Source organism: Tateyamaria sp. Alg231-49, from assembly GCF_900143535.1.
GTDB lineage: Bacteria > Pseudomonadota > Alphaproteobacteria > Rhodobacterales > Rhodobacteraceae > Tateyamaria.
Window position 1 is genome coordinate 1 of the sequence record NZ_FRFA01000022.1, and the last position, 54595, is coordinate 54595.

Annotated in this window: 30 protein-coding genes, 1 tRNA gene and 2 pseudogenes; 16 read left to right on the forward strand and 17 right to left on the reverse strand. The window is 55.0% G+C overall.

Features of this window, described 5'->3' with window-relative positions; genetic code table 11:
* The first annotated feature begins 45 nt into the window (after positions 1-45).
* The gene (locus DHN60_RS20240) at positions 46-237 is read left to right on the forward strand and encodes a hypothetical protein (protein ID WP_234423734.1); all 192 of its coding nucleotides are present in this window, start codon (positions 46-48) and stop codon (positions 235-237) included.
* Between the two features lie 391 nt (positions 238-628).
* On the opposite strand, the gene DHN60_RS20245 is transcribed toward DHN60_RS20240, so the two are convergent.
* The 7 genes from DHN60_RS20245 to DHN60_RS20275 form a co-directional block, all read right to left on the reverse strand.
* Complete coding sequence (locus DHN60_RS20245) at positions 629-1525, reverse strand: glycosyltransferase (RefSeq protein WP_108839130.1); 897 nt, start codon at positions 1523-1525, stop codon at positions 629-631.
* 654 nt (positions 1526-2179) lie between these two features.
* Positions 2180-6160 (reverse strand): non-ribosomal peptide synthetase, encoded by a 3981-nt coding sequence (locus DHN60_RS20250; protein ID WP_108839131.1) that lies wholly within the window; start codon positions 6158-6160, stop codon positions 2180-2182.
* Complete coding sequence (locus DHN60_RS20255; protein WP_108839132.1) at positions 6160-10347, reverse strand: non-ribosomal peptide synthetase; 4188 nt, start codon at positions 10345-10347, stop codon at positions 6160-6162. Before DHN60_RS20255 ends, DHN60_RS20250 begins: the two co-directional genes overlap by 1 nt.
* Before the next feature lies 1 nt (position 10348).
* Positions 10349-10585 (reverse strand): acyl carrier protein, encoded by a 237-nt coding sequence (locus DHN60_RS20260; protein ID WP_159089313.1) that lies wholly within the window; start codon positions 10583-10585, stop codon positions 10349-10351.
* 16 nt (positions 10586-10601) lie between these two features.
* The gene (locus DHN60_RS20265; protein ID WP_159089314.1) at positions 10602-12080 is read right to left on the reverse strand and encodes an amino acid adenylation domain-containing protein; all 1479 of its coding nucleotides are present in this window, start codon (positions 12078-12080) and stop codon (positions 10602-10604) included.
* A 2-nt stretch (positions 12081-12082) separates the two neighbouring features.
* Positions 12083-13291, reverse strand: a complete 1209-nt coding sequence (locus DHN60_RS20270; RefSeq protein ID WP_108839135.1) for a HupE/UreJ family protein — start codon at positions 13289-13291, stop codon at positions 12083-12085.
* Positions 13292-13294: 3 nt separating this feature from the next.
* The gene (locus DHN60_RS20275) at positions 13295-14449 is read right to left on the reverse strand and encodes an acyl-CoA dehydrogenase family protein (protein WP_108839136.1); all 1155 of its coding nucleotides are present in this window, start codon (positions 14447-14449) and stop codon (positions 13295-13297) included.
* Between the two features lie 880 nt (positions 14450-15329).
* Here DHN60_RS20275 and DHN60_RS20280 point away from each other — a divergent pair.
* The 6 genes from DHN60_RS20280 to DHN60_RS20305 all read left to right on the forward strand — a co-directional run bounded on the left by DHN60_RS20280 (position 15330) and on the right by DHN60_RS20305 (position 22455).
* On the forward strand, positions 15330-15737 hold the full coding sequence (locus DHN60_RS20280) for a universal stress protein (RefSeq protein WP_108839137.1): 408 nt from the start codon (positions 15330-15332) through the stop codon (positions 15735-15737).
* A 186-nt stretch (positions 15738-15923) separates the two neighbouring features.
* Positions 15924-16289 carry a cytochrome c gene (locus tag DHN60_RS20285; protein WP_234423729.1) on the forward strand — a complete coding sequence of 122 codons (366 nt, stop codon included), beginning with the start codon at positions 15924-15926 and terminating at the stop codon, positions 16287-16289.
* A 5-nt stretch (positions 16290-16294) separates the two neighbouring features.
* Positions 16295-17674, forward strand: coding sequence for an adenylate/guanylate cyclase domain-containing protein (locus DHN60_RS20290; protein ID WP_108839138.1), 1380 nt, complete (start codon positions 16295-16297; stop codon positions 17672-17674).
* Positions 17675-17951: 277 nt separating this feature from the next.
* Positions 17952-18194 (forward strand): hypothetical protein, encoded by a 243-nt coding sequence (locus DHN60_RS20295; RefSeq protein ID WP_108839139.1) that lies wholly within the window; start codon positions 17952-17954, stop codon positions 18192-18194.
* Between the two features lie 423 nt (positions 18195-18617).
* Positions 18618-21170: a response regulator gene (locus DHN60_RS20300; protein WP_108839140.1), complete on the forward strand. Its 2553-nt coding sequence runs from the start codon at positions 18618-18620 to the stop codon at positions 21168-21170.
* Positions 21171-21657: 487 nt separating this feature from the next.
* On the forward strand, positions 21658-22455 hold the full coding sequence (locus DHN60_RS20305; RefSeq protein ID WP_159089315.1) for a methyltransferase domain-containing protein: 798 nt from the start codon (positions 21658-21660) through the stop codon (positions 22453-22455).
* Between the two features lie 340 nt (positions 22456-22795).
* Here DHN60_RS20305 and DHN60_RS20310 read toward each other — a convergent pair whose 3' ends face one another.
* From DHN60_RS20310 to DHN60_RS22420, 3 genes are all read right to left on the reverse strand, one after another.
* Entirely contained in the window at positions 22796-23323 is a 528-nt protein-coding gene (locus tag DHN60_RS20310) for a hypothetical protein (RefSeq protein ID WP_108839142.1), read from the reverse strand.
* A gap of 743 nt (positions 23324-24066) precedes the next feature.
* Positions 24067-24600, reverse strand: a complete 534-nt coding sequence (locus DHN60_RS20315; protein ID WP_108839143.1) for a hypothetical protein — start codon at positions 24598-24600, stop codon at positions 24067-24069.
* Between the two features lie 34 nt (positions 24601-24634).
* Positions 24635-24778, reverse strand: coding sequence for a hypothetical protein (locus DHN60_RS22420; RefSeq protein ID WP_159089317.1), 144 nt, complete (start codon positions 24776-24778; stop codon positions 24635-24637).
* Between the two features lie 303 nt (positions 24779-25081).
* Here DHN60_RS22420 and DHN60_RS20320 point away from each other — a divergent pair, with 303 nt between their 5' ends.
* Together DHN60_RS20320 and DHN60_RS20325 are read left to right on the forward strand one after the other, a co-directional pair.
* The gene (locus DHN60_RS20320; RefSeq protein ID WP_108839144.1) at positions 25082-25369 is read left to right on the forward strand and encodes a hypothetical protein; all 288 of its coding nucleotides are present in this window, start codon (positions 25082-25084) and stop codon (positions 25367-25369) included.
* Between the two features lie 258 nt (positions 25370-25627).
* Positions 25628-39592 carry a hypothetical protein gene (locus tag DHN60_RS20325; RefSeq protein WP_234423730.1) on the forward strand — a complete coding sequence of 4655 codons (13965 nt, stop codon included), beginning with the start codon at positions 25628-25630 and terminating at the stop codon, positions 39590-39592.
* Here the strand turns inward: DHN60_RS20325 and DHN60_RS20330 are convergent.
* The 3 genes from DHN60_RS20330 to DHN60_RS20340 form a co-directional block, all read right to left on the reverse strand.
* Positions 39589-40908: an HlyD family type I secretion periplasmic adaptor subunit gene (locus tag DHN60_RS20330; RefSeq protein WP_108839146.1), complete on the reverse strand. Its 1320-nt coding sequence runs from the start codon at positions 40906-40908 to the stop codon at positions 39589-39591. The genes DHN60_RS20325 and DHN60_RS20330 overlap by 4 nt on opposite strands.
* Positions 40905-43091, reverse strand: a complete 2187-nt coding sequence (locus DHN60_RS20335; RefSeq protein WP_234423731.1) for a type I secretion system permease/ATPase — start codon at positions 43089-43091, stop codon at positions 40905-40907. The genes DHN60_RS20330 and DHN60_RS20335 overlap by 4 nt, the downstream gene beginning before the upstream one ends.
* 79 nt (positions 43092-43170) lie before the next feature.
* Positions 43171-44583 carry a TolC family protein gene (locus DHN60_RS20340; RefSeq protein ID WP_108839148.1) on the reverse strand — a complete coding sequence of 471 codons (1413 nt, stop codon included), beginning with the start codon at positions 44581-44583 and terminating at the stop codon, positions 43171-43173.
* Positions 44584-44806: 223 nt separating this feature from the next.
* Here DHN60_RS20340 and DHN60_RS20345 point away from each other — a divergent pair, with 223 nt between their 5' ends.
* Both DHN60_RS20345 and DHN60_RS20350 read left to right on the forward strand, forming a co-directional pair.
* Positions 44807-45424, forward strand: coding sequence for an OmpA family protein (locus tag DHN60_RS20345; RefSeq protein ID WP_234423732.1), 618 nt, complete (start codon positions 44807-44809; stop codon positions 45422-45424).
* A 117-nt stretch (positions 45425-45541) separates the two neighbouring features.
* Entirely contained in the window at positions 45542-46465 is a 924-nt protein-coding gene (locus DHN60_RS20350) for an aminotransferase class IV (protein ID WP_108839150.1), read from the forward strand.
* Positions 46466-46562: 97 nt separating this feature from the next.
* Here DHN60_RS20350 and DHN60_RS20355 read toward each other — a convergent pair whose 3' ends face one another.
* Positions 46563-48806: a molybdopterin cofactor-binding domain-containing protein gene (locus DHN60_RS20355; RefSeq protein WP_108839151.1), complete on the reverse strand. Its 2244-nt coding sequence runs from the start codon at positions 48804-48806 to the stop codon at positions 46563-46565.
* On the reverse strand, positions 48799-49275 hold the full coding sequence (locus tag DHN60_RS20360; RefSeq protein ID WP_108839152.1) for a (2Fe-2S)-binding protein: 477 nt from the start codon (positions 49273-49275) through the stop codon (positions 48799-48801). The genes DHN60_RS20355 and DHN60_RS20360 overlap by 8 nt, the downstream gene beginning before the upstream one ends.
* Positions 49276-49402: 127 nt before the next feature.
* Between DHN60_RS20360 and DHN60_RS20365 the strand changes: the two genes are divergently transcribed.
* From DHN60_RS20365 to DHN60_RS22740, 4 genes are all read left to right on the forward strand, one after another.
* Positions 49403-50080, forward strand: coding sequence for a TetR/AcrR family transcriptional regulator (locus DHN60_RS20365; protein WP_159089319.1), 678 nt, complete (start codon positions 49403-49405; stop codon positions 50078-50080).
* Between the two features lie 174 nt (positions 50081-50254).
* Entirely contained in the window at positions 50255-51091 is an 837-nt protein-coding gene (locus tag DHN60_RS20370) for an SDR family oxidoreductase (RefSeq protein ID WP_108839154.1), read from the forward strand.
* 213 nt (positions 51092-51304) lie between these two features.
* Positions 51305-51381: transfer RNA gene (locus DHN60_RS20375), tRNA-Met, on the forward strand.
* Between the two features lie 334 nt (positions 51382-51715).
* Positions 51716-51943, forward strand: a complete 228-nt coding sequence (locus DHN60_RS22740; RefSeq protein WP_234423733.1) for a hypothetical protein — start codon at positions 51716-51718, stop codon at positions 51941-51943.
* A gap of 9 nt (positions 51944-51952) precedes the next feature.
* Here the strand turns inward: DHN60_RS22740 and DHN60_RS22745 are convergent.
* Together DHN60_RS22745 and DHN60_RS20385 are read right to left on the reverse strand one after the other, a co-directional pair.
* Positions 51953-52978 (reverse strand): annotated as a pseudogene (locus DHN60_RS22745) (recombinase family protein); the annotation flags it as partial.
* A 153-nt stretch (positions 52979-53131) separates the two neighbouring features.
* Positions 53132-54244: a site-specific integrase gene (locus tag DHN60_RS20385; protein WP_159089320.1), complete on the reverse strand. Its 1113-nt coding sequence runs from the start codon at positions 54242-54244 to the stop codon at positions 53132-53134.
* Between the two features lie 178 nt (positions 54245-54422).
* Between DHN60_RS20385 and DHN60_RS20390 the strand changes: the two are divergent.
* Positions 54423-54595: pseudogene (locus DHN60_RS20390) on the forward strand (IS3 family transposase); the annotation flags it as partial.

The following is a 54595-nucleotide window of genomic DNA, read 5'->3' on the forward strand; positions in this document are numbered from 1 at the left end:
GGAAAGTGGCGTGGCAAAGCCAGCATTCAAGGGGGCCGAAAGCAGTTGCGCGACGCGCTCTACATGCCTGCTCTCGTCGCTGTAAAACACAACCCCGATATGTGCAAAAAATACCAGAGAATGATCAAACAGGGAAAACCGCAAAAGGTCGCTCTCACAGCAATCATGCGGAAACTCATTGAGCTCGCCAACACATTGGTCAAAGCAGATCGAGAGTGGGTTCAAAACCACGCTTGACCAAGACGGATACTCGAAGCGGCCATTCGCTGCACTCTGCCTGAAGGTCGGCACTGCGGACAAAACCGTCATTCGATTTTGAGCCTTCGCTGACGCAGCATCGTTTCGCGCGTGCGGTACATTTTTTGCTGCGCTACAGCGCATGTCGCCAGATCGGTCGTTGAAATACACCGATTACTCCCGATCCGATGCCGGGCTTTCGCTGCTGCTCAGTCCGACCATCCAGACGCGGACTTTTCCGACCTTGGATTCTATACCTTCGATTTTGCCGCATGTCTTCGCCATCGCCGCACACATCTTCTTGCGACGCAGCACATGTCACCGAAGCAGCCGTTGAACGATATCAATTTGGCCCGCACCGATACCGTACATTCGCTGCTGCTTGGACGGACTAGGAAGGCGCGGGAGTGTCATTCAATAGGCCCGCTATTGTAGGTATCAAATTCTCGGGCGTTGGAAGTGCACTTGTGTAGGCGTCTTGCATCGGATCGACGAGGAACGAGGCGTGAGACAAATTAGATGGTATAGCGCCGAATGTTGCCTTGTGATGTCGCGCCAGCGCATCCGCAATTTCGGTGTTTTGCAACAGTGTCCTTATGTCCGTCTCTATCTTTGACGCGCCGTCGCGATAAGACCCCATGCGCCCAAGCTTATGAAAAGTCGCTCGAGCTGCGTTGCCGGGACCGTCCAAGTTATTTGGGTAGATCATCATCGGCGTTCTGGTTAGCAAGCACTCTCCAAACGTACCTGCACCACCATGAAAGATCGCGCAATCAGCCCGCACTAGCACATCCAGTTGTGGTGCCCATTCTACGAAGGAAAGGTTGGCGGGTAGCACGCCAATTTTGGCGGATACTGTTGGCTGGTCTAATCCCTTGTTGGCAATCAAAATCTGCCAGGTCGGATTGCGCTCGGCGACTTCGCGCAGTCTTCGAACAAAGCGCAATGGAGGCTGCATCCTTGACCCGAAGACTGCATAAATCCTAGGCCCCGCGTTCGCAGCATTAAAAAAAGCAGCCAGTCGAGGGTCGGCGGTGTCGGAACGGGCACTAGGCGATCCTGTTTGGGTGTTTGCAACACTGATCACGGAGCCCCCATGACGGTTTCGGATCATCGGACCGAGAAATTTTTGGTGAGGCGCTTGGATCGTAGGAAAATCGGCCGACGGCGCCACCAGTAGAAGAGTCAGTAAAGTGTAGCTCCACGGCATCTGAAATGCATCCTGCGAGGTGATCCTAGATAGATCTACGCCCAGCAGTTGAGCCAGAAAGCGGTGGGCGGTGGCCATATCGGCGCCCCAGTGTTTGCGCTTTGCCCTGCGTAACTTACGGGTTTTGCGCCGTCTCAGAGATGCCCAGGAATACCGCACGGCCAATGGAGATCCACTCACACCCACGCCAGGAACCTGACTAGACGTCAGAGGGGGCGCTTGTGCACTCGGTGGTGTGAAATACATAAAACTCAAAAGCGCCAAACGGTGACCTGAAGCAAGGCTTTGTAGGATTGCGGAATGGTGTTCGCAGTCCGCCAAAACCAGATCAGGGTGCAGACTTTGCAGCACCTCCGATATTCCGTCTGCTGCAATTTTCTGGGCGGAGGCGCGAGCGCGTTCGGCGGATCGCGCCGAGGTGCGCCAGAAGCCCTCGCGTGGCAGGTATTTGCCGCGCGCGCTTAATAAGGGCTGTGAGATTGTGTGGCAGGGAAACGTCGCAGACGTGATCTCTGCTTTGCAATTTTCAGGCGCCGCAAACGTTACATCGTGACCAACTTTGCGCAATGCTTCCGCTAAAGCGATTGACGATGACAGATTCGAGAATAACCCTGTGCAAGTGATCAAAATCTTGGCGATGATGTGGTCCTTTTAGAAGTGTGACACCGGTTAACCGGTCAGGCGATTTCCCGGTCAATTGTCACCGGGAACGGCCCAAAAAAGCTGCGCGGCTTACTGTTTGCGAATCCGCCGCGCTATCTGGGTTGTGACCGTCAAAATACTCTCTGGCTTGGTGATGACGTTGGCATGCTTTGTCTCCAAGTGTTCGACCGTTTTGTTCGTCAGATGGGTTTGCATTGCTGCATGTTCCGAAAGAGCAGGATTGTTTGGTGTCACAAAAACATGTGCCGGGCCGTCGTGCCGTGCCATCCGATAGCGGCATAGGGCAAAAACATATGCTGATCGAACCAATCTGCGGCGACGGGATTCAGAACGTGGAAAGACCGGGGCAACCGTCTTCAGGGCGGCGACGCGCGCGCCGTGGCGTATTAACCGCCAGAACAGCTTGCGTCTCACGCGTCGGGTCCAGCGCGAACGGATGGGGCTAGCCGCGAGATCGGTGTCGGAGCCAATCACGTTGTATGGCGGATCAATCAGGAAAATCTGAGTGATTTGATCACCCAGCAGTCGCGCGGTTTCCAGTGCGACTGGGACTCCGGCTGAGTATGCGCAAAGCACATAAGGTCCATTGGGACGCAAACGGCGCAAGTCAGCGACTGTACGTGTCGCAAGGTCTTCTATGGTTTGATTGAGCGGGACTTTTTCTCCGGGCAAGTAATGCGAAAACTGTACGCCAATCGGATGATCGCGTCCCAAGGCGCGGGCGAGCTGAAAAAAAAGTTGCGTGCTGCCGTGCAAAATAAGGACGGGGTCTTTTTTGCCTGTGCTATTGGCCAACCAAAGATTTTCTTGACCGCTGTGCTCAATTGGGCGGCCACTTTTTTCCAACATATGGTGCGCAAGAGACCGCGGGGTTGGGTGATCGAAAATGTCGGTCGGGGCAATCGCCAATCCGTCTGCCCGCGCTCTTGAGTAGAGCGCAATTGTCGATAGGCTATCTCCACCGGCTTCGAAGAAATTCGCATCTAAGTTTAGATCTACTGTGCCAATAACTTGGGAAAAAAGTGCGGCGATCTGTTCTTCAAGATCAGTGCCTCGCGGTGGTTTCGTGTCGCTCGCATTCAGTTCCGAGTGCGCTCCGGCTCGGTCTTTGCGGCTCGGACCAACATCGCCACGAACTGCTGGCTGCGTTGCGATTTGGCGCGCAAGGGCGGTGTGGTCTACCTTCCCGTTTGGCAAATCCGGAAACTCAGCCAGTCTCAAGACGCGCGAAGGGACGAACGCAGAGGGTAGATACTGGGTTAAATTGCGCTTCAGCGGGGTGTCCAGGTCTTTTGAAACCTGATCGTTTGGGGTGCGCGACGACGCAGACGGGTCTTCAATGCATAGCCATAAAACACCCTCTACTGCCAAAGCCACGCTTGCGCGATCGCCCAACACAAGGCGCGCCGCCTCTTCGACTTCTGAGAGTTCGACACGGTGTCCCCGGATCTTGACCTGCCGATCGGAGCGCCCATGGTAGTGTAGGATACCCTCTTGGTCGACGCTGCCGAGGTCACCGGTTTTGTACAGACGTGCGCCATCGGTGCCGAGGCGCGGGAAGGCTCCATCGGTTTTGTCTGCTGAGCCCAAGTAACCCATCGCCAGCATAGGTCCTGAAATCATGATTTCGCCGCTCACCCCTGTCGGCAGTGGCGCCCCGTCCGGATCGCAAACGCCGACCCATAATCCTGGTACCGACCGACCGATGGGAACGGGGCCGTCTATATGGTCCGTGGCGTCATAGGATGTCGCCCAAACCGTTGCCTCCGTGGGGCCGTACTCGTTGATAACGCGCGTACCCGGTAATGTCCCACGTATCATGGCGCTCAGGCGCGAAGACATGGGCTCTCCGGCTGGGATCAAGACTTTTAAACTCGCGAGAGCACCAGGCTGGATGGTATCTATCAGGGCTTCGGCCAAGGTAGGCAGGCATAGCAAATGGCTTACCTGATGCCGTTCAATCAGTTCACCAAGTGAACGCGGCAATTGTTCGGCTCGATTTGGGGCAATAACCACATGCCCTCCGGTGGCCAATGGCCAATACAGACCCGGCACCGAACTGTCGAAGGCCAGCGACGACATCATCAAATAGGCGGTCGGCCGATTGCTGTACACCAGATCTCGCGCGCCCGTTGAATGCGCCAAGGCGCCGTGGGAGATCACGACCCCTTTTGGGCGCCCTTGGGAGCCTGATGTGAAAATTACATAGGCCGGGTCTTCAGCGTTAGGTGTTGCCTTTGGTTTCCTGGGAGCATTTTGAGACGGCGTACTGGGCGGCCCGTAGGTCTCATTTTCTGTGAGCTCATTGAACTGATCTACGATGACTTCGCGGGCTTGGTGACCCGGCAACTGACCGCATGACGCGCTGTCTGTGATTACGAAATCAGGCGAGATCGTCTCGAAGATTTGCACCAGACGACCCTTGGGATAGCTCAGATCTAATGGGACATAGGCCGCGCCGGCCAACCAAACGCCCAAATAGGCCGCCAACGCGTCCACGCCACGCTCCACCGCGACCGGGATAATCTGTGTGCGGTCGACACCCGCGTGCCTGAGTTGATCCGCGATATGTATGGCCCGATCAAAGAGTGCGCTGTAGCTCAACGTCGTTTTGGCATCCGATACCGCTGGTGCGTTTGGGTTTTGCTCTACCGCCAGCAGAAAGCGTGTCAAAATGTCCGAAAACCTGGGCGTCGGCGCGGGTTGCCTGGCGGGCAGCGCACGCCTGACAATCTCGGCAACGGGCACAGTCGGGTCCGCAATCATGTTGCGCAAGAGTGCGGAAAACCGATCAAGTATCTCCTCAGCCGTATTGCAAGGTATTTTGGCCGCATCATAATAAAGTTCGCTCTTCAGATCCGACTCCGGTGCCACCAACAGGGCCAATGTGTAATTCGACGATTGCACCGACTTAAGATCGGTGACGGAGATGTCGCCCCACGACATTTTGCTCGGGCCAGGGGCATGGTTGACAAAAAGCGTGTCGAAAAGGCGGGTATCGTGTGGGAGGGGAGATAGAGCCTGGATGTCAGATAACGCCGCAAGATCATGCGGGGCGTGCGCTAGTTGTATCGCCTGTAAGCCTCTCAAAAAACTGGCAATATCCTGATTGGGATCGATTTTTTGGCGCACCGGCAGTGTGTTGATAAATGCTCCGGCGGCTTGCCCTATACCTGGCACTTCCGGAGGACGACCCGACCACGTCTGTCCAAAGATCACATCGTTTCTCTGCGTCAAATGCCGAATGACCAACGCCCAGGCACCGGCGAGCACAGTATTTGCCGTGACTTTAAGTTCGCGCGCCAGTCCCGAGACGGCAATAAACGTGTCAGAGCCCAACCACCTCTCAATTCTGTCTTGACCCGTGCGCGGCTGTGCGGGCGGCACAATGTCAAGCTGGCAACCAGCTTCTAGCCCGGCAAGGTGTTGGGTCCAGTACGCTTTGTCTGTCTTCGCGCGTTCCGTACGACGGCGCCATGCGGAAACCTGGCTCAAGCTTGCCGTTGGCGTCGGGGTGTACTCAATCGAAGCAGCCGAGAGAGAGGCCTGTTTGTATCGGCGCGCAACCTCGTTGAGTACAACGGATGTGGACCACCCGTCGCTGATTAAGTGGTGGACCGTCCAAACAAGCGTGTGGTGCCGCTCGGCACGATGGATCAAATGGACTGCCATCAAAGGTGCTTGGCTTAGTTCAAAGCATCTGGCCTGCTCGGCCGCGACAAGAGCGGACAAGTTGTCTTCGCATTGCTCGACGGATTTATGCGACCAATCCAAATCAGCCCAAGGCAAGGCGATGTCCGATCGTATAGCTTGCAGCGGGCGCTTCACACCTTCCCAGACAAATGCGGCGCGAAACGCGTCACGCGCTTGCACTTCGTCTTGCATAGCGCTTTTCAGCCGAACCACGTCCAAGGCCCCTCGAAGTTCGCAAGAAACGACGGCCACATAACCACCATGAACCTCAGGGTTTTCCAGGACGTGAAATAGCATGCCCGCTTGTGCTGGCATCAGCGGTAAAACTGCGTCCACACCCTCGGGCAGAGCAGCCATCAGGAGAGCGCCTGCGCAAGCCCCGCGAGATCTTCGTCATCGATGTCGAGATCTTCGGGCGCAAGGATATCAGTTGGACCCGCATGGTCAGTTTCGGCAAAAGCTGAGGATTGCGCAGCAGAGCTATCACCTATCTCGGCGATTTGTGCCAGTGCCGCAAGCGTACGGGCCTCGAAAACGGCTGTGGTTGGTAGGGCGAGCCCAAGCTCGTTGGCCCGCATCGCAATTTGAACAGAAGCCAAGGAGTCGATCCCAAGGTCGAAAAAGTCCGTGTGGCGTCCGATGTCGCTAAGTCCGCAGATCTGTTGGATGATCTGCGCCAGTTTCTGTTCCGTTGGCGTCGACGGAGGTTCATCTGGCGCCTGTGTCACTCCGCTCTGTGTTGCGTGGGCTGACGGTGCTGGCAAGCGCGCTGTATCTACTTTCCCGTTGGACGTCAGCGCGAGATCGTTGACCACAACGATACGCGCTGGAACGGCCTCGCGTGGCAAACGCGCGCGCAGAGCGTCCATAAGCGACTGTTCACTCAATTCTTGGTCGGATACGGCGTAGGCAACGATTTTGGCGTCGCCTACGTTTTGGTCAGCAGCGGTGTATCCGATCCGCCCCATGATTGCCGCGACGCTATCACTTTCGATTTCGTCTGCTAATTCATCCATTGCTTCAGCGCGGGTTTTGTGTCCCATCCGCACGTCCCAACTATACGGTAGCGCGTAGTTGTGGAAACCATGGCGTCGTTTGTGTTCGTGGATACCCGCATCATTGATCAAACAATTTGTCGACCGCCCTGTGTCGTCAGGTCTGCGCCACGTGCCGCGTTCTTTGAGGAAACGATAAATCTCCGCCACGGGCACGTCGATATAGCGATAGAGATCAACAATCTCGACATCTTCAAGAAACTTGCCATCTGCCAAATCTTCGGTTTCCAAGAGCCGTGCGACGGCGTCATTTTCAGCGTGATAACGACGGCGGGCCCGGTCCACCATATCCTCCAATTGCGAGCAGGTTGGAGCGGCGTTTTGGAAAAGCTCGGGCGTGAGGCGGGTCTCAAAAAACTGGCCTCTGGAAAGGCCCGTGATTACGATAGGCGCACCCTCGGCGCGGGCTGTGCGAATGGCCAGCGTGTAGATCGCTTTGAAGCATCCTTGGCAGACATTTGCATGCGTGTTCAGGCTGTCTACAAAGATTTGGTTCATCTTGTCTGTCGTTAGAAAGCGATGATCCCAACCGAGGTCCCGTGCGACCCGAGCGATGTTGGCTTTCGCGACCTCTGCGATGAAGCCGTTGTCCAATGTCACCGCCAAGACGCGGTTGGTTAGAGCGCCCAACCGGTAGGCAGCATAGGTACTGTCCTTGCCGCCGCTCAGAAGCATCACAGCATCATAGGCGCCGCGCGATTTGGCCGCCGCGTCAACCACTTTTGCCTCCAGCTCTGGTTCCGTTCTAAAATAGGCCGCGGCCCGGTCCTTGTAACTATCGAAGTCCGCGCAAATTTGGCACAGGCCAGTGCTGTCGAAAGTGACGTTCGGATAGTTGGACGGCAACCCGCATTGGACGCAGTTCTGGTGGCCGCTTTGGTTCACCTTGGTATGTTGGAGCGGCAGCGCGACATGCGCGGTCTGCACACCCGGAACCGACATCAAGGCGTTTTCGATCTCGGCTTTCTCAATGCGCACACCGTTGATTTTCAACTGCTGATCGTCACGCCCCAAATATTCAAAGACCCCATCCATTCGCAGACGTCCCAGGTCGCCCGTGCGATAGATACGTTCGCCGTCGGGTGTGGTCACAAACTTTTCTGCTGTCAGATCAGGCTGACCTAAATATCCAGCTGCCAAGCGGCCTGCGATGCAAATCTCGCCCTTAACGCCCGGCGGCACGGGAACCAACCCCGCATCACGCAGTGTAAGGGTTACACCATCTGCCGGTCTGCCAATAGGCACCGAAGCGCCTGTATCCCGCGCCGGGTCAAATCTATGCACCATGGCGCCGACGACCGCTTCGGTCGGGCCGTATTCGTTTAGGAATTCGATGTCTGAGCCCAGCACCTTGCGGGCCCTCTGGCATAGGCTGGCGGCAAGGTTTTCGCCTCCTAAAACCAGAGTTTTGATCCGTGAAACCGGCCGTCCGACGGCGCAAACCAAAGCTAAATGTGAGGGCGTCAACTTGACCACATCGACAGCGTCTTCCTCAAACACCTCCAATACGGCCTGATCATTCTCACTGGTCTCGAGGTAGATAACCACGCTACCCCCGTAGGTCAGCGGCGTAAAGATCGAGGTAATTGTCAGATCGAATGAGAGCGAAGAGAAAAGCGCGTAATTCTCAAGGCCCGATTTGCTGAAGGTCCGCGTCGCCCAAGAGATGTAGCCCGCCAGTCCGCGTTGGGTAACCTCGACCCCTTTCGGGATTCCGGTTGAGCCCGAGGTGAAGAGTACATAGGCGATCGGCGAAAGTTCGGGGTCTTGGTGGTCGGCACCAGTCTGGGGGTGCGGCAGAGACAGGACGCCTGCTTGGGTAAACCGACGAGCCGTTGTTTGATCGCCCAGTCCCGCCACAACACCCGCGGCGTCAAGGATCGTCTTAAGGCGGGCCTCTGCCGTGTTGGCCGCAATTGGCACAAATGTACGTCCTGCGCGCATCACGCCGAGAATGGACACCATCAACTCAATGGACCGGGCCATGTGGATCGCAATGGGCCCCGGCGGCAGATCAGCCGTGCTCACTTGCGCCGCGATCCCACCCGCCCGGTGCCACAGATCACCATAGGTGACTTGGATGTCCCCCTGTCTTAGGGCGATGGCTTGTGGCGTCCGGGCGACCTGTGTTGCGATTTGCTCGAGAACCGGTACATCGTCGCCATACTGTGCTGGCGCGCCTTGCGTTAGCTGTGCGATGCGCGTGATCTCTGCAGAGCTGGACAAAGCAACGGTGTCGATGGGTTGACTGGTATCCTGTGCCATCGCTTTGATCACTCGAGACAGATGTCCCGCCACATCCTGTGCCGAGCGCCCCTCCAGCAAGTCATCGTGCACATCAAGTGCTAACTGAGCGCCCGCGCCATCAAAATCCATAACGTGCAAGCGGATCGGATGGTGGGCGTCATGTGAACCCGAATGAAGCCACTGCGCAGTTGAAGGCGCTTGTGCGAAGTCGTCAAACTTCGCGTGGAGGAAGTTTAGAACACAGGCTGGGGTGCCGGCTTCCACCGCGGCAACGGCGCCTGGTTTTGCAGCTTTCAAAAAACCTCCCAGACCATCTTTCACCCGCTCAAAGAGTTTTGAGAAACTGTCCGAGCCTTGGACGTCGATTGCCCAAGGTAGAACTTCCACGAAAAGCCCGATCGTCGCCCGGTCTTGGGGTGTTAAACGATTGTGAACGGGCAGCGCGATAACTGCACGGTCGTCACCGCTCACCCGGTGGACGAATGCAGCGTAAGCCGTCAGGATCAAAGCCAATCTTGTGAGATCTGGCGTAAAGAGCCGAAAGGCGGGGGTGTCTCCCAAAGCCCAGAACGCAGAAAGGTCTTCAGGAGCAATGTCAAGTTGGGCGCGCGAAGAGCCTGTGTGGCGCTTGGAGGGGCCTCCGTACGGCGGCGATTGCGGTGTTGTCCTTGCTGCTGCTCGATCTGAAGGCGAAACGGCAGCCGCAATCCTTCTCGCGGCGTCAAAGTAGCTAGGCGCCGATGACAGCAGCGTGTCGGGCTTGGCATATCGCTCAGAGACCACGTGAAAAAAAAGCGCGCCGGATTGAGCGTCACAGGCGATGTGATGTTGGGCAGACAGCCAAACCCAATGGTCGGTGCCCATCTTAACCAACCGCGCTCGATAAGTCGTCTGGCTAAGATCAAAGGGGAGCTGTATCCACTCGTTCAGACCGGATTGCAACATGGTTTCAGGGTCAGAAAAACCGCTGAGATCAACGAAATCGTCTAGACGGAAATCATGACTGCCAACGCGCTGGACAACACCATCTGACCCGTCTTCGAAGATCGATGACAGAGCCTCCGATTCATTCACCACTTGAGCAATCGCCGTGCCAAAGCGCGCAGGCTCAATGTCTTGGTACAAGTCGAAGCGCCAGACCATCGAATAGCTGGCGTCACCTGGAGACGCTTGGGCTCCGCGCCAAAAAAGTTCCTGGCTGGGGGTCAGGGGCGTGGCCTGCGAAATCAGCGCGCCTTCCATTTCAGGCCTCTGCCGCAGCCAGCGATACGCGGCCCGAAATGTATTGACCAATGGCCTGAACGGATTCAAAGTTTTCCACAACTACGTCAGTGAATGGGACAGTGACGTTGAACGTTTCTTCGATGAAGGTGACCAACGACATAACAGCAAGGGAGTCCAATAGGCCGCTTACCAGCAGTTCCTCGTCGTCAGCTATTTCTTGGCCCAACAACAGCGTTTTGTTTACGTAGCTTCGCAAAGAGGCCACAGTTTGGTCATGCAGCGTTTCTGTCAACGTTTCTCTCCACCATCGCATTGCGGTCTATTTTGCCCGTAGAAGTGCGCGCCAACGCAGTGAGACATGTGAACTCAGCCGGCACGCAGTAAGTGGGAAGCCAAGCAGCAACATGCATGGCAAGATCACTTGAATTCACGGAGTTGATGTCGCCCGAGATAAATGCATGCAGGCTGTGACCGTCAGCGGTAAGGACCACAGCCGCCTCTCGAACCAACGGGTGGTATGACAACACCAATTCCACCTCATCCAATTCCACGCGGTGGCCCCGCAGTTTCACCTGTCGGTCAGCACGCCCGATCAAAGAGAAAGTGCCGTCCACCGCACAGGTAACGAGATCGCCGGTGCGATAGAACCTCCGAGATTGTCCCGAATGGGTCAGTGTTTCAAACGCCGCATTGGTTCTCACAGGATCGTTCCAATAGCCGGTCATGACCTGGTCCGAGGCAATGAGCAACTCGCCGCTCTTACTGACCCGAGCCACGACCCCATCGTCCGCCTGACCTATAGGTACGGCGCTGACACCGTCGATTTGATCAGGTCTCAGTTGCGCCGTGGTGCAATGATTGGTCTCGGTCGGACCGTAGGCGTTGAAGAGCTGAGCCTTTGGCAAGACCTTCGACACCCTGCCCAGAATCTTCGGCGGAATTGTCTCGCCAGCAAACATCACTAGTCGCAAACTTGACATGTCCCGCGTCTCTAGGGCCCCTCGGTCCAAGATCTGCGCGATCGCGAAGGGAACCGAATACCAGACAGTGACCTGCTCCTCCGAAACCAACATTGTCAGACTTGCGGGCAGTTTGGCGTGGGCTTCAGGTATCACAACAACAGTCGCACCCGCCCCAAGCGTAGCGAAGATGTCAAAGATTGACATATCGAAATGTAAGGGCGTCAGATGCGTGACGCGATCCTCGGGTCCAAGCGCGCAAAGTTTCGCGGACATCTGGGCGTAAGCCATGCCGCTCCTATGCGTGTGGCAAATTCCCTTCGGCGTTCCGGTAGAGCCCGAGGTGTAGAGTATATAGGCTAAATCATCGGGTGTCCGGATAGCGGGCTTTGAGATCGGTTGGGCATCGACTGCGTCGTTCAGCAGGCTGTGCGACCAATACTCGGGCAATCGTCGCGTTCGCGCAGGCTCTGTGAGCACCAATTTCGGAGAGCAATCGGACAGAATCGTAAATATTCGCTCTTCAGGAGCAGCCGGATCGATCGGCACATAAGCGGCCCCCACACGCAGCACACCCAAAACAGCCGCGATCGTATGGAAGGATTTCGCCGCATAGATCGCCACGCGATCGCCCGGTACAACGCCCTTGGCCACCAAGTGACCGGCAACGCTATTTGCTGCGCGGTCCAGAGCTGCGAAGCTGTAGTCGGCACTTTGAAACCTCACAGCCGTGTTGTTGGGCTTGCGGGCGGACCAATTGGCGACAGGGCTGTCCAGAAAATCTACCGTCACTTTCAGCCCCCAGAGACGACGAGGGTTGCTGGCACAAAGAGATGCTGAGTGCGTTCAACAAACCAGAAAAGCGCCACGGCGATCAGAGCGACCGAGCCCGCCTGTAAGCTGACAAACTGATACGCGCGGTAGTGGCGCAGGGCAAAAAGGATCGGGAATACCGCAAGTACGATTGCCAACTGGCCGAGTTCCACACCGATGTTAAAGGCGGCTAAGCCTACCGCTTTACGAGCGGGGTCGAGCCCTAAGGGTTCCAGCACATTTGCAAAACCGAAGCCGTGGAAAAGACCGAAGGCAAAGACGATTATCCAAGATTGAGTGTGAAAGCGCGGAAATAGAGTGCCAAAGGCCACGATCGCTATGGAAATGGCAATCACGGCTTCGACCAACACCACAGGCAAGGTCAAAATATTGAAGGTCGCCAAGCTCAGCGTCACCGTGTGGGCCAGAGTGAACACGGTGACGATCTTGACCGTAGTCATCAAGCTTTGACGTAAACCGCCAGCGGGCGACCAACGACCTTGATCCACAAACATCACAGCAGGAATTAGAAGCGCGATTAGAAAAAGGACATGGTCAAAGCCGAGCCAAATATGCCAGACGCCATGTTCCAGAAAGGTCAACGCCACTTGCAGGGTCGGCTCGTCGTTCAAAAATAACTGTTGCCGACCGTCACCCGGTAAAAACGCAAGTGAGATATAGCTCTCGTTTTCACCCATGGAAGTCCGGGTGTTCGACCCGATCAAAGCATATCCACGGTGGCCTGAATCCACTTCTGCAAACATGGCATCGTAGGACATTTCGATTGTCAGCGGCGTTAGGCCGACGTCTAAGACCTCAAACCCAAGCTGCGCAAAAGTGCCAGCTTCGGTGTCCAGAAAGTCAACGCCGTCAAAGGCTACATCGTAGCGCCGCTCTTCCCAAAACAGCGTCATTCGCTCTTCGAAATATGTTTTGAGCGTTGGGTAGCTCGCGATTACCTCGTCGCGGGTGAGCGGTACGGTGCCCGTTTCAGGGCGAACGATCTTCGCCAACTCTTCCAACCGCACTTCGACACGTCCACTCAATGTGGTATCGGTCACGTCAAAATAGACGTAGCTTTGGTTGATGCTGTGCGCTTGCGCAGGAACTCCAGCGAGCGTTACCCATACGACAGTAACCAACCAGATGTGGCAGCTGAGTATTGCCTTGAGCGTATTTTTGAATGCCATTGATTACCCCCGTCGCCGTCCGGCAAGTTTTGCGATTATATTCCTCTGTACGTCGGACGTCCCGGAATAGATCACTCCACCAAGTGAATCGTTCACATCGACACCCGTTTGCGCGCCGACCAAATACCCCTGCGCCCCCATCGTGCGCATCGCATCCAGACTCGATTGCAAAAAAGCCTCCGCGATATGCAGATTGCACATGGCCGCCAGTTGGCTAAGGGTCTGGCCTTCATCGTAGGCTTGTGCGGCACGGAAAAGCATGAGGCGAGAGGTCTCCAGCCTCACGGCCATATCTGCCAACCGATTGGTTACCGATTGATGTTCTATTATCGGCTTGCCAAAAGATTGGCGGGTGCGGGCGTGATCCAAGCAATCATCGAGTTGGCGCGCCATGGCGCCGACATGCGGGGCCAGAATAAAGGCGCGTTCCCACTCAAGAACTGTTTGAAAGATCTTTGCTCCGGCTCCTTCAGGACCAAGGCGACGATCTTCCGGGACCCATGTGTCTTTCATCTCAAACTGCCCCATGGGAAGTGTTTTGAGGCCAATTTTCTCCTGCGCCTCACTTGCTGACACACCAGGATCAGCTCTCTCGACGAGGAAGGCGGAGATGCCCCAAGCTTTTTTTTCCGGCGCCGTTGAGGCAAAGACGATGGCTACGTCGCAAACCGGCGCCATACCGATGTAACACTTCTGTCCATTCAGAATGTACCCTTCATCCTGCTTGGTCGCGTGGGTCGTCATGGAAAGCGCATCAGACCCTGAACTCTCCTCGGTGATGGCAAAAGCGCCGATCGTGCGACCCGACATCATGTCGGGAAGGTATCGGGCTTGCTGCTCCGCTGTACCGAATGCCACAAGTGGTTGTTGTACTGTCCAGACATGGCTGCCCAAACCCATCGTGAATCCATTGTCCGGGCAGTTATGACCCAAGGTTTCAAGCATCCGCACAAATGTGCTGACACTCTGACCCCCTCCACCTAAGGATGGAGGCATCAGAGCGCTCAGAACACCCAGCTCTGCCGCGGTTTTCCAAGCTTGCCGCCAGTCCTGAGCCACTTCGTCAAGAAATGCCGGCCCAAATAAATACTCGGAAGACAGAGCGTCCGGCGTCCCTGTTCTTTCAAAAGGACCAACTTGCGCTTGAGTGTGGTTCATATATGCCGCTCGACTTGCTTCTGCGTCTTCACGCGAGGTTGCTGGTTTTTTTCTTAATGGTGTGTACTCAAACCGTGACTGATTGGAAAGTTAGGGCGGGCTTCAGGTGTGTCCAATTCTCGAAACGCCGTCAACTTTTTCGAAGGGAGATACGCGCGAGTGCTACCCGGGCCGACCAAAGTGAACCCAGTTCTTCAAACCAGAGATCCTTGCAGTCAGGCTTCGAAATTAGGCTCTGAACCCAGTTTACGGAGCGCTTGAAGCCATTGAGTGCCACTAATTCATTGCGTCCAAAAGGCTGTGCACATTGCAAAATCTAATCTGAGCGATGATGAGTGGGCGGTTATCGAGCCTTGTTGCGGATGAAGCCTACTGCGTACACTGGACCATCAACCCGGTCTGGACGGCGCTGGCGCCATAGGCGCAGCATTTGGGAAGTTTGGGCTCAGAGCAGTCTTTCGCTGCACTCGGCCTGAATGACTGCATTGCGGACTAAACCGCCATTTGCCGCTGAGGCGCGCGCGCCTTAGTTTCCTGGCCTGTGGCGAGGCATTCACCCCAAGCGCAAAACCGCCCGGTTCTGCTCGACCAAATGCCGCGTGGCCGCGCATAGGTCACAGGCGTGAGATGTTGCAAATTGCAACACCTACTTGCCCAGTCGGGTTTGTGTGTGGAGGCACCCAGTAATCAATCTAGCTGGTCATGATTACTGGGATACCGGAGCTACAGCTCCCACTTACAACACAAAAACCATGCGTGACCGCTTAAGTTGCGTCAAACGAGCTTAGGGATAGGTCCACTATCCTTTTGGATAGGTTATCCTGCTATTCAGCAGGCAAAATCATGCTAGACTTTGGTTGCTTTAGGAGGAGGCGAAACCGTGTATCAAAATATTCTCATCCCTATCGTGTTTGATGACGAACACGACCAGAAAAATTCGATAGAGCTGGGTGGTCTTTTGGCAGCGACAAATGCCCAGGTCACATTTCTGCATGTGATTGAAAGTATACCTGCATATGCAACGTCTTATATACCAGAGGATTTGCAAAAAGAACTTCGAGTAGCTCTACAACAAGCCATAGATGATATTGCTGCGCATTTGCCTGGTGCGACGGGGCAACTTGTAGAGGGGCATTCTGGTCGAACTATTTTGGACTATGCGCAAGAGCATGGGGTGGATTTGATCATTATCGAGTCTCACAGACCTGGTTTTCAGGATCTGTTCCTAGGGAGCACAGCGGCACATGTGGTGCGTCATGCCGCCTGCGCGGTGCATGTGCTCAGGTAGGCGAAGTTGCAGCTAAAGCTCGATTTGTTCGCAACTCGGTCAAAGGCCCTCTAGAAGCCGCGTTCCTTGGCACACAAACTCTGAGCGATCTCAAATCCAAAAGTGACAGGCACAAATATGCATAGGTTGATACTCAAGATTCTGTTTGTAGGTCTAATACCTCTTTCCCTCCCGTCCTGCACAGACATGATGGGTGAAGAACAGTCGATGCCGACACGGTCTGATGGGGCAGCATTCTTTGCGCAAAACTGCACGTCGTGTCACGGAGCAGATGCGCGCGGAGCAGGCCCGAGCGCGGGCACTCTGACGGTTGTGCCTACCGACTTAACGAAACTCAGCGCAGAGAATGGTGGCACATTTCCTGAGGCGCGCGCGCTGGCTTATATCTACGGTGATCCAGTCGACAGCCACCTCGCGCGCGTTATGCCGCAATTTGGCGACGAAATGGCGATGGATCTAGTTCCAGTCGAAATCGACGGCATACTTACCCCGACCCCTCGTGAGTTGGCGGGTCTGTTGTTTTACCTTGAAAGCATTCAGCAATATCCGTGACGCACATGGCCAACAAGACAAACCAACTGCCCAGCTTTGGCAAAACTGACCCGACTGACCACGTCAGCGAGACAGCCATTGCCACGCACCGATTTACGGAGGCCGCGTTGGTTAAGCATAAGCGTGAAGGGCTGGTTTTAGCCCTGCGCGCCCGTTGGATCGCGCTTGCCGTGTTGGCCGTCATGCTGCCGTTGCTCAATCCCAGAATTGAGGTTCTGTATCACGAGTTTCTGCTGCTCCTACTGGCTTTGAATGGATACCTGCAATGGCGCTTTGGCGCTATAGGTCGAAACCGGGTGGAACCTTTTTTGCTCTTTTTCGATCTGTTGATCATGACACTTGGGGTTGGACTGCCAAACCCCTTCACCACCTCTGAATGGCCCGATGCGACGCTCTTTCGCTTTAACAACTTCATCTTTTTCTACATCATTCTTGCTGGTGCAACGTTGATGTACTCGTGGCGAACAATCGTAACAGTGGGGACTTGGACAGCGATCTTGTGGATTTCGGCGGCGATCTGCGTTTGGGTGTGGGGCAATAATGAACCCGAATTGACCCAGACCGTGACAGAGGCGTTGGGAACGGAGAAAGGTTACCATATCCTGCTCGATCCGAACGCGGTTCAGTTTGACATCCGTTTTAAAGAAATCGTTGTATTTCTGATTGTCTCAGCGACACTCGCCATCTCCGTTCAGCGTTTTTATCGCCTGATCCTCGGTAATGCGGAACTAGAACGAGAACGTGCGAACCTGTCGCGTTATTTCTCTCCAAATGTGGTGGATGAACTGTCGCAGCGCGATGAGGCGCTGGGGACAGTGAGGGAGCAGAATGCTGCGGTTCTGTTTATCGATCTGATAGGATTCACCAGCTTTGCAGCAGAAAGATCCGCGCGCGAGGTTATCAATACGCTCCGCATCTTTCATGGGCGGATGGAGGCATGCGTGTTCCGCAATGAAGGGACCCTTGACAAGTATCTGGGGGATGGGCTGATGGCGACCTTTGGAACCCCCCTTGCAGGTAAGAACGATGTCGCTCGCGCCTTGGCCTGCGCCTCGGATATGCTTGAGGCAGTTGAGGATTTGAACGCGCAGCGCCGAGCCTCCGGGGAGGAGGAGTTGCGCGCTGGCATTGGTGTGCACTTTGGACCGGTGGTTGTCGGTGATATAGGCTCCAATAGGCTAGAGTTCGCGGTGATCGGAAACACCGTCAATGTGGCCAGCCGGATGGAGGGACTAACTCGCCCTTTGCGCCAACGCTTGATCCTCAGCGATGAGGCTTTTGCTGAGGCGCAAAAGCAGGGGGCAGATGTGGAGGGTTTCAAACCGGTTGCCGACCAAACAATCCGCGGGATCAAGGGGAATGTAACTGTCTGGGCACTGTCATAAATTCCTGATTGTGCCTGAAGAGGGCGGCTGTACATCTTCCCCAATTAAGTAGCGTCCCTATGGTTAGGCCTATGGTAAGCGTCCGGTGAACCCGGCGCTTATCTAGCGTTCAGATTTTGGGCGATGAATGTATGTGGAAGAATAGGTCAAATACCCATTTTTTCCGGCCTCTATCCTTTTTGGACATTTCACTTAAGCCAATAATGTCCCATTCCGGAGCATAACAAATGCAAAAGGGCGCAATAGCCTGGAATTTGGCGGCCTAAAAGAAAACCAAATGAGTGAACAACTGAAACACCTCCGCCGGGTAGACACATTGATGGCAGCCGACAACATTGCCGTGACAGCCATCAAATACACCTTTGAAGGCGATCTGTCCGACAGCCCTAACCAAAACGCCTCCGCTAGAGCGCACCCGCTCTTTCCAGCCTACCTGCAAGCGGCAGCTCTCCAGATAGCTGCCGACGATATAGTCACGGCACTGACTGCAAGAGCAGATCGATTTCTTGAGCAAGCATGACCCTGAAAACCTAGGCTACACTCGCTTGATCGATCACCCGCGCGATCCAATCATCAGTTAGTCTGCAAACTTAACAGTCGTTCGGTTGATGATTTCAATCTCGCTAGCAAAAGACTGATAGTCTGAATTTTTAGCGAGTGCTTCGTAAGTCTTTTCTATGGCATCGATCGAAGGATATCTCAAGCGATGTACTGTTTCCTCACTGTCAGGTCAGTGACTGGTTCGAAGTGGTCTCACAGCTCCGATGGAATAGATGGGATATCCTAATGGATAGGTGGTTTATACGATTCCCCCCCCAAACACCGGTTCCTAGACGTTATATGTTCGGCGTCTTATGGGGAGGCTAATGTGTCTGATCGACTACGATTTCTTGCGCCATTCTGGAACACGATAAATAGAGTTCGTATTTACATTTTTCTGGGCATGATGGTTGTCATTTCAACACCATTGATCCTCTTGATGCAAAATAGTTACGACCTTGCTTACCAGCGAGAGCTGAACAAGGTCGAGCAATCGCACCTTGTTATAGCCGACAACCTGGCTTCGACCTTGCAACGCTATGCGACCGACCTCGAAGCAACATTTGATTTCGTCGTTGCAAACCATGGCCTTGCGTATGCGCGCGGGTCTATGGATCAGCTCCTTGAAGCTTACAGTTTTCGAATGGTGGCTGCGTTCAATTCCGGCGATGAAACGGGCGAACTATTGTACGCTAGGGAGTTTGCGCTTCCTCCTAAGCCAGTTCTAGACAACCTTCGCCAAACCGCAGTTGGCGATAGTGCGACCTTTTCAGGGGTCCAACAGTCGCCAGATGGGCCCGTCATCTACATCACTCGTTTGTCTCCAACAGGCACGTTCCTGGTCGGAGCTATCGATACAAGTTTCCTGATTGCGCAGCAAGCTGACATCACCTTTGGCGAGCGCGGGCACGCGATGATTGTTGACCAAGAAGGGCGTGTTATGGCGCACCCGAAAAAAGAGTGGGTTGAAACGTCCAAAGACGCATCCGGACTTGAAGTTGTCCAACGCATGACATCCGGGCAAACCGGAGTAATGCAGTTCTACGCGCCGCCGTTCAAGGCCGACGTGATTGCAGGATACACCTCAGTTACATCCACAGGGTGGGGAGCAATGGTACCTCAGCCGATTTCCGAACTCGAGGATGCGGCAAGTGTCGAAGCAACCAGCGTTATTTACATCTTGCTTTTGTTATTCTTGTTGGCCGCCTTGGCCAGCTGGATCCTTTCGGGTTTGATTGCGCGTCCCATTCACAGCCTTTCGCAAGTTGTTGTTGAAGTTCGGGGCGGCAACCTGTCGGCACGGGTTCCCAAATTTAACCCTCTAACTCCAAGGGAATTGATATCTTTACGAAGTGTGTTCAATGGTTTGTTGGACAGCTGGTCAGACAATAGGGCTCTGCTGGAAAGCTCTCTGGAAGCGGCAAAAGAAGCCAACATGCGCAAGTCCAAGGCCATTTCAGTGCTTAGCCATGAAATGCGTACGCCACTGAATGGTGTCGTCGGAGCGGTGGACCTTCTTGAACAGACTGATTTGACCGACTTACAAAAAAAGTATCTAGGGTTCGTAAACACTTCGTCCAACACACTCCTCAAACACGTCAACAACGTACTTGAGGTCAGCAGGCTCGACAGCAGCAAAGTCAAACTTGAAAAGGAGCGTGTCGACCTTTCAGAATTGATGCGCGATATTGTTCAAGAAAACTCTGCACAAGCCGAGCGTTCCGGCAGTGGAATTTCCGTCAGCTTTGCGTCTGGTATGCCGCGTAATGTCGAGACTGACGCAGGGTTGCTGCGTAAAATCGCTGCAAATCTGGTCGGGAATGCGGTCAAATTTGCACCAGGCACCCACATCGATGTTCTGTTGGGCTTTGATCCAAACGGCATTCTGGAGATTGTCGTTAAGGACAACGGTCCAGGGATCAGCACGGCTGATATCGAAAGCGCCTTTGAACCATTCACGGTGCTCGACGCATCATATGGACGCAATTCTGAAGGTACCGGTCTGGGACTGAGCATAGTAGCGATGGCCGTCGACGCGTTGGATGGTCAGATAGCATTAAACAGTGAAGTCGGTGCGGGATGCGAATTCCGTGTGCAAATTCCAGTTGCGATCGTTGAAAACTGTATGCAACTCGCCGGTGGCGATAGTGTTAATTCCCTGTTGCCGCATGACTATCTCAAGCAAGTCGACATAGCCGAGCGTAAGCATGTTCTTGTTGTCGACGACAACGAAATAAATCGTCTTGTACTAATCGAGATGCTTCAAAGGCTGGGGCACCGCGTTTCTACGGCCGATGACGGGCCAGATGCTCTGGAAGTGGCAATGGCAGAGCGCTTTGACCTGATCCTTATGGATATCAGCATGCCAGGTATGGACGGCACAGAAGTCGCTCGATCACTGCGTGACCATGATGGCCCAAACCGGGGCACAAAGATCATCGCCCAAACCGCACACACCAGTCCAGAGGATCGAGACAGGATCTTTGCCGCCAAAATGCAGGGTATCTTTACAAAACCCGTATCGATTGATGAGCTTCGGACGACCTTGAATGGCGTTGAAAACGGCGACGGCTTGGTATGTTTCGATGACGAAGCTACACAATCGGTGCTGGAACTGGCGCCGCTTCAAATTTTGGTTTCAGCAACAGGCCTAAGAGCTACCAACAGGAGCTTGAACGAACTGTTTGACGAGGCATCGTTAATCGTTGGCAAATTGAAATCGTGCGCGCCGTCAGATTTGAACGACGGCACCGTAATCTCGCGGGTCCACAACACATCTGGTGCATGCGCCACTCTGGGCGCCTACCTGCTGCACAGTAATTTTTCTAAAATCGAAGAATGTCTCAAGCGTGGCTCAATGAGTTCATCAAGAGATTTGCTTGAGGCCGCAGAACGCGCGATAGTGAAAACGCGCAATGCTGCCTCGAACTTATTATCTCAATTGGAACATGCGTAACGAAATCCTATCGTCCAATTGTGGGTGTGTCCTTATCATTTAAGTTTTGTGGGGAAATCAAAGGTTCACAAGGGCATCCATTTGCGATCATCTTGTTCTAGCAGGTGGTGCAATGAGCCATCAAATCCCTCGCTGAGCAGGTTTAACCGCAGACGCGACCCACATATGATAGTCATTCGCCATACGAAGAGATCCGGCGGATTTGTCCGCATGGAGGTCACTTGTGGACGATGCGGCGAACGGCCTTTTTCGCTTCCCGACGGATACTGCGCAAACTACGAAAGAGTAGAGTGGGCTCGGAGCGGTCATCTGACGGTTTTGGTCGGTTGACCGGTGCCAGCCCCAAAGCGGTCATAGCGAGAAACGGCGGAGTTTGGTCAGAGCGGACCTTCGCGTTGCTTCTGTTGTGTGACCGGCAAGCGGGACTTTGCTGCCTTCCGCGTCAACAAATGGTATTGCTAGCTTCGAAGTTGGGGAGGGCAGAACATTGACGGACGAACCATTCTACAAATCCCATTGGCGGAACATCGATCCCGAGAGGATGCCCGCGTACCGGCACGGTTTTGGTTGGGATGAGGCGACGGAAAAACTATACCACCCCGCCGATATCGCTGCTGGGCAATCGGTCGCTGACTTCGGGTGTGGTCCCGGCAAAGTTTCTGTGGCGCTCGCTAAGAAAGTTGGATCGGGTGGACACGTCCATGCGATCGACATCAACAGGGAATTTCTAGACTTAACCAAAGAGAATGCCGCTGCCGCAGGGGTGTCGGGTCAAGTTACAACTCACTTGAATGACGGTGTTTCGCTCCCCATCGAAAATGCATCCCTAGATCGGATAACGGCTCGAAACGCCATCATGTATGTTGATGAGCCAGTCGAGACACTTAGAGAGTTTCATCGAGTTCTTCGCCCGGGAGGGTTGGCACACGCAATCGACGGTGACTGGTACATGATGGTCGCTGAACCTGTTGCACATGGCCCATGGAGAGCTTTCGTTGAGGCGGCTTCTCACGCGTGCCGCAACTCGGACATGGGAAGAAAACTTTTCGGAGCGTTCGTAGTGGCTGGGTTTCAAGATGTAAGAGTTTCAATCGTTGCTAATGCAGACGTTGACGGCCGGCTGCTCGGCATGATCCGTAATATGGCGAAATACGCATTGGAAAGTCGAGCTATCGACCGCGAGGCGGTTGTTAAGGTTGTTTCCGAAATTGAGCGTGCACATGCCAGCGGGTTATACTTGGTTGTTTCCCCTCAGTTTGTGGTCACCGGAAGAAAACCAGATTAGGGGATGGGCGACCTAACATATCGCGGTCACTTTGGTCTCAGAGCAGTCATCCGAGTGTTTTAGTTGGATGACTGCAATGTCGCAGTATGCGGTCATTGGTGATGGCCATTCCTTGGTTTTGGTCAAACGTCTCGCGAGCTACTTTGCCCGAGGAGAGAGATCGCAGAGGCAAGCAGCCGTCTTGCTTCATAAAGGTCACGCTGACCAGACATCAGGTTTGGAGGCAGCGCGCCAATCTTCTCAGAATGCCGGATTGAGACTATCAATCTGGCTTCAGCCTCATGTGCGGCTTTGAGCGTCGCGTTTACTGCAGACCAATCTGACATTGAATTCTTCATCGCTAGTCGGTCCCGCCCAATCGGCCCCATTTTGGCAACAAAGACTTGTCTACCGTTGCGTATGTTTTGGAAGTCTGTCGCAAGGCTTCTACTTCTGCCCGCAGCTTCGCTAGCTCTTCAAACCCCTTCAGCTGAATGTGACGGCCTAAAATTTCCTGCAGCGATTTTGCCTGATGCAGGCTAATTTCGCCCCGAGCCGCTGCGATGGCAATGCGCTCTGAGGAACCAACGATATCTGGAACTGTCGTAAGTCTGTGATCATCGCCCAATTGAACGAAATCCGAACGCCCCGGCGGCCTGACGCGATCTATGAGCCACTGGGCAATAGCCGGGTTCCCAGCATCCAGCTCATCAGAAATGATGTCCGTTGCCCGTCCCAGCATCCGCTCAAGTTGTTCGCTCGCAAGTTTTGATGCGCGTGCTTTGATGCCTTTGGCTCCCGGCGGTCGACCGGGAGACTTAGGCGGCTTGTGTCCGGGTAGGAACTTGCCGTCCGGGCCACGTTTGGACTGCTTTTCGTCGTGAGGCATTGAACCGTCAATTTCGCCATTTATACGTCAATGATGCTGACCTTATATATCTTTGCTTACTATTTGTCATTGGCCGAGAGTGGCTTTTTCGTGCCCATCGACGTTTTTGTGACGTGAAAATCATCTTTAAGATGGGCCCATAGGTGGGCCGGTTGGCGATAAGGAAAATATTAACGTTAAAAATCATAAAATCATTATTTATACATGGCGGACTTCGTCTTCGTCATTTTCACTGAAAAATCAGTGATTTAGCTGATCCGCCGGTCAAGGGTAGATCGGCTTTCTTTTTGACCGTGTCTCTTGAGTGTCTCGAATAGAAATGAATCGAACCCTCCCAGACGTCGACCATGGCGGCCCTGGAGGGCAGACCGCGCTCAGGCAGTTTGCCGTGCCACAAGCCCGCTGAGATGCTGTCTAGGAAGTGCCCTGGACGCCGGTAGTCTGGGCTGACGCCGCAATGCCGATTTTTGCGCGGAGGTGGCGTGGTCACCTCTTACATAAGCTCGAGGTATGCGGCGGCATATGTTGCGTGGTCATGATGATGTTTATCGACCGCAGAATACCACTTGGCTGAGCTCATACCCTTGGCGCCGCCCAGCCCGAACAGCTCCGGAGAGAGATCGTGGGTCCGGTTGGTCGAGACGCCGTCCTGACAGAACTGTGTTCTGTGCTTTTATGAGGGCGCCCCGAAGTACCGCTTCTTTACTGGAATAAACCGTGAAACCGTTCCGATCCTCAGATGCCTAGGTCCGGCGTTGCTTGCGAGCCCACATGCCGAAACCGGCGATAGCGGAACTCAAAAGCAAGATGTTCATCGGAAGAGGCACAGGCGATGTGTCCACTGTCTTTTCGCCCAAACCGTAGACGGAGGCGTGTGACAGGTCCTTTTTGCTGAACCAACCAAAGCCTTCGCTTGTGCCATCCAGCAGGAACGCGCCAAAGCCGTTGCCGGCCTTCAGCGTCACGACGACTTTGTCGTACTTGTCAAAGATGTCTTTGATGAATGACAGGCCTGAGTTGGTGCCGTTGATGGGCGCAACCTTGAATGGATCGTCGCCCCCGTCGTTCTTACCAATCAGGGTCCAGTCGGACTGGCCGAACATGGTCCAATTTTTGTCGATCTGGTTGGTGTCGTTGCCGGTAAAGCACTCGGCGCCAGCAGCGGATTGCATCCAGAAGTGGTTATTGCGATCGATCTCGCAAGATTGCAGGGAAGCTGCGCTGGCAGCCGTGGAGAGGCAAGCGGCGGCTAGGGCCGCAATGAGGAAACGTTGCATTTTTTTGCTTTCTGATTTGAGAAAACGGAGCGGCCTACTCGTGACCGCACCATCCGGCGCCGGGGATCGGAGTGTCTACGACACCGGAAAAGCGCCAGGCCCCGTAGTAAAACAGGGCTGAAAGGGTGATTTGCCAGAATAGCGAGATTTCATAAGCGATTTCGGGCGTGTTCAGCATGGGTGGCCTCGGTGAATTGTGGTTGGGAACAGCGAGGGAGAAAACCACTTCCAAGAGAACTAAAAACACTCCCGCGCTGACCAGACGGCATCGCTGTGGAATACTCCTGTCTGGTGTTACTCATATGCGGGTGGGTGGCGTGCCGCTCTTTTGAGAACCGGTCAATGTCTTGGGAATAGCAGTCAACAAGGGGTCTCGGGCTTTGTGTCTCGGGCGTTTGAGAGCGCCGAACGAGCCTCAGCATGTTGGCACAGACCGCGTCCAAAATGCCGAGCTTTCGGACCGATTGGAGTACACTCTTAGATGGATTTGGCCCTGGAATTTCTGCTTGATCGCTCGGAGAACTTGCGGCGGTATGGCGGTTTTCAGTTCAGTTTGGGGAAATGTCGGCGCATCGATCCAACTGATTTCTGTGGATATTGCGAACTGCACGATCCAGCCAGCCACACGACGATGACGAAGGGTCGCAAGGCGTGCGCCGTGGTGGCGGGTCTGAAAAACTTGGCTGCTGCCACGACGATGCTGAACGTTCGTTTCACACTGTCGGTTCCGAACGCCGGGATCTGCTGCATGAACCATGTGTTGAGATGATCCGTGAAACGGTTCGACAATGGTTTGACCGTTTAGGACGGATGCTCTGAGCGGAAACTCGACGACTTTGGGTGAACCGCAAGAGCGCATATGCTGAACCGTAGAAACCAATTATTATCGAAAAGGTTGAAAGCCGCTAACTCCCGACAATTCGACACAAGATGTCTTTAGAATCTGAGGTCTTCGTACTATGATTTGGACCGTGTCGGACATTTCGTTTTTTCGCCCGGCATTGTGCGATCATCGGGGGGTAAAAACTTGGCAAAAGACTTCAGTGAAACGGCGCGCGTTTTTCCGTCAGAGGCATCTCCGCAGGACCTAGCAGACGCGTTGCTTGGTGGCCCTGAAGGTTTCTCTTTGTCAATTGATACTGACGGTCTGAAAGCCATCAAGCTTCCCGAAGGCGTTGATTTCGGTCGTTTGGTTGCGATTGGGTCTGATATCCTTTTGATTCAAGAGGATGGCACTGTTGTCGTCTTGCTTGGTGGGGCAAAGAACAACTTTGTAATTCAGACCGACGGCATTGTGGTTCCGGCAAGCAAATTGAAGGAAGCAGCAGAAAAAGACGGCGATTGGGCCGCATTGTCTGACGTCAGAGACAAGTCCCTGTTCGAAATACTGAATCCTGACAGTGAAAGTTTCAACTCTGGGGAACAGGAACAGGTAGACGTAGGCGATCCTTTGATCGGACTGCCATACAACCCGCTTTTACCCCCCACTGACTACGTGCCCGAACCAAGGTTTAAAAAGGACTACTTCGGTGACAAGGGCGGCACGCCCCCCGGCGAGACGACGATCAATATCATCGGCCTTGTAGCAACCTTTGAGACGGACTCGTTTTCGACGCTCGTTCCATCTCAGTTCATTGAATTCACCGTCGAATTTGCCGATCTGGGCGAAGAGATCACCCAAGTCACACTTGAAATCGGTGGGCTGCCGCAGGGAACAGCAACAAGCGCAGGTCAGATTGTTGGCGGGGTTGGGCCGGTACAATCGCTGCAATTCACGGGTACGGTGGCACAATTTGATGCTCTGACACTGACGTTTCCGACAGACTTTTCTTCGCAAAGCCGAACAGATTTCATAGACGGCCCGCTTGATGGGAAAATCAGCCTCGTAACCAATTTCTTGGGCTCGGCCTCTTTGGATTTCCCTGTCTATGTGTTTCCCGAAGGCGATGTGGAGATTGACGACACACTGCCGGACACTGTGCCCGACGAAACGGATGCGCCGACACTGATAACGCCGGCATCCCTTTTGGTGCCGCGCGTGACGGATATTGATGGGTCCGAAGCACTTGAGACCCTTGTTCTTACGATTGAAGGCCTGCCGGGTGGGTCTGATCTGGCAAGTTTGGGGATCACCGTGCCAGCAGGTGCGACGGCGACTTTGTCAGATGCCGCGACTGGCGCGGCAACCCTCGTGTTGAGCATGGACGCCGCGAATGTTGCGGATATCGATGCGGCTTATGCCGCTTTTACTTTGACCTTGCCTGCCGACTTTTCGACTGCCAACCGATCTGACCTAAATGGCAGTTCGACAGCTTTACCGCTGTCGGTGACTTTGGATGTTCAAACGGACGAGGACCTGTCGGCGTTCACTGATACACCAACCGACGGCACAGCGACGGCAACCCGCATCATCGACATAGATTTCGAGGAAGACATTGAACTCAACGGTCCGCAGTTCCTGAGTGCGGCTGAAGATGACGGTGTGTTTAACAGCGATCAGGGTGTCGATCTTCCGCTCCAATTACAAATCGCAATCGACGACCAGGATGGTTCAGAAACTGAAAGCACGTCCGACCCAAGGTTTGCCGTCACCGTAGATGTACAGTTCAGTGACTTGCCTGCCGGAACAACCGTCAATGGTGGGCAATTGACCGGGAACAATTGGACCGGGTCGGTTGCAGAAGCCGAGGCGCTGGTTCTGTCCTTGCCCGGTAACTTTTCCGGCAGCATTCTTAACGTTGTCACGGTGAATTCGCCCGAAGGTAGCGAGCGCTTGAGCCAGGCGATCGTTATCACGCCGACGCCTGATATCGAGGTTGATGGCTTTGTTCTGGCCAGAGAAACAGATGCTGAAGTCGAGGTGCTGCTCTCCGACTTCATCGATGTGGTCATAACGGATCCATCTGAAACCCTTTCCGAGTTGAATTTTGTGCTGCCGCAAATGCCTGCAGGTATTCGAGTTGTCGACGGAACAGGCGTCGACATTCCGGGAACAGTCTCTCCTCCGGATGCTTCGGGAAACGTGACTGTTCAGATCGATTACGATGCGTCCTCTTCCACGTTCACACCGGACGAAGTTCGATTGATTTTCCCCACGGATTACTCTTCAGAAAACCCGCAGACGACGTTGGAGGCAACGCTGACGGTCACAACTGTCCAAGGTGGGATACCGAATGTTCCAGTGACCGCCCTTGTTCCTGTGCTGGTCGACTTTGAGGGTGACGTTCAGGTTGATGACGCGCAACTAACGCTGCAAGAGACGGATGCCGCGATCACATTTCGCCCCGTCGACAGCATCCTGCCCGTCGCGACGGACCTTGATGGGTCTGAGAGCCTGACCCAGATTTCGTTTGTGGTGAACAGTGTTCCCGCCGGCACGCGGGTGTCAGAGGACGGTGGAAACACGTTCCAATCCGTTCCCAGTTCTTATGCGTTTCTCGGTTCGCCTGCGGCTTATGCAGACCTCGTGATCGAACTGCCAAGAGATTTTTCCACTGAGAATCCGGCGACCACGCTGTTTGCAGAAGTTGCCGCCATTTCGGACGAAGGTGGTTCCGACATTGGGCGTTTGGATATCACCGTTGATTTCGAGCTCGACGTCATTCTGACTGCTCCGCCAACCGTTACAGCGCTGGAGGATGGTAACGGTCTGGACGGTGACGGTGTAACCGTGGCGCTGGGCATTTCCGTGATGGCCGAAGACATTGACGGATCCGAGGACACGACATTTGTCGAAATCACATTTGTCGACATGCCAGATGGGGTGACGTTTTCGTCTGGCAGCTATGACAGCGCAACATCTGTCTGGACCGGGACAATGGGGAATGCCAACGCCCTGAGCGTGCGTTTCCCGGGCGACTATTCCGGCGACGTGACGGCCCAGATTGCGGCCATCGGGCCGGAAGGCCGGGTTGATGTGTCTCAAATCATCAGCATCACTCCAACCGGGGACATTGATTTCAATGTTACCGAACTGGTTTCGGCAGAAACCGATGCACCGGTCATCGTCAGCCCTTCGGCTGCATGGAAAGTGTCTATCAGTGATCTTGACGCAAACCTGCCTCTCGAAGTCCTCGATACGGTGACGTTGTCGCTTCAAGGGCTGCCCGCAGGTGTGGTTGCCTTGGGCGTTCCTGCTGGAACCGTTACCTATGATGACGCCGCGGGTGGCGCGTTCGTCTTTACTGGTACCGAAGCCGAGTATCTCGCACTGCAATTGAGCTTTCCGGCGGACTACTCCACCGAAAGCCCAAGCGCGGATGGCTTGACGATCGACGGGACCTTGATGGCGACATCGACCGAAGATGCTGCCGGGCAAACCACGCCTGTTAGCTTGCGCATCACGGCTGAAGGCGACGTGCTGATCGATGACACATTGCCTGACACTGTTCCTGACGAAACGGATGGCGTCACACCACTTGTTCCGTCGCAGTTGCTCTTGCCTTCTGTGCCGGATGCCGATGGGGCCGAACAGTTGCAATCATTGGTTTTGACGATCGAGGGGTTGCCCGCCGGGTCGACGCTCGCAAGCTTGCTCATCACCGTTCCAGCTGGCGCAACGGGCAGCATCGTCACTGATGCGACCACGGGTGCCTCCACGCTGGTTCTGTCGATGGACAGTGCCGGTGTTGGTGATGTGGCCGCAGCTTATGATGCGTTCATTCTCACGCTGCCCGTTGATTTTTCGACGGCAAACAGGACGGACCTCACGAACGGAGATACCGCGCTGCCGTTGAACATCCAACTGGATGTGCAAACCGATGAAGATCAGGATCCAAACAGCGATACCCCAGTCGATGGAACCGCCACCGCCAGCCGCTTCGTGGACATTGGGTTTGAGCTGGATGTTGATCTGACGGCGCCTGCCTCTGTGGCAGGAACAGAGGATGGTGATGGTACGGGCATAACAGTTGACTTGGAAATTTCGGTCGCACCGACCGACATCGACGGGTCAGAAGATAGCACCACAGTCGAAATCGCCTATCAGGATTTGCCTGCCGGGGCAGTTTTTTCAGCTGGCACCTATAACGCCGTCACTGGCATCTGGGCCGGGTCCATGGCCGAGGCCAACGCTCTGACATTGTTCCTTCCAGAGGACTACTCTGGGACGATCACCAGCGTTATCACGGCGGTGTCTCCGGAGGGATCAACGGACACACCGCAAGAGATCGTTATCGCGCCAGCAGGCGACATCGTTTTTGATGTCGAGGAACTGGTTGCTGTAGAAACAGATGCCACCGTTACCGTCACGCCGTCTGGCTCATGGTCGGTTGATATCGACGACACCGACCCGGGCACGCCAGCAGAAACGATCGATACTGTAACACTGACACTGAACAATGTGCCCGCGGGAACTTTTGCAAATGGTGTGCCGGCATCAACGATCACCTTTCCGCCCGCGGGCGGCACATTGGTGTTTACCGGAACAGAGGCCCAGTACCTCGCATTGGATCTCGTATTCCCACAGGACTTCTCAACCGAAAGTCCGGACAGTGATGGTCTGACGATTGATGGCACTCTGGCCGTAACCTCGACCGAAGATCCTACAGGTGCAGATGTGCCTGTATCGTTGCGCATCACCCCGGAAGGCGATGTCGAGATTGATGACACGTTGCCCGATACTGTGCCCGATGAAACGGATGCGACGACGCTGATCACGCCTGCATCGCTGCTCTTGCCAAGCGTAACGGACAGTGATGGTTCCGAGGCGCTTGAAACTCTGGTCCTGACAATCGAAGGCTTGCCGGGTGGGTCCACTCTGGCGGGGTTGGGGATCATTGTGCCCGCAGGTGCGACGGCGACCCTAGCAGATGACGCCACAACCGGGGCGGCAACGCTTGTGCTTAGCATGGACTCGGCAAGTGTTGCCGACATTGAAGCTGCTTATGCCGCCTTTACACTGACACTCCCCGCCGATTTTTCGACGGCCAACAGGTCCGATCTTGCAGGAAATGCGACCACTCTACCGCTGTCTTTGACCGTGGATGTGCAGACAGACGAAGATCTGGATGCAAACAGTGACACGCCCAACGACGGCACGGCCACAGTAACCCGCATCGTTGATATCGGGTTCGAGGAAGATATCGACCTGACCGCACCGCTGAGGATCGACGCCAAGGAAGGCGATGGTGATCCGGGCGATCCCGATTTGGGCACAGACGTGGCCTTGGGGATTATGATCGACATCACTGATGCTGATGGGTCAGAAACCGAAGATCCGTCAGATCCGCGTTTTGTGGCACAAGTTTCCATCGCCTTTAATACGCTTCCCGCTGGTACAACGGCGAACGCCGGCAGTCTCGTTGGTGATGACTGGACGGGCACAGTGGCTGAAGCCGAGGCCTTGGTTCTGTCGCTGCCGGGCAACTACAACGGCACCATCGACAGCTTGATCACCGTCACTACACCCGAGGGCTCTGAAACCGTCAGTCAAACCATTTTCGTTGAACCGACACCTGACATCGTGATTGACGGTTTCATCGAAGTCGATGAGACCGATTTGCCCGTTGAAGTCCTGTTGTCTGATTTCATCAATATCACCGTAGATCCCAGTGAAACCATCCAGTCTTTGACATTCGATCTTGACGGATTACCCAGCGGCGTGCGGGCCGTTGACAGTAATGGCACGGATATTCCTGGAGTCGTCAGCGACAATGGCAACGGCACCGCGGACTTGCTATTTTTGTTCCCAGACGCAGGCGTGCCACTGGCCGATGTACGTCTGATCTTCCCAACCGATTACTCGACAGAGAACCCGGCGGTGACCTTGTTGGCCGACCTGTCTGTAACGACAAACGAGGGCACAGTGGATGGGCAAATCCCTGTCATTGTGAACGCTGAAGGTGACGTAACCGTTGATGACGGCTTGGTATCGCTGGATGAAACGGATGCTGTTGTCACGTTCAAGCCATCCGACACGATCGTGCCGACACCGACGGATATCGATCTGTCGGAGAGCATAGACAGTGTAACGGTCATATTCTCCAACTTGCCTGCAGGAACGCGTTACTCGACAGATAACGGCGGCTCGTTTTCAGCCGCGACACCATCATTGCAGGTGCAAGGAACTCTTGCGGAATATGGACAACTTGTCATTGAATTGCCGGCTGATTTTTCCACTGAAAACCCGGCGACAACCCCACAGGCGCAAGTGGTCGCAGTTACCGATGAACGGGGTACTGATCAGGGTATTTTGACGATTGAGGTGAGCGCTGAAGGTGATTTGCAAATCAGCGGCCCGGGAACCATTGCACTAGATGAAAACGATGCACCGGGCGACACGGACGAAGATTCGACGACCCAAGTTCCACTAGACTTCAAGGTCGTGAATGCTGTCAGTGGCACTGCGACAGATGCGGATGGATCGGAATCCATCGCCCAAGTCGATGTGCAGATCGCAAACCTACCTGATGGTACGCTCTATTCCTTGAACGACGGGACCTCTTTTCAAGCGGTGCCGGTCGGCGCGTCGTTCATCTTGAACGGCCTGAGTGAAGCTGAATTCTCAGACCTGGTCATTCGCTTGCCTGCAGATTTCTCAACGGCCGTCGATATCACGGGCACCGCAACATTTACGACGGACGAGGCGTTGCTTGCTGGCGAGACGGACACAGATGGTACCGATGGCATTGAGACGGCGCCTTTCACCGTCACAGTTGCATCTGAACAAGACGTTGAGATCACCACAGCAGACATAACGGTCATTGAGGATTTGGGACAGTTTATCCCATTGAACCTAGATGCTGCTGTTACTGACATCGACATGTCAGAGTCGATAACCGCGATTACTGTTGATTTTGCAGGTCTCCCCACAGGAGATACAGAATTGAGTGGTGGCATCATTGTGAATGGCCCCACGGCCCAGTGGACCGGAACTCTGGCAGAGTTGCAGGCGCTTGGCATCGAAAGTTTCCCGACCCATTTTTCTGGCGTTGTCGACATCACGGTCACGGTACAGACCGATGAAGGCGTCGCCGCCGGAACGTCCGAAAGTTTCAAGCTGAATGTAACGCCAGTGGCGGAACCGACGGTGGTTCTGTCGGTCGATGATAGCACCGCAAACGTGGACGCTCTCGGGCCTGACAATTTCATCGTGGATGAGGACACGTCCTTTTTGTTGACGATTGATGCTCAGACGCCGGATCAGGACGGATCCGAGCAGTTGACGCAGATCGTGGTTGAAAACATTCCGGCAGGGTGGGTTCCCTCAACCGGTGGCGTGATCGATCTGACCTTGTTTGAACGCGGGCAAGCTGACGTTGCCAGCGCAACCATTGCTGGCACGACTCTGACCATCGCCTTGGTCCCGGGGGTAACCGTTTTTGACGGCGCGCTGCGCGTTGTGCCACTGGCAGACGACGACAGAGACGTCGAAACGATTGTTGGCGACGATCTGATCGCGACGGTAACGGCCGAAGATTCTGCGGCCACGCTGCCGACAGACACCGAAACGGATGCGGATGGCGTCGACGTGGATGTCGATGCGATCGTGGATTCAGCGACACTGAGCAGCGCAGATACTTCAAAAAATGAAAACCGCACGGGTCAGCGCAGCATCGATATCGATCTGACTGGAGTGTCTCTGAGCGACACGGACGGGTCCGAAGTGTTTTCCTCGCTTGAATTGACCATCTCGGTCGCGACTGAAAGCGATAACTTTGACCCTTCAGACAATAGCCAGCTTTTGTTGCGGGTGTCTGATAGTGCACTCCGGGGTTTTGCTACGATCACTCAAACCGGATCGACGACTGACAGCGTGACTTATGAGATCACGCCATCGGCGACGGCAACAAACGATCAGTTCAGTTCCGCGCTTGAGTCACTGCAAATCCGCGTGCCTCAGCATTTTAGCGGCGTGTTTACGACCGACGGAACGCTGTCATGGAACGAAACTCAGACCGGCGATGTCGAAGATGACGCGTCCGACAATTTGGCAACGGCAACGTTCCAGAATACACAGACCATGAGGCCACTGGCCGAAGCTGATCTTACGGCTGGTGTGTTCGTAACGTTGGCTTCCTTTGTTGAAAATGGCAGTCCCACTGTTGTTTCAGCGACGGTCGAAGACGGTTCGATCAGCCCAACTGACATTTTGACCTTGTTGGAAAGCACCGGGGATGGGTCGGGACCGGGGGAGGTGGACTTTTTTGTCAGCTTCGATGCTTCGACCCCAGACACGGACGGCTCCGAGCAGCTCGAGACCCTTGTGATCGAAAATGTCCCAACAGATTGGGTCAGAGACATCCTGAGTGGAACAACCATTCTGGACGCTGCGTTCTTTGAGACGAACGGAACAACGCCTTTGTCAGCGTCGGAGTTGGCCAAGATTTCGACAGCGGAATACGATGCCGGAACCGGGCAAATCACACTGACATTCGTCCCCGACGTGACAAGCTTTGAAGCGGCGTTGCAGTTGCGTCCAACACTGTACGAAGACTACGATGTAGACCGAAACGACAGCGATATGTTCACTGCCGCGGGCAGCTTTTTTGGCGACGATCTGCGGATTGTTCTGAATAGCACCGACGACAATTCGGCAACGACGGACGATCAACAATCAGATGCGACGTTCGATGTGGATGTCAATCCGGTGAACAACAACTCGATCATTGTCAGCCTGCCTGTCGGGAATGAGGCCGTCATCGACGCCACAAACACCGGACAGGGCGGCACTTGGGACATTCCGATTTTCTTTGAACGTAATGATCAGGACGGATCGGAAACGATATCCGCGCTCGTGATTCGAAATCTACCACAGTCCGTATCTGTCTACGTCCCCACGCAGCCCCTTAATCCCGATGGGAACTACAAACCTGCATTGATCACGACGATCAATCCGGATGGAACGGTTGATTGGAGCCTTCAGAACCAAGAGTGGGAAAACGCGCAGTTGCGAGGTCTTCCACTGCACTACGCGGGTGACGATCCAATCACCTTTGAGGTGGTCACGACGGAATTTGATGGTGGGGGCACTGGTTCAACCACTCTGGCCGTGAACTCGAGGGTGGATCCAGTTGCAGACGGCGGCGACCCATCTGAGACGGAGAGCGGGCTCGAAGATTCTGCAATTCTTGTTGTATTGGACGGGAATATTATCGACCAAACGCCAGAATCTCCCGAAGCCGTTTTGCAGGGATTCGTCATCTCGAATGTCCAGCCGGATTCGTTTGGTCGGTTGCCGCGGTTCTTTGATGGGCTTCCGGCCCCCGACCCATCATCTGCCTCAGGCTTTTCCAATGAAATTTTCTTTTTGAACGGTGTTGCTCTCATCTTACCGGACGTTGCGCCCAGGTTGTATGTGGTGCTCGGGCAAGACTCTAACGAAACAGTTACGTTCGATGTAAGTGGTGAGTATTTTGAGACCATCGACATTACAGAATTTACGACGGGTACGGGAACGGTCACGGTTGAGGTAAAGGGGGTCGCCGACCCAGCAACAGTTGTGACACAGGAGGAAGACCCAGATCAAACAACTGGTGTACCTGTCATCGCTAAGGCAGACGTCAATGCCGAGTATCGTCCAAACAATGACGATACTGATGGCGACGGCATCAGTGACGGCTCAAACGTCGACAATTACAACCGAATCTATGGCTATGCCGGCAACGACAATGGTCCGTTCCTGCTTGATAAACGCCTGACGAATGATGCGCTCGAACTGGGAGCAGTTGAAGCCGCCGACCAGGGTAAAGATGTCTATGAGACTGCGACTTCTCTTGACGGTGACAAGGCCGAAATTCTCGTTACCTATCCGGATACATCAGTGGACTTCGATCCGTCAGAAGCACTGTATTTCGTGATTTCGGGGCTGACGCCTGGGGTAACTCTTACCGGTGGTACGCCCGTTGATCCCAGTGGTGAAACCTATCTGGTTACGCAATTTCAACTTCCCAACATTGCGTTTGTGCCGGAGGCAGTTACCGAAGTTACCTACTACGATCTGGAGCTGAATGCGATTGTTGTCGAAGACGACGCAGACCTGCAACTCTATGCAGATTCGCTCCCATTCTCGGAGCAACCCGGTAATCCAGGTTTCGATCTGGACGATTTTCTGACAGCAATTGACCAGTTGGTTGGAGTCGATGTCCAGAAAGAAGGTTTCACAGTCGTCGTTGTACCTGAGGATGGAGACGGCGGCGAAACTTGTCCGCCTGACGAGCTGGAGTTGCCAATCCTTTCGCTTGAAGGGCCGTTGGTCGAAGACGAGCAGGGGACTCTGAAACTTGGCCTGACACCGAACGCCCAATATCAGACGCTAGGTGACTTATTGACATTGCCCTTGGGCATTTCTGGTGACCTAGGTATCGCCATCGACTTGCCTGCCGGTTCAAGCTTGTCGAGTTCGCCTGCTGGCGCTGTTCTGTATGATCCTGTCACCGGAAAATGGGCGATTGATCTTGAGGAATTGATCGGGAACAACACAGGGGATACAGTTTCAGAAGGCAGCCTTCTGTTTACGCCACCTCCCCACGAGTCGAGCCCCTCAAACCCATTCCCGGTCGACGAGACCTTTGGCGATTTGGACGACGCCAGCGGCTACAGCTACGATGAACTGGATAGTCTCGACTATACGATCATCCTAAACAACATCACTTGTGGGTCAGTAACTGCGGCCGACCGCAGCTTCGCAATCGACATTCAACCGGTGGTCGACGGCCCTGACATGATCTTCAACGGAAGTGGGTCATTTCTCGAAGACACAGTCTATGTGCCGGATATTGAAATCAGTGGTGTTGACGGCGGCGAGCGTGCTGTCGGCGGCGTGGTTATCGGACTCGACGGTGACAGCGGTGGCGATCTGTACTTGAATGGCGTGCTCTTGACCCCTGACTCGGTGGATTCTGGTGCCGGGGACAAGACGTACAATATCGGCCTGGCAGACGTCGAAAATCTGTCGATCACCGCACAGCAACACTACAGTGGCCCGTTGACAATTACCGTCACAGCAACGTCCGAAGACCTTACTGGCGCAACACCGTTGACAAAATCCACCACCGAGACCCGGACGGTTCTGGTCGAAGCGGTCGCCGATGTGCCCGAGATTATCTTCCGTGACGATCTCGTACCTCCTGATCCTGATACCGGCCTGCCCTATGTTGATCTTTCCGGCTCCCTTCCCGTTTTGACAATAATTGAGGACGTCCCTTTCAAGTTAGAAGATGCATTTGATGTTATTTTGCCGGATCAGGATGGCTCGGAAATCGCTTCTGTCATCATAGGTAGTACGACACGGCCGGTCCCGGACTATGCTGTTCTGACTGCGCCCCCAGGTTCAACGCTCATCAATAACGGCGATGGTACTTATACCGTTGGTGCAGACCAGCTACAGACTGTCAGCATCAGCTTACGGGACGAACACGCGCGCACTCCGGATGAATTTGATCCCGGGATCGGCGCCGACATTCCGCTTAGCATCAAAGTGATCACCTACGAACTCTCAAATGCGGATGAGACTGAAGCGACACAGGATTTTGTGTTCCGGGTCAGGCCAGATGCAGACGTGCCGACCGTTTCCGCCACGATTGTCCCGACGATGGGCGTTGAAGACGACCCTGATCCTTATGAGTTCACAATCACCGGTACGACGCCCGACCAGCACGAAGAAATGTCATTTGAGATTTCAAACATACCTGTGGGCGGTAAGATATTTGTTGGAACTACAGAAGTAACGGTCTCCGGAGGGGTAGCTGTCATAGATAGCAAACCGGGCGCATCGATTCCTAGCGTATTTGCCTTTGAGCCTGTGGATACCGTAACCTTTGTCCCACCTGCCGATTTTGCCGGAAATGTTGCGTTCGAAGTGCGCGCTATTACGACAGATTCGACAGATCCGGGCTCCATCTTCCTCGACACGGAGCCTTCCGCCCCTGCTAGTGTTACGCTCGATATTGAAGTTGCGCCTGATCTGGTCGTTACGGTCGACGATACCCTCGTCGATTTTGACGAGACTGACGCCATTGTGCAGTATAAACCCTACGATGGTTTCACAATCGACGTTACTGACAATGAGACGTCAGGCGGACCCGAGTTTGTAGATAGCATAACCTATACGTTGACAGGTGTTCCGTCCAACATCACGTGGTCGGGTTTGACTGACCCAAGCCTTGTAACAGTCACCAACAACGTTCTGACATTCAGTGCAACTGGCTCAACTTCTCAAACTGAATTTGAAGCACTGGTTCTTGAGTTCCCGCAAGATTTTTCAACGGAGAGCCGCAATGACTTGACGCCGGGGCCGTTGGCTGCAGAACTTAACGTCACGACAAATGAAAATGGCGATGTCACGGTTAACAATCAGATCGACATCGGGAAAACTGAAGACCTTGATTTCGCAGTGGTTACCCAGAGCGTGGTACTAACTGAGACAGATGCCGAAGTTGATTTTTCACCGTCCACTGCTGTTCAAGCACAGGCGACGGACCAGGATGGTTCGGAAAGCTCCACAATTGATCTCGTTATTGTGGACGTGCCTCTTGGCACCAGTTGGACAGGGACCGGTGTCACACTCAATGGCAATGATTTGGAATTCAGGGGCGATGATGCGGAATATGCAGCTCTGGTCATTCATTTCCCTGCCGATTGGGCAACCAACGGAACACCATTGGACGCTTCGATTAATGTGACAACGAACGAAGGTGGCGCAAATAACGCAATGTTTACCATTGACGCAAATGGTACGCCGGATGTGACGGCTACTGTGACACCTGTCGACCAGGTACAGACCGGCAATTCAACCACACTGGATCTTGGTGTTGTTGTTGAGGTGACACCGACCAGCGCGGCCGATTACGAATGGGTCGAAGAGGTGGTTATAAACTTCGACGATCCTTTGCCAGCTGGAACAACAGTGTTGCCGCCGGAAGCAACATTGGTTGGCCAAAAGCTAACCCTCAGTGGAGGTGTAGCAGGCAACCAACCAGCGTTCCTGGCGCTTGTCTCCGCGCTGGCAATCGTTGTGCCAGGTGATTTTGTTGGGGATATCACCGGAGAGGTTGAGGCCTCGTCCAACCACGGTGATCTGATGGCTGCAGTCCCATTCACAGCTAATGTGACCGACGATGGCCCTCCGGTGATCACTCCACCGCCAATAGAGATCAATTCGACCGACGCTATGTTTGCGGTTCCTTTTGCAGATCTTCTAACGAACGCAACCGATGCAGACCTACCTTTGGATATTCAGAACGTGGGTTCGTCGGATGCTCAAATTCAGGTCTCGCTTGGTGCCAATCAAGTGCTCGTTACGGCACCCAATGGCTTTGTTGGACAACCAAATTTGACTTTCGACGTGGTCGATGCAGATGGGGCATCCAGTGCGTCAAGCGCCGTTTTGGACATAAACACCCTGCACATGGTCGACACTGGCACAGACGTCACTGATCCCGGCGGCGTAGACATGTATAATTTACTAGGCGATGTCACCGGTGGATCGGGCGTGGGTGATATCGCCCTTGGAACGGCAGGAGATGATGGTGTCGTTTTGTCCGGGTCCGCGCCTTATACCGACATCGAAGGGTTTGACTTGATGGGCGGGTCTGACTTTATCGACCTTTCGGCTGCAACAAGTGGCTTCAAGATCACTTTGGGTGACGGCAATGACTGGGCAATTGGCGGTGCTGGGGTTGACGATATTTCCGGGGGAGATGGCAATGATATCCTTCAAGGTGGCGGCGGAAGCGACATTCTGACCGGTGGGGCAGGGCAGGACGTGTTTGTTCTGACGGACCTCACGGCATCCGATGTTATTTCGGATTTCGATGTGCCGGACGGTTTGATCGTCCCAATGGGTGTGGATCAGATTGATCTGACTGCACTGGTCAGCCTGTCGGTGGGCGAGGTGCTCGCCGATCAAGTGGATTACGACAATGTGTCGGGCGATCTGAACGTGAATGGCAATACGGTTGCGAATGTGACGGCCTCGACCGGAGGGTTCGCACAAGAGGTTGAAGTCATCTTCACTGATGCCAGCAATGCGCAGGCGACGGCGATAATCTAGCGTTCTCGCAAAGCCTCAAGGCGGGCTTTGCGGAAGGGCTTGAGCATGTAATCAAGTACGGTGCGTTCGCCTGTCAAAATGTCGACGGACGCGACCATGCCGGGGCGAATTTGCAGAACCGTGTCACCGCGGCTGAGGCTGTTGCCTTCGGTTTCAACGATAATGGGGAAATAGATCTCACCTGTTGTTTCGTCCTGCTCGGCATCGGCCCCGACACGCACAACCCGGCCGTTCAGCGCGCCATAAACGGTGAAATCGAACGAGGTGAGTTTCACGCTGGCTTCGAGATCAGGCCGTATGAACGCGATGTCTTCGGGGCGCACGCGTGCTTCGACCTGCAACAAATCGTCCATGGGAACGATACGCAGAACCTCTTCGCCCGGTGCGATGACTGCGCCAATTGTATGCACGTTCAATGCAGAAACGACGCCATTCACAGGGGCTCGGAGGGCCGCGCGCTGCACTACATCGGATGCGCTTTTTAGGCTCTCTTCGATGACACTGAGCTGGTTGAGTGTATCGGAGCGCTCAATGTTGATTTCGGCACGTCGTTGCAGTTCGGCCTCCACCAATCGTGCTTCTGCTTCTGCCAGAGCGGTTTTTGCCTGCTCTTTTCGACTAAGCAACCCGTCGCGTTCTTGCCGCTTGCTGGATCGCTCGCGCTCGATCGGAAGGATTTGAACGCGCGGTACGATACCGCTGTCGGTTTTGATCTGAATTTCCTCGTCCAGCAGCGCGATGTTTTCGGCCACCCTGTCCATGGCGGCTTCAAGCTCGGAAATTTCCTGCTCGCGTTGCTGCGCTTGCGCCTCAAGGACGACCCGCTGGCCGAGGTAAGAGGCAGTCCGGCTTTCAAACAAGGCGATTTCGCGCACCGCCAATGGGCTATCAAGTTCGATATTCGTGGATGAAAAATCAGGGGCATCGGGGCCGACAAGTTCTGCGGCCAATCGCAAACTGCGCGCGCTCAGGGCTTTTTGCTGCGCGCGCAACTCTCCCAGATTTGCAGCGGATCCGGTGTCGTCCAGCCGGGCTAGGATCTGACCTGCGGTCACTTCATCGCCTTCTGAAACAAGGATATCCCGGACGATTCCACCTTCCAAGCTTTCAACGGTCCGCGCTTGGCCCGAAGGGACAACCCGCCCATCGGCCCGTGCAACTTCTTCAATTCTGGCAAATGCGGCCCATGCGATGCCAACACAGACCATAAGGACCACGATCAGCAAAAAGATGAACAACGCACCCGAAGGCCGACCCAAACGTGTGGCGTCCCGCCCATCGGTAAAATCGATGATGTCCCAATCGCGACTGCTCAAACCGTGGTTCTTTCTTCATTGCGCTGCAATCGTTCAAGGACCTGCGCCTTTGGGCCGTCCATGACCAGCGTGCCGCGATCCAATAGAATGAGCCTGTCGACGAGTTCGAGTAGTCCCATGCGGTGGGTCGAAACAATCAGCGTCATTGGCCACTGCTCCAAAACCCGCGCCAAGCTTTGGACAAACATTATTTCGCTTTGTGTGTCCATCGACGACGTGGGTTCATCAAGGATCAACACACGAGGGCGGGGAAGTATCGCGCGAGCAAGGGCAACCATCTGACGCTGTCCACCAGACAGGTTTCGCCCCCGTTCTGTAATGGGCATGGCGAACCCTTGGGGATGGGCCGCAGCGATCCGGTCCACTCCTGCCAATCGCGCAACACGCATCAGTTCTTCGCTCGACGCCTGTGGCATGCCGAAGGCGATGTTTTCCGCCAACGTGCCAGAAAACAGCACAGCTTCTTGCGGAACGAGTTGCACATCGCGCCGCAACCGGGCTGAGCCAAGTTGAGACATGTTCAATCCGTCGAGCAAAACCATGCCTTCGGTTGGCGCATAGAGCCCGGACAATGTTCGGACCAAACTGGTTTTGCCCGCTCCGACCGGACCAACGATCCCAATCTTTTCCTGCCCACTTGCCGTCAGAGAAATGTTTTGAATAGCAGGCATTTTGGCGCTGGCATATTGAAGGCTCACGTCGCGCAACTCAAATGCGCCGTCCTCAGTGATCGCCGCAACGGACGTGTCGGGCACTGATTTGTCAGACGCACGTGCCATCAGCGCGTTCAGGCTGCGCAACGTCGATACGGCGAACCCTGCGCGTACAAACAGACCGGCCAATGCGGCGGTCGGGGCCATCGCCCGGCCAGACAAAATCATGGCGGCAATCACCGCCCCCATGGTGAGGTTGCCTTCGAGGGCGAGGTACACGCCGATGATGACAATTCCGATGGAGGAGACTTGTTGTGCCAGTCCCGTCACTGTCGTCGCAAAGTTTGCCAACCTTTTGCTGCGTTCCTGGGCGCGCGCGCTTTCCGCAACTTGCCGTTCCCAACGGGCTTGCATGCGGTTCTGTCCGGAAATGGACTTAAGAGTTTCAAGATCGGTGATCGCTTCGACCGCGACTGCGTTTTTGACCCCGCTTGTCTGCCTTGCTGCGTTTGACGCCGAACGCAGAGGCGCCAGAATGATCAAGCCCATCAAGATAACAATGCCCATCGCAATAGCGGGTGGCCACGCGAGGGGGCCACCGATGTAGGCGATCACTGCAATGAAAAGAAAGGAAAATACCAAGTCGGTCAGGGATGCCAGTGTTTGCGAAGAAAAGAAATCGCGAACCTGTTCGTAGTCTTTGAGGTTGTTGATCATCGTGCCTGCTGGTTGCGCTTCGGCATCCAGCCTGAGATCGGCGATGTGCCTGAACAACTCTGATGAGACGGCAAGGTCGACGCGTCGTGACACCTGATCGACGACACCGGCCCTGATCCATTTTAGGATCGCATCGAACCCAAGAGCGAGGCCAACACCAAGGACAAGAGACCACAAGGTGATGATGGCGGCATTTGGGAACACACGGTCGTACACGTTCATCGTGAAGATCGGAACAGCCAGCGCAAGCACGTTGATCAGGGCGGAGGCAAGCACGACCTGTCCGAAATCAGGCCAGAACTTGGAGACAACGCTCCAATACCAATGACGGACCGGTGTTTGCACAGACGCTTCTGGATCGTGCTGAACGTCCATTTGAAACAGCAGAGTGTGGCCGGAATATGCGTCTTCGAGTTCGGCAATTGGAATTTCTAAAACACTGTCTGAACGCGTTGGCCAGATGACGCTTGCGGTTTTCGAATTCTGGCTGACTAGCACGCATGCATTGCGGTCGTCCGTAAACAAAACAGCCGGAAGAACGGAACCGGGCAGGTCCCGGATTGCACGGCGGGTGATATGCGCTCTGAAGCCGTGTGCTTCCAATGCGCGTACAGCAGTTTTGGGGGACAGTTTGCCTTCCCCGTCCAGAGCAATGCCAAGAACCAACGCGTGCTCGCCAACGTCCCGGCCTCGCAAGCGCAGGCATGTCGAAATCGCAGCTGCAAGCGGATCGCGCGGGGTTTCTTTGAAGGACCAATCGCGTTGTTTTTCAACCGGCGCGGCATGTCGAACGACCTTTGGCGATACCGTCACGCGCTTGTTCGGCTTTTTCACTGGCGGGCTATCGTTCGCGATATGCGTTCTCCGGTAGGCAGGTCATTGAGACCCGTTGTCAATCAAGGGATTTGCGCCAGTTTTTGAAAGACGCGGCGTCCAGTCTTGAACTATCCCCGTTCTTGTCCAGCCCGGGAACCCCCTGACTTGCGCGTGCATAGGTCAGCGCATCTTCGGGAACTGGAACGCCCAATGACGGCAAGAGAATGCCAATGGATGCGAGTATTCTGTAACGAACGTAGTTTTCGAGCGACCGTGCATTCACCAAATTGGCCTGCGCCTGAAACAGCGCGTTTTGGGTGTTCAGAACATCAAGCAAGGAACGTTGTCCGACGTCAAATTCGGCTTCGTACGTATCGCGCAATGCCAGAGCGATATCTGCCTGCGCCTGAAGTGTCTTTGTTCGCCTTTGCGCAGATTGCAACGACGCCCAGCTTTGGCGCACTTCGCGCTCGACCAGTCGGGTTTGGGACAACAACCTGGCTCTGCTTTCGCCGACGCGGCTGATTTGTTCCTGGCGGGCGGAGCGCTTGGAGGTGCCCTGAAACTCGTACCTCAAAACCAATCCGATGCGCGCATCTGCAACGCTGCCCTCATAGCCGCCAATGTCTTCACCCAATCGACCATCGGCTTCCAAAAACAGTTTGGGTGCTGCGTTCGCGTCGGTACGTCTGGACTGTGCTTCTGCCGCTCCGATATCGGACTTCATAAACAGAAGGCTTGGGTTCTTGATGCGTCCGATTTGCAGTGCGGCTTCGAGCGTGGGGGGGACGGACCCAGCGATGCTTGGGACATTGCCCAACCCTTTTGCTTCAACGCCCACAATGGCCAAAAACAGGGCTTCGATGTCTTCCTGGTCCAGCTGAAACAGGAGAATTGTATCTTCTGCGAGCAAAAGCCGTTCTTCGGCTTGCTGCAGATCGCCCAATGACACAACGCCTTGATCAAAGGCGCGTTTCACTCTGTCCAGCACTTTGGAGTGATAGTCCCGGTTTTGTACTGCGAAGGACAACAACGACTGGACGCGCAATACATCCGCATAAAGTCGGATCGCTTCGAGCGAAAGCACTTCTGCCCGTTCCAGAACGCGATAGGCTGCCGAGTCGATACGATATGCTTGCCGCTCGATCTCTGAGCGTGTTTCGTACCCATCAAACAGCAACTGCGATACACGCGCGCTGAATTCGTATCCGGTTATCCAGTCGTCTGCAGCAGACAGGTCAGGCGTGGTTGAACCATCGTTGATGCTTGACCCGGCGAATGCTTCCAATTCGAACCGTGGCGCACGCAGACTGCGGGCTTGATCAAGTTCAAATTCAATCGCCTGCTTGTTGGCTTCAGCCGTCTTGATGTCTGGATTTGTCTCCAGAACATAGATGATCACATCCTTTAGCGACAAAGCGACAGAGGCGCTGGGAGCGCAAAGGCAGACCACGGCGAAAACCGTGGAAACGAAAAAATTACACTTCACTCAACTATCCCCGTCGAGGGTTGCTTCGAAAACTTACATTACATTAGACTTTTCTACGATGGGCGGATACCCCGTCAACCCGAAAGGGTCGTGAATCCGCGCACCCGTACACAAGATGAATCACATGATGAAACTGCAACGGTCAGAGCGTTAAAAGATGAGATATTTGATGAATTTGGCCGTCATAGGTCTCGTTCTGTGCCTTTTGACTCCTCAAGCCAGCTTGAGCGCAGACATCGGAACTGTGAACTTTCAATTCGACTCCGACCAACTCGACACACAAGGCCAGGCGCAAGTCGCAGAAATCGCGGAGCGTCTGAAAGCAGTGAACAGCTACAAGCCGACAGTTGTTGTCGGGTACACTGATGCTGTCGGGACCTCAGGCTATAACCAATCCTTGGGGCAACGCCGCGCGGATACAGTCGCAAATGCGCTGAGAGCCGCCGGCGTTCCGGTTGATCGCATCGGCAAAACAGAGAGCCGGGGCAAGAATGACCTTTTGATTCAAGTCGCATCGGCAGAACGCCAAAACCGCCGTGTGACGGTGAAGCTGGCGGATATTCTGGGCGCCTGTCAAAGCTATCGCAATATCTCCCTGTCGGAATCTGCCGCTGGCCAAGAATTGCAGGATGACCTCCGGGCGCGCCTGTCCGAAGCGGTAATCTACTATGATCGTTTTGCATCAAACGGTGCCAACGGGCCCGCCTTTCAGATGGCAGGGGCTGCGAAACAAGACTGTGGGCAAGCCGTTGGATACGTGAACGATTCAGTGCGAAAGATCGAATACGCCAAGAAGTGTTTCTGCAATTCTGCGCGCTTACAGACTGCGCTTGGAAACTGAACCCTGTCATCTCGTTGGATTTGAGTGCGTCGCTGGCCATTTTCGCAGCACATCTGTTTATTGATGTGACCGAGGGCAATTCACATATCTTTGCCCGGCGATCATAAGGACTGACACATGAACACCGACGCCCACGTTTCGACCCACGATGCCGCCGAAGATGCCCGCAATGATGATATCAGGATATATGTAAACGGCCAGATCGTGCACCGGGATGACGCCAAGGTGTCGGTCTACGACTCTGGGTTTTTACTGGGGGACGGAGTGTGGGAAGGGTTGCGCCTTTATGATGGGCATATCCCGTTTCTGGCCGAACACTTGGACCGGTTGTTTGAGGCAGCGCTTTATATCGATCTTGATATCGGAATGAGCCGCGATGCCCTTGTTCAGGCGATCCACGACACGCTGGATGCCAATGAAATGACCACGGATGTACATATCCGCCTGATGGTCACACGGGGGCGTAAAAAGAAGCCGTTCCAGCATCCGCATTTGTCGATCTATGGGCCGACAATTGTGATTATCGCAGAACACTCCAAACCGGATGACAGCATTGTGGAACGTGGCATCCGTCTGGCCTCGGTCCCTCATCATCGCGGCCTGCCTTTGACGCAGGATGCCAAACTGAATTCGCATTCCAAGCTGAACTGTATCATTCCGTTGACCCATGCGGTCCGGCAGGGTGCGGATGAGGCGCTGATGATGGACCCCTTTGGCTTTGTGAACACCACCAACGCCTGCAATTTCTTTATTGTGAAGCAGGGTGCGGTTTGGACCTCGACCGGGGATTACTGTATGAATGGGATCACGCGCCAAAAGGTGATCGATCTGTGCCGCGCGAATGACATCCCTGTGTTTGAACGCAACTATTCGCTGGTCGACACCTACAGTGCAGATGAAGCGTTTCTGACCGGTACTTTTGGTGCGCAAACGCCCGTCTTTGAAATCGACGGACGGGTGATCGGAGGCGGTGTTGCTGGGCCGGTGTTTCACCGCATACGTGCGCTTTACAAGGCCGCGATTATGGACGCCCCGGCCTAGTCGCAGTTCGGTCCTAGCTTAGGGCCAACTGATGCATCCGGGTCTTCGCTTCTGATCTTTGCGGACGTCACAGGCGAAACGACTGCTGTCCCGCCCTTCAAACATAGAACCCCACGTCTTTGGCCAACGGCAATTGCCGCGCACGGGTGCCGGTGGCCGCAAAGATTGCGTTGGCCAACGCAGCCGCTGCCGGAGGTGTGCCGGGTTCACCCGCCCCACCAATGTCGTGGCCGCTGTTGATGATATGGGTTTCGATCCGCGGCGCCGTCAACATGCGCAGCATTTCGTAGTCATAAAAGTTGCTTTGGGCGACCGCTCCGTCTTCGATGGTGATATCGCCGTGGATCGCAGCAGTGAGGGCGTAGATGATGCCGGATTCCACCTGTGCCTTAATACCGTCGGGCGTGATGGCGACCCCCGCATCAATAACGGCGACAACACGATCCACACGCACGTCGCCATTGATCATTGTGACCTCGATGACCTCTGCGACGATGGAACCAAAGGACTCCTTGACGGCGATGCCGCGCCCGCGTCCTTCGCCCAAGGGGGTGCCCCAATCGGCGGCTTCGGCGGCCTTGTCCAGAACCGCCTTCATCCGGGGGTGATCTGACAACAAGGCCGCGCGATAGGCGTAGGGGTCTTGCCCGGCGGCGTGCGCGCATTCGTCGATAAAGCTCTCGGTAAAGAACCCGTGCTGTGATTCATCAACGCTGCGCCACGCGCCCCATGGGACGTGGCTTGGGCTTTGAATGTATCCGATGTCCTTGGCGGCAACTGCGTATGGGATCAGCGGCGCCTCGACCGGTTCCTGTTTGTTGACGTAGGTGTTTTCCCAGCCCAGTGGGACGCCGCTGTTGTCCAGTGCGGCGCGAAAGCGGCTGGTGGAGGCGGGGCGGTAGTAGTCCTGTCGCACGTCCTCTTCACGCGACCAGATCAGCTGTACGGGTTTCTCAATGGCCTTGGAGATTAACGCCGCCTGAACTGCCCAGTCCGGAACTGATTTGCGTCCAAATCCACCGCCCATAAGCGTGTTGTTCAGGGTCACCTGATCTTCGTTCATGTCCAGCGCGGTTGCGATCTTGCGGCGGAACCCGAGGGGGTTTTGGCAACCCACCCAAATCTCTGCCGCCGCGCCTGTCACATGCGCTGTGGCATTGGGCGGTTCCATCGTGGTGTGGGCAAGATAGGGCACACGATACTCTGCCTCGATAACGGTCGGCGCACCTTCAAAAGTCGCGTCGATGTCGCCTTGGGACAAGTCGTGTTCCCGTCCGGCGCCGGCGGCTAGGTCGCTGGCGTGTTTTTCAAAGATTGTCTCGGACGTAACGCTGTCCAGCCCCTTACTGTCCCACTCGATGGTCAGCGTCTCAAGCGCCTGCACGGCGGTCCAGTAGCTGTCTGCAACCACAGCAACGGACTCGCCCGTTGGTCCATATCCACCAATCATGTCCTCGGAGGCATCAGAGGGCAGGGTGATCACATCAATCACGCCGGCCATCTGGCGGGCTTCGGTGTCGTCGATTTGCACAACGGTTCCACCAAAAACGGGCGCACGCCGGGTCGTGGCATAGACCATATCGGGCAGTCGCACATCCAGCGCGAACGGTGCTGTCCCATCGACCTTGCCTGGGATGTCCTGACGTTCAACTGATTGGCCGATAATGGAAAAGTCACCGATCTCCTTGAGTTGCGGATTGTACGAGGGCGTCATCTCAGCCGCGGCCGTGGCGAAGGTTGCATACGGCTCCGTCCGGGATGATGCGCGGTGAAGCAGCATGCTCTTTTCCGTTTCGATCTGATCGATCGGCACACCCCATGCGTCTGCCGCTGCTTGTTTCAGCATGTCCTTGGTGGCCGCACCTGCGACCCGCATGCCATACTGACCAGTCGCTCGGATGCTCAGGCTGCCGCCGGTGATCTGGGCGTTGAGCGCGTTTGATACACGCATCATCACCCCGTCGATGGTCGGGATGACGGCACCTGGTAAGGTAACATCTTTGAGCAGGTAGCCCCGGCCCAAGGTGTACGTGGAGTAATCTCCCAAAGCAGGCGCTTCTTCGATGCGCACCTTGTCCCAATCGGCATCGAGTTCTTCGGCCGCCATTTGCGCCAGAGCTGTCTGCGCACCCTGACCCATTTCAGAGTGTGGAGAGATCACGGTAACAATGTTGTCCTGATCTATTTTGATGAAGGCATGGACCAGCGTCTCGCCGTCGCCCGCGACAGCATCCTGCAAGCCTGCAACGCGATTGCCGGGACGCATTGCCACCCCCACAAGAATACCGCCACCAACGACAACACCGGCTGAAATGAACGCGCGTCGGGTCCACTTATTCATTGGATTGTCCTTTCGTGATAGCCGCGGTTTTAATGGCAGCGCGGATGCGATCATACATACCGCAGCGGCAGATATTGCCGTCCATCGCCGCGTTGATGTCATCGTCTGTTGGATTGGGGATGTCGTTCAAAAGAGCGGCTGCGGACATCAGTTGACCAGACTGGCAATACCCACATTGCGGGACCTGGTGCTTGATCCAAGCTTGTTGCAGGGCATGCAACGTGTCTTCAGTCGGGGCGAGCCCCTCGATTGTGGTGATGTCCTGACCAGCGACCGCGTCGATTGGCGTGACGCAAGTGCGTGTGGCCACGCCATCGATCATCACGGTGCAGGCTCCACATTGGGCCACGCCGCACCCGAATTTCGTTCCGGTCAGGCCCAAATCTTCTCTGAGCACCCACAGCAGGGGCTTAGACGCATCGGCATCTACATCTCGCAAGATTCCGTTCACTGTGATCGTGGTTTTCATGTCTTTCTCCGGTCAGAGGGGCGCGGCAAAGGTGTCAGAGTGGTATCTGGGTCGCAAACAGAACAAGTATTCTAATTCTGTTTTGACACCAACCTTTGCACCTGTCAAGAAGCTGGGACATCATTTGATGACAAAGGGTTTGTGCTTGGAAAGCCGTTGGAAATCGGAACTACACTGGCGGCGCACTGGGCAACAAAGCCGCAGCGAGCGCACTCAATCCGCGTTGCTGGATGCGGCAGAAGAACTGATCCTCGAAAAGGGTACGGACGCGACGTCGATTGCGGATATAGCGAAGCGAGCAGGCTCTTCGGTAGGGGCGGTTTACCACCACTTCAAAGACAAAACGGCACTCTATTACGCGCTATTTCATCGCATGACCGCGACCTATGAGGCGTTGAACAAGCAGGCGTCCGACCCCAAGACTTGGGAAGGGGCCACGATAAAAGATTTGTTTCGTGGCTATTTGGAAATTGTCCTGACGACGACGCGAGAGAACAGTGCGGCCAAGGCCGCCGCGTCTGCCGTTATTGCAGATTTTCCGGAACTGAATGCACACTACTGCGAAATTCAGGCCGAAACACGAAAAGCGTTGCTGACGTTGGTTATGGAGCGTCGTGGCGAAATCGGAGCGCCGGATGCCGAGAACGCAGCTGCGTTTGCGATTGACCAATTGTCTGCGATGTTGCGCGTTTATCTCGACGCAACCTTGCGGCCCGCCACGCTTGCACCATTGGATGAGGATCAGTTTGTCGCACAATCGGTCGAACTGGTGTCGCGGTATCTTGAGTTGCCTCGGGCGACATGACTCTGAGTGGAGAGTGCGTTTATGGTTCGAGTCACGTTGACTGAATCGGACTGGGTTGAGCGGAAGGATTTTATGCAGCCGGGCGAACCGTAAGAAGTTCAATGTCGGCTGAGTCCGGACAGGACACGTTGCCCGATCAAAGAAGGCACAGAACGCTATATCGGAGGAGACCAGATGTTTGACAAAGCGATAAGCCAAGGTGGCGTGGCCGTGATCACCGGTGGCGCGAGCGGTGTAGGGTTCGCAGCCGCACAGAATCTGGCGCGCCGCGGGTTGTCCATTTTGTTGGCCGATGTATCCGCAGACGCACTTGAGCAGGCTGCAAGCAACCTGTCTGAGAAAGGCGCGCAAGTGCAGACATTGCAAACGGATGTGCGCGATGCAGATGCGGTTGCCAAACTGGCAGAAACGGCCAAAGCCATGGGGCCGATTGCCGTCTTGATGAACAATGCGGGCATCTCACGCCCGACGACCAGTTGGGACAATGCGCAGAACTGGCGCGATCTGATCGAAGTGAACCTTTTTGGCGTGTTGAACGGGGTACAAGCTTTTGTGCCGGGCATGATTGATGCAGGTCGCCCGGCGGTCGTGATCAACACCGGATCCAAGCAGGGCATCACAACGCCACCCGGCAATCCCGGTTACAACGTATCCAAGGCAGGCGTAAAAGTGCTGACAGAGATGCTGGCCCATGAATTGCGTGCGGCAGAGGTTCCCGTGTCGGCGCATTTGTTCGTTCCCGGCTTTACCTACACGGGGATGATTTCGTCATTCATTCCGGAAAAGCCGGCGTCAGCGTGGACGTCTGAACAGACAATCTCCCACCTCTTTGAGCGGGTTTCGGCAGGGGATTTTTATGTCCTGTGTCCGGACAACGAGGTCACACCAGAGATCGATCAGCGTCGTGTATCATGGTCCGCGCAGGATATCGTTGAAAACCGACCTGCTTTGTCCAGATGGCATCCGGATTATGCCGAGCGTTTTGCCGCGTTTCAACAGTCTGGGAGTTAGTGTTCAGGCCTGCACTGGGGTTTAACTTGGAGTTCTGAACCAACCGAACACGACAAGTGCAGATGCATGAAATATCAATGGCCTCGGGAACGAGGCCCCATGAGGGGCTGCCTGAAAACTGTCTTGGGAGCGGATTTTCGATTTCCGAAAGGTTTTCTTGCACATGCCCTTGCGGTCCCTAACGACTCAGACTAAACCCCGCAAACCAAATGGCGCGGGATGGAGCAGCCCGGTAGCTCGTCAGGCTCATAACCTGAAGGTCGTAGGTTCAAATCCTACTCCCGCAACCAGTGTTACAGAACGCCCCGTAGCTTCACCGCTGCGGGCGTTCTTGTTTGTGCCCAGAGCCAACAACCCCGCCAGTTCACCGACCAGTTCTATTGCCAGCGCGTCGCCTTCGGGGACGAGACGGATCTGGGACAGCAGGCTGCGGATGGTCTCGCTGGCTTCGGTTTTGGTGGCCGGGTCATTCAGCGCGGTGGCTAGGTTGGCGACCTGTTCGCGGTAAAGCTCGGACAGGCCGGGGTGCAGGAGGACCGGTGGGGCGTCGTCGGTTGATCGCAGTTCGGTCTCCAGTTGGGCTTTGCGTGTTTCCAGTTCATCCATCTTCGCCTTCATGCTCGGATGAAACATTCCTTCGGCTATCGCCTCGACGATCTGGTCGATCTGCCGGATGACTTTCGCCAGATCACGTTCGGCTCTGGCCCGGTCTTGTCTGAGGGTGCCGGTGAGCCGGTTGAACTCTTCCTGATAGGCTCGGGTGAACTCTGCGATCAGATCGGGGTGCAACAATTGATCCTTGAGACCGGACAGAACGCGAATTTCCAAAGCGTCCCGCTGGATGGTCGATAGGTTGTCGCAAGTACCCTTGTTCCGGGCGTTGGCGCATCCATAGTGAGCTTTGCCAACAATCGTGTATCCGCCACCACAGCAGCCACAGGTCAGAAGTCCCGAAAACAGATGTTTGGGGCGTCGGGCGCGTTCGGACCGCGTGACGCCTTCGCTGATCACCGCGCTGCGGGTGGCCTTCTGTCGAGTTTTGACGCGGTTCCATAGGTCATCGGGGACAATGCGCAAGTCAGGCACCTCTTCGATGACCCAGTCTTCGGGCTGGTTCAATCGCGCCTGTCGTTTGCCCGAGCTTGGATCTTTGATGAACCGCTGCCGGTTCCAGACCAGACGTCCGACATAGAGTTCGTTATTGAGAATGCCGGTGCCGCGCCGCCAGTTGCCATAGATGGTGGACATGCCCCAGCCCTTACCACGTGGCCCGTCAATGCCGTCGTCGTTGAGGCTGCCTGCGATGGCCCGAGGACTGTGGCCGGAGGCAAACTTTTCGAAAATGCGCCGCACGATGGCGGCTTGATCTTCATTGATGATCCGTTCGCCCGTAGTGACACATCCATCGCTCTGAACGGTGCGCACCACGCTATAACCATAGGTGATACCTCCGGCGGATTTACCCTTACGGACGCGCCCTTCGAGGCCTCTGTGGGTCTTCTGGGCGAGGTCCTTGAGGAACAGGCTGCTCATGGTGCCCTTGAGGCCGATATGCAGCTCAGAAATCTCGCCCTCGGCTACGGTGACAATCGGAATACCTTGAAATCGCATCTGTTTGAAGAAACCGGCGATATGTTCTTGGTCCCGGCTAATCCGGTCGAGACCTTCAGCGACCACCACATCGACCCGGTTGTTGCGGGCATCTTCCAACAATCGCTGATATGCGGGACGCAGATGGGAGGCCCCGCTGAGGCCACGATCTGAATAGGTCTCTGCCTCGCGCCAGCCGTTGCCCTCAATCAGGCGCAGGCACAGGCGATGCTGATCCTCGATTGAGGCGTCGCTTTGCATGTCGGTGGAATAGCGGGCGTAGATGGCTGCGCGCATAGGACGGGCCTTTCTTTAGAATTGACCCGCCCCATTATAGGCACGAAATCACTCTTGTCTTCCACTTTCGATTGCAACTTGTTGCAATGCTAAAGCCATTATTATCAATGCCTTGGTGTGATGATCTTTTGATACTTGGACGATATTGTCCCGTCAGCGATGGCCACGTGAATTGCGAATGCCATCCACGATGGATTGCAACTTGTTACAACTGGAGATCCCGGTGGCGCGGTTGTAATGCTTCTCAGCCATGTCCAATGTGGCGTGACCAAGAATGTCACGAATGATGTTCACATGTTCCGGATCGAACTCTGCAATCGAGGTTGCCGCAATGTGGCGGAAGGCATGCGGGCGAAGGGCAATGCCCATGTGGCGCATCGTCACTTTTGGTAACTCGCGGGAAAAACCGTCTGGGGTGATGGGATTGCCATACTGATTGATCCAGAGCGCATCAGAAGGTTTACCATGAAGAAGCACTGGGCGATGAATGTCGAGATAGCGCTGCATCGGGGTGACCAAGTCGCGCGGCAGCAGATAGCTGCGGGCTTTTTTGTCCTTCATGTCCTCAGGCTGAAAGCGCAGTTCAAAACCTGTGGATGTGTGCACAATGTGCTGTCCTACGTACATTCCCAGAAATGCGCGGCGGCGCAGCGGTCGGGAGATCAGAAGACCGATCATCAGAGCTTGGCGGAAGCGGACAGCACGGTTGAGAGGGCGCAGGTCATCATCATCAACGACTTCCGCCATGCTCGACAGGCTCCATTGGAACACCTGACTGACGGTGGCCGGGTGTGGGGCGGGCAAAGCGTCGCGGTTGGCCCGTTTGATAAGGCGATTGAAAGCCAGTTGCAGCCATTGCCAATCATGATTGGGTGCTATGGCGGAAGCGATTGCGAACAGATCGCCAATCAGGCCCTCCGTGGACTTGGGTTGCAGGCGTACATCGCACTCGTCGACAAAGGCACATACACGGGCGGTTGTGATCCGCTTTGCCGGGGTCAGCGCGAGAGCATTGGCGTCTGTCCTGGTCAGGAACGACAGCCACTGACCGTAGCCTTGCTTGCGTTTTCGGCGGCTGCCGCCGAGAAGGGCGCGTAGTGTGGGTGCATCCGTGAGGATATCGGCAGGGGCACGATGCAGCATATCAGCAATCCGGTTAACGGCGGAAACGCGGTCCCGCGTGCGGGTGCTGGCCAAGCTGGGGTCTGTCCCCAATTGGTCGAGGACGTCTGCGAGGGTTTGAGGTTTGGTTTGATCGAAGGGCATGGTGTTTTCCTTTGAGCCTTCAGAGTATTGGGACATTGAGGGACAAGGACGGACGTGGTGGCCCACGGGCGGACATTCGGGAAACTACGGCATGTCTGACGTCAGCGCTTATGGGTCCAAATAGGGCAAATTGCTAAGAGAGTGTTCTTGGCTCATCGTAACCACCGAGGAGTGGAAGATGAGACAGACCAATGGAACACGCAAAAGCTCAGGCGAGAAGATCGTCAAAGACATCAAACGAGCGACCCGCAAGCATTACTCGTCCGAAGAGAAGATCAGGATCGTCCTGGACGGTCTGAGGGGCGAGGACAGCATAGCTGAGCTGTGTCGTCGTGAGGGTATCTCTCAAGG

Bases quoted from the DNA above. Each gene is read 5' to 3' on its own strand.
- DHN60_RS20245 (WP_108839130.1), bottom strand. From the start codon at position 1,525: ATGGCCACCGCCCACCGCTTTCTGGCTCAACTGCTGGGCGTAGATCTA.
- DHN60_RS20250 (WP_108839131.1), bottom strand. From the start codon at position 6,160: ATGGCTGCTCTGCCCGAGGGTGTGGACGCAGTTTTACCGCTGATGCCA.
- DHN60_RS20255 (WP_108839132.1), bottom strand. From the start codon at position 10,347: ATGGAAGGCGCGCTGATTTCGCAGGCCACGCCCCTGACCCCCAGCCAG.
- DHN60_RS20270 (WP_108839135.1), bottom strand. From the start codon at position 13,291: ATGGCATTCAAAAATACGCTCAAGGCAATACTCAGCTGCCACATCTGG.
- DHN60_RS20275 (WP_108839136.1), bottom strand. From the start codon at position 14,449: ATGAACCACACTCAAGCGCAAGTTGGTCCTTTTGAAAGAACAGGGACG.
- DHN60_RS20285 (WP_234423729.1), top strand. From the start codon at position 15,924: ATGATGGGTGAAGAACAGTCGATGCCGACACGGTCTGATGGGGCAGCA.
- DHN60_RS20290 (WP_108839138.1), top strand. From the start codon at position 16,295: ATGGCCAACAAGACAAACCAACTGCCCAGCTTTGGCAAAACTGACCCG.
- DHN60_RS20295 (WP_108839139.1), top strand. From the start codon at position 17,952: ATGAGTGAACAACTGAAACACCTCCGCCGGGTAGACACATTGATGGCA.
- DHN60_RS20300 (WP_108839140.1), top strand. From the start codon at position 18,618: ATGATGGTTGTCATTTCAACACCATTGATCCTCTTGATGCAAAATAGT.
- DHN60_RS20310 (WP_108839142.1), bottom strand. From the start codon at position 23,323: ATGCCTCACGACGAAAAGCAGTCCAAACGTGGCCCGGACGGCAAGTTC.
- DHN60_RS20315 (WP_108839143.1), bottom strand. From the start codon at position 24,600: ATGCAACGTTTCCTCATTGCGGCCCTAGCCGCCGCTTGCCTCTCCACG.
- DHN60_RS22420 (WP_159089317.1), bottom strand. From the start codon at position 24,778: ATGCTGAACACGCCCGAAATCGCTTATGAAATCTCGCTATTCTGGCAA.
- DHN60_RS20320 (WP_108839144.1), top strand. From the start codon at position 25,082: ATGGATTTGGCCCTGGAATTTCTGCTTGATCGCTCGGAGAACTTGCGG.
- DHN60_RS20350 (WP_108839150.1), top strand. From the start codon at position 45,542: ATGAACACCGACGCCCACGTTTCGACCCACGATGCCGCCGAAGATGCC.
- DHN60_RS20355 (WP_108839151.1), bottom strand. From the start codon at position 48,806: ATGAATAAGTGGACCCGACGCGCGTTCATTTCAGCCGGTGTTGTCGTT.
- DHN60_RS20360 (WP_108839152.1), bottom strand. From the start codon at position 49,275: ATGAAAACCACGATCACAGTGAACGGAATCTTGCGAGATGTAGATGCC.
- DHN60_RS20365 (WP_159089319.1), top strand. From the start codon at position 49,403: ATGACAAAGGGTTTGTGCTTGGAAAGCCGTTGGAAATCGGAACTACAC.
- DHN60_RS20370 (WP_108839154.1), top strand. From the start codon at position 50,255: ATGTTTGACAAAGCGATAAGCCAAGGTGGCGTGGCCGTGATCACCGGT.
- DHN60_RS22740 (WP_234423733.1), top strand. From the start codon at position 51,716: ATGAAACATTCCTTCGGCTATCGCCTCGACGATCTGGTCGATCTGCCG.
- DHN60_RS20385 (WP_159089320.1), bottom strand. From the start codon at position 54,244: ATGCCCTTCGATCAAACCAAACCTCAAACCCTCGCAGACGTCCTCGAC.